We start from the raw sequence: 42,547 nt of genomic DNA, 5'->3' as shown, positions 1-42,547 counted from the left end.
CAGCGCGGCCACGCACACTATTGCAACGACAGGATATCCAGACAACGGGAAAACCGACACAGTACATCGGTTATCAGGGTCAGGTTATCCAATATAAAACCGGCCGCGCGCATGTCGATGTGCATATACGTACGCGCGTGAGCAGCTTCGGGGCTGATTATGTGGTAGTTACTGCCGGATCACTCGGCGGTGTATTGTTGCAAGCGGGCGATATTATCGGTATCGAGAGTGCATCTGGTGAAGTGCAATGGGGTACGGTATCTAGTGCTGATAACGAGCGTATCAATCTTGGAGTTGCCGCCCCTGCATGGGTAGCCGTTGGCGATGACGTGTATATCAGCCGGATTGTGTCGGTCTAAAGGACAAAAAAATGAATGAATTAAAAGCAATTATGATTGCCGAGTTGGCGTTTGCTGCCGAGGCGTTTATCAATCGTGCGATTGATGCCGACAATGTGCCTAAATTTGAGCGGCAGTCTTGGCCTTTGCAGGCCGCCGAAGCTAAAGCATGGGCAGCGGATAAGGCGGCTGCAACCCCGTTGCTCGACCAGATCGCGGCTAGTCGCGGTATGGACGCCGCCAAGCTCAAGGCCGCTGCCTTGCGTAAGGCTTTGGCTTATGAGCGGCTTACCGCTCATGTTGCCGGGCAGCGGCAAGCGTTACAGGCAAAAATCGAGGCCGCTAAAACGCAGGACGCACTTGATAAAATCGTTATCGAGTTTACACATCCCGAGGCTGCCTGATGGCTAGATATATACGTTTTGTACTGATTGCAGCCGACCAACTGGCTAATGCTTTGCTTGGCGGCTATGCCGATGAGACGCTGTCTAGCCGCATCCATCGCGGGGCGGTTTTGGCGGCTAAACCACGCCGCCGCTGGCTGATTGCGCGCCGTGTGGTTAACGGTCTGTTTTGGTGGCAAGCCGACCACTGTGCTGGAGCTTATAAAATGGAACGGCATCGCGGGCATTTGCCGGATAGTCTAAAAAATTAAGAAAAAATCGGCCGTCTGAATTTCAGGCGGCCTTTGTTTTGTAAAAAAATCCCTTAATTTGGAAATAGATAGCAAATATATCAACTACTTGTAATGATAAGGCTTTGATATCGCATCACGAAAAAATCTGAATAACCAACCCGCGCGAGGGCAGTATTATGGCAAAAGCAAGCCGTCATCACGGCATATCAAGTTTGGAGTTTACTGAGGGCGTACGTGCTATCTCGGATATCTCAACCAATATTATCGGCATTGTGGCTACGGCAGATGATGCCGACGCCGCAACATTTCCGGTAAATAAACCGGTTTTTGTAACCAGCACTTACCGCGCGATCGATAAGGCTGGAAGCAAAGGGAACTTGGCTAAGGTTTTAGACGGCATATCCGATCAAGCAGACGCGCAAGCCGTGATTGTGCGTGTACCGCACAGCGACGAGCCGGAAACGCTTAAAAGTAACATTATTGGATCGGCTTCGGGTGGTTTTACCGGCTTGCACGCATTACGACGCGCGCCGGCAATCACGGGTTACACACCTAAAATTTTAGGCGTACCGGATTATGACGGGCAAGAGGTAGCCACCGAGCTAGTTACTGTTGCTCAAGCCTTAAATGCTTTTTGTTATGCCTCTGCCGGCGGAGCGGCAGAATTAACAGAGGTGGCGTCATACCGCGAAAATTTCAGCCAGCGCGAAATTATGTTGATCGATAACGACTTTATGGCATACAACGGCGCCACCGGCAAAGCAGAAAAGTCAACGATCGAGCGTATTCTTGGCTTGCGTGCGAAAATCGACGCAGAAACCGGATGGCATAAGTCAATTTCTAATGTTGGCGTAAACGGTGTGATTGCGGTTGATAAACCGCGAACATTTGATTTATTGGATAAAAACTGTGATGCCAACACGCTGAATAATAGCGATATTACAACCTTAATCCGTGATAACGGATTTTATGCTTGGGGCAACCGCACCTGCTCGACCGATCCGATGTACGCTTTCGAGGTGGCTGTGCGTTCGGCGCAAACGGTGCGCGAAACGATTGCCCGCAGCTACCGTTGGGCATTGGATAAGCCTATGCACCCGAGCTTATTACGTGATATCGGATTTGGAATTAATGCCAAGCTGGCGGAGTATGTGCGTCAAGGTCGCCTGTTGGGTGGACGCGTCTATGTTGATGAGGCGTTAAATGATAAGGCCCGCGTATCTAATGGTATTTTCCGTTTTGACTATGAGTTTACAGCCGTGCCGCCGCTGGAAAATCTGCAATTAGCGCAACACGTTACGGATACATTTATTGTTAACTTGGTAGAAAAAACCGTAGCGTTCGCCAGCGATTTTAAAGCCACCACAGTTTAAAAGGATAAATAAAATGAAATTACCCATGAAAGTTAAAGGGTTTAACTTATTCTTTGAGGGGTTAAATCTGCATGGACTGGTGGTTGATGTTACCCGTCCGAAAATCTCATTTAAAACCGAGGCATACCGGCCGGGTGGTTTTGATGTTGATGTCCAAATCGAACAGGGTTTGGAATCTTTGGAGCTTGAGTTTACCGCCGGCGGTTATACAGCGGAAGTTATCCGAGAGATGGGTGGCTCGGTGGCTGGTAAGGTTATCCGTTATCAAGGTAGCCTGGAGTCAGAAGACGAAAGTGAATTTGGAGAGTTGGTCGGAGAGGCGCGCGGTCGAATTACCGAGGTGGATTACGGTACAGACAAGCAAGGCGATGATACCGAAGTTAAATTTAAAATGCAGTTGGTATATTGGCGCGAAACGCTTAACGGCAAACCGATTTTAGAAATTGATGCTTTAGGTGGCAAGCTGCAAATCGGCGATAAAGATTTGCGCGCTGATCGCCGCCGCCGCCTTGGCTTGTAACCTCAATAATATATATTTGGCGGCCGCGTGCCGCCTGTTTTGAATAGGATAAAACCATGCAAACAATCCAAATTTTAGACGATAAAACCGTAAAAGTTACCTTGTCGGCCGCCATTAAGCGCGGCGACGTCGAGCATCACACCATTACGCTGCGCGCGCCGGTAGTCGCCGACTTAGAGGGGCTAAGTCAAGAGTTGGTTAATCTCAAACATACAGACACTGTGCAAAAAGTGATCCATAAAATCACCAGCCCGCAAATTACTCGGCGCGAATATATGAGTTTGTCTATGGATGATGCCCGTGCCTTAAATGCCGCTTTGGATTTTTTTTCCGCGCCGCCGAAAGCCAAGGCGGAAATGATGGAAGCACTGGAAGAGGCCGGCTACCTCAAGGCGTCAGAATCAGATGCAGCGACGTCGCCAGAATAATCGCCGCCGCGCCATCGGTGTGGGAGTCGGCCGCAGAAAACGGACTGGAATACTTTGTCCACATCGACGATTGCGTGGCTCAAATCGCCGCTGAATTTGGCGGCGGCCGCACGGCCTATGCTGATTTAAGTTTGGCTGATTTGATAAGGTGGACGGACATGGCGATAAAAAGACAGCGGCAGCGGTACGAAATGGCGGCCGCCATGCGAGGGGTTTAAATGGCTAAAGATTTGGTGATGCGCATTATCTTATCCGCGCAGGATAAAGCAAGCGCAGCATTAGATAAAATCCGCCAGTCAGGCAACGGCATGGCGGCCGAATTGGTGAAAAACCAAAAAGCCGTCCGTGATTTGGAGCGCAGCTTGCGCGATGCCGGAAAATGGTCGGATTATCAGCAGAAAATCAAAGCTGCCGATACCGAGTTGGCTCGCTTGGACAATACCATAGGCAAACTATCAGCCGAAATTAAGGCGTCGGGAAAACCTACGCGGGAGCAGATGCGGCAGATGGAGCAGCTCGAAAAAGCCAGCCAAAAAACCGCAGCCCAAAAAACGAAACTGGCGGACGAAGCGGCAGCATTGTCGCGCCGTCTGAAAGCCGGCGGGTTTGATACCCGTAATTTTGCTGATGCACAAGCTGCGGCTAAAGCAAAAATCGGACAAACTACCGCCGAGATTGCCCGTCAAACCGCCGCGCTTGAGCGGCAAAGCAAAGCGCAAAAACAATACGCGCGCGCGCAAGAGACAACGGGGAAGCTAAAAAACGTTGCCGTAGCTGCTACCGCTGCCGGGATGGCTGTAACAGGCGGTGTTGGCGTTACCGTAAAATCAGCGATGACCGAAGAAGACGCGATGTTGGATATCGTCAAACAAGTCGGCGCGCTGAAAAATGCCGACAATAGCATCAATCATGCCGAAGTTGCCAAGATGCGCGAAGAAATCCGCGGTCTATCCAGCGAACTGCCGATGACGACGGTGGAAATTATGCAGATGATCGCCGCCGGGGCGCGGATGGATGTGCCACGGGAGCAGTTGGCGGATTATGTCCGAGTGGCCGCACAGTCGGCTACTGCCTTTGATTCCGCCGATCCTCAAGCGCTGGCTGAAAATCTGGGAAGAATACAGAAAAACTTTAAATTGTCTGCGGATGAGGGCCGTATATTGGCCGATGTCATTAACTATCTTGATGATAATGCGATATCGTCAGGCGAGAACATCATCAATTATATGAATCGTGTGTCCGGCTCGATGGGCTTGGCAAAAATCAGCGAAAAAGACGTAGCAGCATTAGGGTCGACCTTATTAACCGCTGGGGCGGATGAATCAACTGCCGCCGGTGCGGTTTCCTCTCTCTTTACTCGACTTTCGACAGCGCCCGAGATGAAACCCGTGAAAGATGCGCTTGCGGCCATCGGTATGGATGCGCGAGCCGTCCAAAAAGGAATGGTTGAAGATGCTCAAACCACGGTTATGTCGATTATCGAAGCGGTTAAAAAAATGCCGAAAGAAGAGCAAGCTGGGTTGCTTAAAGGCTTGGCGGGCGGCGAGTATAACAAAGTTTTTGCAGGCTTAATTGCCAATACAGAAGAGTGGCGCCGGCAAATCGAATTGGCAAATAGCGAAGAGGCCATCGGCAGCATGGGGCGGGAATTTGAAACCCGCATGACGGCTATGTCCTCGAAATGGCAGGTATTTAAAAACGGATTATTTAACGCCGGCGCAGGCTTGGGGCGCGGGCTGTTTGATGTCATTGGGCCGGCACTCGATAAAGGGGTGGCGTTGATTAATATGTTTTCAAGGTGGCAGGCCGCTAATCCCGCGCTGGTGGGTGGCATCATGAAAACCGCTGCCGTAATCGGTATCGGTGCGCTGGCGGTTGGCGGTTTGGCGGCCGCAGTTGCTGCCGTGCTGCTGCCCATTGCCGGGATGAATTTGGCCTTAGTAAATGCTGCTGCAGGCATCTCGCGCGTAGTGGGCATGATCGGAATGATGAAAAACGGAATATTAATATTGAGCCGTTTGCTGCTAATGAATCCGATAGGTTTGGCGGTTACGGCAGCCGTCGCCGCCTTGGTGCTGTTATATATCCATTGGGATAAGGTTAAAAACGCATTGTCGGTAGGCTGGCAATGGCTTAAATCCGTGTTTAAAGACAACCCGCTGATTGCAGCATTTACCGGGCCGATCGGTGTAATTGGCGGGTTGATTGCAAATTTTGAAAAATTACAGAAAGCCGCCATGAGCGCCTGGAGCACTTTAAAGCGCGTTACAGGTTTCGGCGGATCAATGCCTGCTGCCGGAAAAGGTTATTCAAGCGGTGGTTATACCGGGGCGGGCGGCGTAAACGAGCCGGCCGGAACCGTCCACCGTGGCGAGGTGGTATTTAGCCAGCGCGATGTACGCCGGTTTGGCGGTTGGCAATTTGTCGAGCGGCTGCGACGTGGCGGGTTGGATATGTTGCGGCGCGGTGTTGATTTTATGCTGCCGAGAAATACTGCGCCCGCGCCGTTCGCGCTGGCAGGGGCTGTGCCTGTCCGTGCGGCTGCCGGAGCGGCGGTCGGAGGTGGTGGTAATAATTATTATATTACCGTCAATGTGCCGGCGGGCAGCAACGGCGAGGGTATAGGTCGGGCCATTGCCAGCGAGTTGGAGCGGCACGCCGCCGCCGCTGCCCGGCGTAATCGCGGATTAATGCAGGACAAGGATTAATAATATGGCATTGGCAGTATTAGGATTTTTTGTATTTATCACAAAAACAATCCCAGCCCAAGAATGGGAAGAAAGCAACGGTTGGCGGCATCCTACACAGGCTACGATCGGCACGGATAATCCGCCTAGTCAATACACGGGCCGGGATGCTCAAACCATTGTTATCAATGCCGAGCTGCGCCCAGAAATAACGGGCGGTGATTTGAGTATTGAGGTTTTAAAACATATGGCGGATATGGGCTGCCCTTGGCCGCTGATACGCGGCAACGGCCGCTTTATGGGTAGCTACGTTATTGAGAGCATAAGCAATAAACAAAGTAATTTAATGTATGACGGCAAAGCGCGCAGCATATCTTTTAGCATGACCTTGAAAAAAGTAGCAGACCAGCCGTTCGGGCTACGCGGTGAGGCGTTGGGTTTGGCCGTCGGTATGGTGCGCGCGCTGGTGGGAGTTTAAAAAAATGAATATCCCCTTTAAAGTTTTTACGCTTTACGGAAATGCCCATGCAGACAAGATTTTCAGGTTTACGCTGCCTGCGGGTGCCGATTTTTCGGGCGCTGATTTTAAAATGAGGATTGCCGCGGATAGCGGCGAGGAAATTGAAAAAAGCACGGCGGCCGGAAATATCACCGTAAATGGCTTGGACGTTACCGTTAAATTTGAGCCTGACGATACCCGTGATGCAACATGGAATCAGGCCGTTTACGACATGTTTAAGATGCAGCACGGCCGGCAAGTGCCGGTTGTGCGCGGGTTGGTGATGTTGGTGGAGGCAGTTACGCGATGAGTCAAGAGATAATTAATGTCGAGCAGGTAGACGCTGGCGTGATAGACGTTTTAATCACCGACGGAGCGGCGGTACCGGTACAAATCGAAACCAACAATTATTTTTTGCTGCTGCCAAAAATCAGCGATACCGGCACATGGATAATTAACGGCAAAGATAGCGGCATACGAGCAGTAGGCAGGGATGGACAAAGTATCTCGCCCGAAGTGGCCGCAGAAATCAACCGCCGGGCAGAAGCAGCAGAGGATGCGGCGGCGGCGGCCGTTGCGGCTGCCAGCACGGCCGCTGAAAAAGCAGATGCCGCAGGACAAAGCGCAGAAGAATCCAATCTGTCCGCTGTTGCTGCTAAACAGCTTGCAGCGGCAGCGGCGACAGAATCGCAGCGGGCGGGTGTGCTTGCACAATCTGCCGGGCAATCTGCAGCATTGGCCGCCGAAAAAGCAACGGCGGTGGCAGAATCAGCAGGGCAAGCCTTGGATAATGCCAATCAGGCGGCTTTGTCTGCCGATGTTGCCGCTGCTAAAGCAGTTACGGCGGCGGCCGATGCCCAAGCCGCAGAGCAGCAGGCAGCCGGCGCATCTGCGGCAGCAATGCAGGCGGCCGGGTCGGCATCGACAGCCGCATCATCTGCCGCAGCGGCCGAACAATCAGCCGCGGTCGCTGTTGATAAAATCGGCGCACTGCCTAAATTCACAGATTGGCAGAGCGGATACATTCCGCGCTCGGAATTTCAGACAGTGCCTCAAAATGGACAATGGGTACAGATTAACTTTCCTCGGCCGTTCGAGCGGCGCCCGAATTATATAAATATCGAAGTTGATATTCAGTCGGTATCGGTGTTTTTGCAGTATAAAGGCAATGTAACCGCTACCGGGTTTCAGATTGGCTCAAATTATGCGGCATCGATTCAGGGAGTGTTTTTTAGTGCCGGCATTATCGAGTAGGAGTAGCTTAGGTGCTTAATTTATCCGATATTCAGGCGGCCGCTGCGAAGCTGTTTAACGCTATTACGTCAAGCGGCAATCACTTAACGCCGGCTGTGATGCTGCAAATCAACGGGCAGCCTTTCGGCAGCGGTACCATGAGCCGGATTATCAGTGTGCAGCTTACCGATAATCGCGGCTTTGAGGCCGACGAATTAACGATAGAGTTAGACGATACCGACGGTCGCGTCGGTATCCCACCGTTGGACAGCAAAATAAAATGTTGGTTGGGATACCACGAAACCGGCGTCGTGTATAAGGGCGAGTTTAAAATGTCCGAATTTACCCATAGCGGCGCGCCGGATAAATTAAGCATCACCGCGCGCGCCGCAGATTTAGCCGATACGCTTGCCGAGCAGCAGGAGAAAAGCTGGCATAAGTTAACTTTGTATCAAATCGTTGAGCAGATAGCTAAGCGGCACGGCTACCAATACCGAATTGCCGAAGACTACAAACAAACCCAAATCAGCCATATCGACCAAACCAGTGAGAGTGATGCCAGCTTTTTAACGCGGCTGGCAAATTTGCACGACGCGATCGCTACCGTTAAAAACGGATTACTGTTGTTTATGCCTAAAGGCCGGGCGCAAACCGCATCCGGGCAACCCGTGCCGGCGGTAGAGTTAACCCGCCGAAGTGGTGATAATCACAGCTTTACTTATAGCAATACCGAGGCTTACAACGCTGTGCGTGCCTATTACATTGATAAAAAAACAGGTAAAAAAGAAGAGGTTATTATCAATAAAGATAATGTGGTGCCTGTTAAAAAAACACAAACTATTACCAAGAAATATAAAACCAAGCGAAAAGATGGGAAAACACATAAAACCACAACCAAGGTAGTTAATGTAACCAAAGTTGTATCGGCAGACGGCTTGAAAATAAAAACGCTGAGGCATTTGTATGCAAGTAAGCAGGCCGCCGAAAGCGGCGCGCGTGCTGCCTTTAAGCGCATCAAACGAGGCGCGGCAGAATTTAAAATTAATTTGGCCGCCGGGCGTCCGGATATTTACCCGGAAACCCCTGTAAATGTTAGCGGATTTAAAGACGGAATAGACAACGAAAAATGGCTGGTGGCGCGCATTACCCACAGCGTAGGAAACGAGGGATACACCTCGACACTTGAGCTTGAGAGCCTGTTGGATTTAGGGTAAATTGTAACTGTAATTATTTTTTAGGGGGAGTGATGGACGGAATAACGACCGCTTTTAAATTTTTCAGCGTGGCGATATGGCTGGTTTTTATCGGTGCGGCAAGTGTCGGCGTGATGGTAGGTGTGTGGCGGCGCCATTGGGTAGTTGGTCGCGGGTTGGTGGAAACGCCAAGGCAGGCAGATAAAGAGGCTAAAAAATGGGGCTTTACTACGGTTGCCGTGATTTTGTCATTGGGGTTGCCGGCGCTGATGCTTTTTTCTTGGTTGAGTTTTGTTTAATTAATAAAAAAGGCCGTCTGAAATTCAGGCGGCCTTTGTTTTTACTCGATCCTTAATATTTCGCCGGTTTGCAATAAGGTTTCAAAACCATCGGCGGTTAATAATACGGTATCCATTGTTCGTGCTTTTTCAATCTTTTTTTGTCCTGCGCGAGGCCCGCAAACAAGATAAGCCATATTTTCAGTCATGTCGGAAGTTACCCACATTCCGGCGGCTAAGGCTTTTGATTCCATTTCTTTTTTGGTTGCGGCCGGAAATCCGGTAAAGTAAATTTGAGGTTTGCCATATAAATCTTTAAAAGAGTATCCGAATTTTCGGTCGGGATAATACAGCGGTAGATATTTTTCATAAAAAGCGCGGGATGTATAATGTTGTCCGTCTGATAAATCGGTTATCCCGCTATTTCCTATTACTTCAAAATTAAAAAGCCGTTCGCATTTATCGTTATCAATTACCCATCTTTTTAAACAATATCCCCAAAGATATTTTTTATTTAATCCGTTTAATACTACAGGCCGGATAAAGCCGTTATATTCAAAAGTAATTAATTTTCCAAATTGTGAGAAATCAACATCTTTAAATAGCTCGATAGCTAAAGATTTATAAGCTTCCATGTAAGCCTACTCCAACCATTCTTTTTTCATGGTGTGTACAAGTTTTATTTGTGCTTTGTTATGGGTGGGATTATTTGATGCTCCGTAAACTACTATTGCTCCAGCAGTTGCTAACATGGTAGATAGAAGGCGGGGGCATTTTTGGCGGGCAATTTTGAGTTTTGAAATATAAACATTATGATTTTCAGGTACTGACAAATTGTTTAATTTATCTTTTAAAAAATCAAATAGTGGTTGGAGTTTTTCGCCGCGTGCCGATAGATTATTATAGTTTTCAGATTCTGATTCAATTTCGGCGATTTGCTCAGATAAAGTATCGGCACCGATTTCGCGCAAGATAAATTTTTCTATTTGCCGCCGCCTTATCCAATTCTTGCGTTGTTTTTTGGGATATGCAATGTATAAAAGTGCCTCAATTCCGCTTTGGTTTTTGTCGATAAAATTAATAATATTAAGCTTGTAATCTTCCATTTTTTCCCCTTATTGAAAAACACAATGCCGTCTGAAATCTAAATAATTTCAGACGGCATTGTGTTTCAAGAAACTCGGCTGATCTTTGTATGGCATGAGCCGATAATCTCAAATTGCTCGGCTAGTTCTGCCGGGTCGATGGTTTCGGGTTGGTAGAGGCTGTTGTCGCTGCTGATGCGGATACGGCCGTCGGCCAGCCATTGCAGCCGTTTAATCCGCAGGGCATCGCCGAGGCGGAGCACAAACACGCCGTCGCCTCGTGTAACCGCCCGATTGATAAGCACGATGTCGCCGTCGATTAGTCCGGGCATCATGCTGTCGCCTTTGATTGGCAGGCAGGCCAAGTTTTTGAGGTATAGGCCCTCGCGTTTAAGCCATGCGGCATCAAAAGGTACATGCTGGATGATGCGTTCGTCGTCAAAAAAGCTACCATTGCCGGCGCTGGCCGGCGTGTCGTAAAGTGCAACAGAGATGAAATTTGCAGTTTGAGAATTTTTAACTAATTCAGGTAGAGAATCAAAATCGGCTTGAAGATAGACGCGATCAAAGTATAAAGGGTCGAATACGCGTATGTGGGCGTTTCCGTCAACATCGCCAAAAATTATCCAGTCCAAAGGAATGCCGTGGGTGCTGGCTAAATCTGCGCAGAGTTGATAAGGGATTGAGTTGCGCTTTATAGCTGAGCTTATTCCTGATTCTGATAGCTGTAGGCGGTTCGCTAATTCTTTAGACGTAGATACGCCTAATATATATTTGATGCGTTCAAATACATCTGCTGCGGTAGTGCCAAAAAAATTAATTTTATTCAAAATCAGCGCCTTGCAAAGCATATTCTCAAAATGCGTTGCATAATACGCAATATGCGAATAATATGCGGATGTCGAGTCCAATTATTTGCAATTGCATATTATGCAGAAAGGCTATTCTACAATGAATGATACAAATGTCAAAGAAAAGCGTACATATCGGCGCTTTCCTGTGCTTCAAACAGTTGTCAACAATCCAGATGAACTGGCGCTGATTAAGGCTGCGGCAGCAAGTACGGATGGCAATGTGAGCGCGTTTTTACGTCGTTGCGCGTTGGAAGCTGCTAAAAAAATCATGTGTGCATCTTAACCCCGTTTCAGACGGCGGAAAACCAAGAATAACGGGGGGTAATCATGGATGCGATCAAGCAATCGATAAAATCAATGTGTCAAAGTGTGGCTGGTGGTTACGCCACGATGGCGGCTATGCTCGGTTTGAGCAGTAAGGCCGCCCTCGAAAACAGAATCTACGAAGTCAAAGGGCAGCGCGTAAGCATCGAAGAAGCCATGATGATGCAGCGGCTTGCGGAATCTACCGCGTTTGCCGAAGCGGTAGCGGCCGAATCGGGCGGCGTGTTTGTCAAATTGCCGGATGCAGACTTAACCGAAGAAGATATACAAGCGGTTTTTATGTCGCTTTCGGAATCGGTGGGGCTGCTCGTCAGCGAGTGGAAAAAAGCCACTGAAGACGGTGAATTAAAGCCGGCTGAGGAAAAGCGGCTGCGTGCCGTTAAGCGCAAAATCTGCGGGCAATCTGCCGCCATTATTGCGCTCACCCGGAAATACTACACGCGGGAGGGTGAATAATGCCGATTAAAAACCGCAATCAACACGATCCGGATAGATTCCGAGTTCACATCGCCTGCCCGTGTTGCGAGAGCCGTTGCCTGATAAGGGCGAGCGAGCGGCAAACCAAACTTAGCCGTATGAGCTATATCCGTTGTACCAATGCTATCTGCGGATGGACGGGGCTGGCGGTTACGGAAATCCTACGAACAGTATCACCGCCAAGCCGGTTTGTTGATGGCACAACTGCGCCGCCATTGGCGGAAGATGACATCTATGCCGAGGCAATCGCCGCCGAAATCGAGGCGGAAAAGCAAGAATCATTAATCTAACTGCCGCGCCGAAATGGCACGGGTTGGGCTTTTTGCGCCTTAATTTTTTGAAAGGCATTAAAAAATGCAGGAAAAACAATCATTTGAATATGGCGGAAGAATTTACAAAACCAAGGCGCACGCCAGCGCGATGGTGCAAATCAACCGTTTGTTGGCGGCTAAAGCCGTTAAACCGGCGGATTTGCCGGTGCAGCCGGTGCGCGAGCAGGCGGCGGAGAGTGTGGAAGTTGGTCGGTTGCTTAACAACGCGCAAGCCCACGGGTTGAGCGAGTTGGCGGGCTTGCTGTTGGACAGCCAGCAAACCGTCCGCACTGCTAACGTGTTGATTGCCAATCTTGATCTTGGCATTAAGCCGTTGTTGTTGCCAGAAGTCGGGATGCTGTTGGCGGAAATCGACCGTATCAGTGCAGAGGCGTATGCGGCAGCGGCGCGGTTAAACGTGCCGGCGGTACGAGAGGATTTGAGACGGCGGGGCTTGGTTAAAGCGATCAACGACCGCCGGGCAGATGAAGTAAAAAAGTTGGTAATGCAACAATCAGGCGATAAGAGGGGGCGCGCGGCATGAGCGGCGAAACATTTAAAAATAAAGCAGATTTGCAATTTGCAATCATGCGGGCCGCAGAAAAAGCGACCGAAGAAGTAAGAAAAACAATGGAAAAACATTTGGCCGTATCGGATGAATTGTGGCGGCTAACCAATGATGCGATTAAAGCCGGATTGGGTGTGTGCCTGCCGTCTATGAGGTGGGTAACTTATCCGGCAATCGTGATAACGGCAGAGACGGATGAAGACGAAGTAATCGGGCAGCGTGTAATTGAAGAGTGGGCAGTTGCTGCCGGCGGTGCGATAGAAACATCGGTTCGAGAATCGAAAAGCGCGGTTTTTGACGCGCGGATGCCGGATAAAGGCCGAATTGTAGTTACTTTAACGCGGGAAATTTTGGAGTAATAAAAATGAAAGAACCGAAACAGTTTTACCAGTATTTGTATTTGGTTTTAGCGGCAGCGGTGGTGCTGCTGTCCTGGGTGGTGCAGCGCCCTCTTGTGGTTTCGGCGGCAGAAGCGGCGGCTGTAACGGTATCGGTGGAAACCGACAACAGCGAGGCAGAGTGGCAGCGGATTTATGGCGGTATGTCTGACATTGAGCGGCTGCGTGGTGATGCCGAGGCGGTAAGGTGAGGGCGGATTATGAAACAGTTTTTAAAAGCGTTGGCCTGTGAATTAGGGCTTTTGATGGTGGTTTATCGGGATTTAAAGGAGTTGGAAGAATGATTAAAAAAGTTATGAATCATGAAGAGTGGGGTGAGGATTTACAAATCGGCCGGGTGGTGAAAACGGCGTCGGGTCATGTGGAAGCCGTGCTGTTTGGCCGCCCTGAAATCAAGTTTACGGCGCGAAATTTTGCGGCCGCAATGGCCGAAATCCGCCGCCAGCGCGGATATCCAATGGCTTATTTTATGTAAGGATAAAAAATAAAAAATGAATAAAGCGATCAATTACGGCAGTGTGTGCTCCGGAATCGAGGCTGCAAGCGTGGCGTGGGAGCAGCTAGGCTGGCGGCCGGCTTGGTTTGCAGAGGTTGATCCGTTTCCGGCGGCAGTCTTGGCGCATCACTGGCCTAGCGTTCCTAACCTTGGCGACATGACAAAGCTGCCAGAAAAAATTTTAGCGGGCGAGATTAGCGCCCCTGATATTTTGGTCGGCGGAACCCCTTGCCAAGCATTTTCGGTTGCGGGGGAAAGAAACAGTTTGGATGACGAGCGCGGAAATTTAACGCTTGTATTAGTGAGGATTTTGAATGCAATTGACATTGTTAGATCAAGAGCCGGGCAGCCGCCATGCATCTTGGTGTGGGAAAACGTCCCTGGCGTGCTATCCACAAGAGACAACGCATTTGGATGTTTTTTGGCGGCACTTGCTGGCGAAGAACAGCCGCTTGAGCCGGCAGGGAAAAAGTGGACAAACGCAGGTGCTGTGTTTGGACAATCTAGGAAAATCGCGTGGAGAGTCCTCGACGCTCAATTTTTCGGAGTGCCCCAGCGACGCCGAAGAGTCTTTCTTGTGGCAAGTGCTGGAGACTTGCCCGTCGCCGAAATACTTTTTGAGCGCGACCGCGTGCGAGGGGATTTTGAGACGGGCGAAGAAGAGAGGCAAAACCCTACCGCCTTTGTTGAAAGCAGCTTTGGAGCGTACGGTGAATCAAAAGTCGGCGGAACATTAAGGGCATCTGGCGGAGCTATCCAAGGCGGCAGCGAAACATTACTTGTCATAAACGGCCGACAAGACCCTTGTGTATCAGACAAGGCACACACGCTTGATTGCCAGCATAACGGCATGACAAACGTTATTGCAATTGCTGGCAACATTATCAATAGAGACCCTGATAAAAATAGTGGCGGCAATGGGGTGGGCGCGTCTGATGATGGAATCATGTATACATTAAAGGCATCTGATGTCCATGCCGTAGCTGATACTTATCAACAAGTACGCCGGCTAACTCCCATTGAGTGCGAGCGGTTACAAGGATTCCCGGACAACCACACGCGCATACCGTGGCGTGGGAAACCAGCCGAAGATTGCCCGGACGGCCTGCGTTATAAGGCCATTGGTAACAGCATGGCTGTGCCGGTTATGAGATGGCTTGGCGTTCGAGTGAGTCGGGCGATTGGGGGGTGATGTGGCGTATCAAAACAGTCGGGCAGGTCGCAGCGAGCGTGTGGATTTTGAGAATTGGGCGCATAAGCGCTTTGATTTGGCGCGCGACGGCCAGTATGGGCAGTATGTCAATCAGTTTACCGGGTTGATGTGGGATGCTTGGCAGGCCAGGGCAGATATGCCGGTTCGCCAAGATAATGCTCGGTGGGTTAATTGCGGAGAGCGGCGGCCTAAGCCGTTTGAGCAGGTTTTATTTTTTGCCGGTTCGGTTGTTTTATGTGGTTTTTTTGATGGTGGGTTTTGGCAGACTTTGGACGGATATCGGTACCGGGCGGAATCGGTGAGCTTTTGGCAGCCGATGCCGGGTATCCCGCTGGGGGTGTTGGCATGATGCACGCGATTAATCTGCAACGCGGAAAGTTGTTTGAGTGTGGTCGCTGGCAGTTGCCGTCTTTTGATTTGCAGCGGGCTATAAACAAGCATTTGCCGCCGCGGATTGAGCAGCGCGCGTTGGCGAGATATTTGCGCCACGCAAACAGGCCGTCTGAAAATCCGCGCCGTGGTTTGGCGGATGATCCGCAAGAGGCTGCGGCAGCGGCAGAGTTGGCGCAAACAGTAGGTTATTTTGCAAATTTGCCGGACGGGCTTTTTGGCACTAGCTCCGATATCGATATCCGGAACTTTGCCGAAAAGACGGCGGAAAAATTCAGGCAGGCGGTGCAGTTGGGCATTGGTCTGCCGGAGCTAATTGGCCGGGCGTTGGCGTTGGGTATCGACACGGCCCGGGTTTTTGAGCGAAAAACGCCCAAAGGCATTTATGCACGCTTGCAAGATGATTTGTTTTGGCGTCGGCAGTTCCGCCGTTTGGTTGCCCGTGCATTGGAGCAGGCGTTGCGAGATGTCGGATTGGTATCGCGTGCGACCGGGTTGTATGCGAGCAATGAGGCTGTAAGCCGGGCGCGGGCAAGTAGGGCGCGCAATGCCGCCTTGATGGCGGCCGTAAATATGGTGAATGAATTAGGCCAGGAATTTGCTTTGTCGGAATTGGTAGAAAAATCAAATGCTAATCCGGCAATCCGGCGGGCTGAATTGATGGTGCGTATCGCGGGGTTTGAAGAGGTGGCGCGCGGGGTTGGGCATGTGGGCGAATTTATAACGATTACCTGTCCTAGCCGATTTCATGCGGCGTACGCCGAGGGCGGTCAGGAGAATCCGAACTACGACCACTCAAGCCCGAGAGATGCTGCAGCTTATTTACAAAAGGTGTGGAGCCGGGTGCGCGCGCAGCTCAAGCGTGAGGGAGTAGAGTTTTACGGGTTTCGTATCGCAGAGCCGCATCATGACGGTTGCCCGCATTGGCATGGGTTGTTTTTTATGTCGCCAAAACATCGGCTACGGTTTCGGCAGGTGTTGGCAATGCACGCATGTCGTGAGGATAGAGGCGAGCTAAATTTGAGATATTGCCGGAGTGCATCCGAGGCAAGAGCAGAGGCGCGGCGGCGGCAAGAGGCTATGAGTGAGTGGATGCGTCCGGCGGGAAAAAAAGTCCCGACAATTGCTCAAATTATGGCCGATATAAAAATCGAGGATGATTTTTGGGCTGCTCAAAATTTTAAGGATTGGAAAGGTAAAAAAGCCAGCCGTCGGGTGGATTTTGTTGATATTAACTGGCAGCGGGGTACGGCGGCGGGCTATATCGCAAAGTATATCGCTAAAAATATTGATGGGCGCCGGCAAGATGGCGAGTCTGCCGGTAATGATTATGAGGCGGCCGGAGAAGAGAGCTTTATCGAGACTGCCGAGCGTGTGTATGCGTGGGCGAGTACTTGGGGAATCCGCCAGTTCCAGCAGGTTGGCGGTGCGCCGGTGAGTGTATGGCGGGAATTAAGGCGGTTGGATGTGTCTGAAGATGATTATAACGATGTGATCGTCCGTGCTGCGATGGCGGCGGATAGTGGCGATTGGGCAAAATTTACCGCCATTATGGGAAATAGCGGCCGCCGTGCATTAATGCCGTTGGCTTTATACAAGGAGGACGGAGTTGGCGAGAATAAATATGGAGAGCCGCGCGCGGATTCCATCCGTGGTGTGATTGAAAAGGCTACCGGTCTTTACAAGATTAGTCGCATCCATGAATGGGTTTCGGTTTTTAACGGCGGCAAAGCCGCCGCTTGGACTTGTGTCAATAACTGTACGAATCGCGATTTGCCAGCCGGCAAAGTGTATACGGCGCAGGAAATCGAAGAAATTATTAGTCGGTGTGAGCCGGTTCCTTTAAGCGACATTGATTTTATAAATGGGAAGCGAAAATTAGATAAAAAAACACCGTGGCACTTGACTGAAGAAGAGGCCGAAGCCGCGATTGAAGAGGCTAAAGCCGATTTGATAAGACAAGAAGAGGACAGCGAGTGGCGGCAATATGTCAAATCGTTAGCAGGTTTGAAGCAAAAAACATCGGCGGCAATCTGTAAGCCTAGCGGATTAATACCGCCGGAGCCGATCGGCGTCGGGGATATTGGAAAAACACGGCTGCGCCGGCTGCTGCCATTGCCGGGAAAAGGCAAAACAGTTGCACAAATAAGGGCGGAAAGCCGCGCGCGCATTGAAGCGGTCGAGACGTGGCTCGAAGATTTGGCGGATTTGGAAATTGAAATGGATTTGTAAATCATGGTTTTTGATTTGGATGTGGGGGAATAAGATGGGTATTTTTTTATCGCCGGGTGAAATTGAAGAGTTAACAGCTTATAAGAGGCACGGCAAACAAATTGAGGCGCTGCGGGCTATGGGTATCCCTTGCATGATTAATCAAGCGGGCCGTCCGATTGTGGTTCGGGCGGTTATTGAGGGAGTGTCAAGTAAAGAGCGACCACAAACGGACGGTCGCTGGAAAAGCAAAAAAGCAAAATGAAAAAAGTAACAAAGCATCTGCCGGCGAGAATGAGGCAGAAAAAAACAAGCAGCGGGCGGATATATTACTACTACGACACTTGTGAGAGTCCGCGTAAATGGCTGCCGCTTGGCAGTGATTTTTTAGCTGCGCTTAAACAATATGCGGATTATGAGCGCGAATATTCAGACGGCCTGTTGCAGCAAATTAATCAGGCTACTACTTTTAAGTATGTAGCTGATAGATATTTTGCCGAGGTGGTGCCTACAAAAAGCGTCGCCTCTCAAAAAGACAATGCAAGAGAGCTTTTAAATCTGATGGCTTTTTTCAATGATCCGCCTGCGCCAATTAATGAGATTAAGCCTGTACATATCCGTGAGTATTTGGATTGGCGAAGTAAAACCGCTAAGGTGAGGGCGAATCGTGAAATCGCGCTGTTTTCGCACATTTTTAATAAGGCTAGAGAGTGGGGGTATACGGCAAATGAAAACCCATGTAGAGGAGTGAGCCGAAATAAAGAGCATGGCCGCGATGTGTATATAGATGATGATGTATTTTGGCGAGTTTACGGCCAAGCGGAAAGGCATATTCAGTTTGTTATGTTGATCGCTTACCTTATTGGGCAGCGTGTGGCCGACTGCTTAAAAATAAAAATGTCAGATATCAAAGACGGAGAAATTTTCATTCAACAAAACAAGGTAAAAACCCGGCTGCGAATTAAGATTATCGGAATATTAGGCGACGTAATCGATAGCTTAATAAAAGAGCGTGGCGATGTGCCACATGATTACTTATTTATTTACTTGGGTAGCCGTGAAAGTTTAATTGGAAAACCGTTAACGGTGTACATGTTGCGCGGTGGTATGGATCGGGCGAGGGCAAAAGCAAAGGTAGCTAAACAAGAATTCCAATTCCGAGACTTGAGGGCAAAAGCCGCAACTGATAAAGACGAGTTGCAAGGCGTAGAAGCCGCGAGAGAATTGCTAGGGCATGTTAACCAATCAATGACTATGCACTACATCCGAAACAGAAGAGGTCGATTGACAACGCCAACAAAATAGCCCGATTGGGCTATTTTTTTTGATAAGAAAAGGGGGAAATGTAGAACAAAAGAGAAAATGTAGAACAAAAATAAAGTAAAAATAAAAAAACAAACCGCCTGAAAGCTAAGTTTCATGCGGTTTTGTTTGGTGGGTCCGGTGGGGTTCGAACCCACGACCAAGGGATTATGAGTCCCCTGCTCTAACCCCTGAGCTACAGACCCTTTTAAGTTTTACGCTAAAGACTGTTAGTATAATATAAAAAAATAAATCCGACAATGTTATTTTGTTATTCTATATCAGAAAATAATAAGCCACTTTAGCCGATGAAGGCACAATACAAATAAAAAATAGAATAATAGGGTAGTATCGAAGTGATATGTACCGGGGTATGCAGCGGCATAATTAGAATAATTTATCTGCTTGTTTCCTATAAGTATTGGTATTACTATGGCTGATAACCATATTTTGGAGATCAAGTAAGGAAATTTTATCGTTAGATGACTTTTTTTGTTTTGATCGCAAAGATTTTTAGGCTGAAACTGATTTGGCCGTCAACATTTTTTATTCTTAAGAGGAGTATACACATATGAGCGAAGGCGAGCATATTTCACCAAGTGCCAAGGCTGCAATTCTTTCAGAAGCCCTACCATATATCCGTCGTTTTTCAGGCTGTACCATTGTGATTAAATATGGCGGTAATGCGATGACAGAGGAGCACTTGAAAGAAGGATTTGCAAAAGATGTTACCCTGCTTAAGCTTGTCGGTATCAATCCGGTAATCGTGCACGGAGGCGGGCCGCAGATTAATCATATGTTGCAGCGGGTGGGAAAGGAAGGGGAGTTTGTCCAAGGTATGCGGGTAACTGATCCGGAAACAATGGAGATTGTCGAAATGGTGCTGGGCGGCCATGTGAATAAAGAAATCGTTTCACTTCTGAATAAGCATGGTGCGAAAGCGGTCGGTATCACCGGGCGCGATAATCATTTTATCAAAGCGAAAAAGCTATTTATCAATACGCCGGAACGAAACGGTGTTGATATTGGCCAAGTGGGGATTGTCGAGAGTATTGATACCTCTTTGATCAAGGGAATGGTAGAGCGCGGATATATTCCGGTAGTGGCTCCGATTGGTGTAGGCAGGCAAGGTGAGGCTTTCAATATTAATGCCGACTTAGTTGCCGGAAAATTGGCCGAAGAACTCAATGCTGAAAAATTAGTGATGATGACCAATATTACTGGTGTCATGGATAAAGAAGGTAATCTGCTTACCAATCTGACTCCGAAACGTATTGATGATTTAGTTGCCGATGGTACGCTTTACGGCGGAATGCTGCCGAAAATCAGTTCTGCGATTGAGGCGGCGACCAATGGTGTGAAAGCCGTACATATCATTGATGGGCGGGAGTTGAACGCTTTGTTGCTGGAAATTTTCACCGATAAAGGTGTCGGTTCGATGATTTTAGGGCAAGACGAATAAAACCTGCGGTTAATGATTGGTGATAAGTGAAAATGCCGTCTGAAAATATATTTTCAGACGGCATTTCGATTGGTAGAAAACCATAGGAGTAATTACTAGTTTAAGATTTATCTGTTGTATGGTTTTCTTGTTTGGTACTTTTCACCAGTTGCCCTGCAGTATGTACCGGAAAAATAAGGTTAAGCGGATTGGCTTTGATTTGGGCCCAAACGGTTTTTAGTAATTTGGAGAGGCTGTCGATTTTGGCATCTCGTGAGCGAAGGGCAACCCATAATGCGAGAGTAAAGCTGACCCAGAGATTGACCACCCCGATTAGTAATACCCCTAATAAGCTCCATAAAAAGGCCAAGAAGCCGATATTGCCACTGACAGCGGCATAGCCGATATTGGCTGAAGAAAAGGCCACATGACGAATATCTAGCGGGAGGCCTAAAATATGGCCTACCCACCCGGTCATGCCCAAAAGCATACCGAAAATAAAGTTACCGGCAAGCGAACCGTATTGGCGGTGGAGGTAATCGGCCAGTTTGGCACGAGGCCGTGACGGAAGCAGCTTGCGCAATAGTGGTTGCACGGTCAATCTGCGGCGTAAGTCAAGATAATTGGCACGGTTATCGAAAAAGCCGGAAATGATACCCGAGCAGAAAAGCCAAATGCCGGCAATACCCGCATAAAGTAGTGTCGGCTGGGTAAAGGGTTGAATCGACTTGATTTGATAAGCTACCGCATTTTCATCAAGAAGTGCAGTGCCTGTTGTTTTAGCAAAAGTAAACGCAATGAGCGCAGCTAAAATGATAGAAATACTGACATTGCCAAATACGGCGATACTTTGCGAGCGGCCTACGTCTATCAATAGGCGGGAAAGTCTTTGTTCGACTGCCCTGCCTTTTTCAGTACGTTCAACTTCTTCGGCAAAGCTTGCCGCAGTCATTGCCGGTTGTTTGGTAGCAACCGTAAAATGCAGCATATGAATCAGCATAAAGCCTAACCCGTAATTCAAGCCGCTCAGAAACGAGGTGGTAAATTCACCGAATCCCATATTGCCGATGTGCATTTTATTTAATGCCATCAGAGCGATTAAAACACCGCCGCCTGCCGCCGATCGCAGCATCCGCCAATATTCGCTGCGGTTGCGCGTAATATAGTTTTCTCCGCGCCCGCTGGTATTTTCGGTAATACTTTTTGCCAGCATTTTGATGCTACGGCGGCGCAAGAGAGAGGTACTGTGCTGTTCTACGGCTGCAATGGTAAGGTTGTCGAGCAGCTGCAGGCTCAAACGCATACGCTTACTATCATCCGTTTGGGTTTGAATGCCGAGCAGTAGATTGAGGCGGTCAAGTGTTTGGGACAGACGCTCAAGCAGGTGGGCGACTTTCACGGAAGACCCGGCACCCGCTCCAGCGCCTTTTCGGCGTAGCCGGGCAACGGTATCACGGCTTTGCTGAAGCATAACTTCGATATGTGCGGTATCGTAAGGCGTGTCGTTATGTTGGTAGTGGTCTATCAAATCGTTGACTTCGTGTTGAAGTGCCAAAAATGCAGAGTTAACTTCCAACAGCTTAGGTTCTAAGCGGATCAGGTCGGGTTCCAATGCTTCGGCAGCTATCCAAATGGAGAGCATTTCCAAAGCATGCAACCGTGACTGGGTGATTTGGCGCCGGCTGGATTCGATTAGTGAGGGGGCGGCTTTTTCATGAACGAGCGTGTAAAGATTAAGCCATTGGCGTAAGCCGGTATTTTGTAACCATTGGTCGTCGCCGGAACGGAAAAGGTATAGAAAAACGTCTTTGAGGTTTTTCAAGTCTTTAAATGAAGGGGAGAAGCGTTCGTAAAGTCGCATCGCCATTTCGCGCCCGAAACCGTTGCGAGAAAAAATACCCAAGCCGACTAAGGCCGGATAAACGTGGATACTTGACAGCCATTGGTGCAACCGTTCGCTGAAACATGTGCCGATTTCGTGATTATTTTGCAGAATTTCTAACAGTATGTCGAAACGCTCATTGGCCTGTGTAGGCTTCCCGCGGCGTAGAAAACTGATTATATGTTTCAAGGTGTCGGCAAACTCGGGTTGTGCGAGAGAATCGACCAATAAGTTTTTCAGGTGGGCGGATGCGTTTTTTTTCATTGGCAGGTTAACAAGTTAAAAACTATTGATGTGATATTGGGGTGGCGGTAATGATTTACAACCCTAAGGGCTGCTGTTATATCGTATCTGAGGGTTTTATTGTTATATAAACGTATTTATTCAGTGCACTTTAGATAATATAAAAGATAATATAAAGTATGTTGATAAATATTTTGTTACTGAGTTTTTTGTATATTATTATTTAGATTGCTGTATTTTTATAGCCAAATGCCGTCTGAAACAACAGTTTTAGTTTTCAGACGGCATTTGGCTATGATTTTCATCATGATAACTTGCATATTTAAAGTAAGTGTTCATAATAACAAGTTAATTTTTTACAAGCTGTTTTTTTAAACCATTGGGATATTTTGATATGGCCGGTTGCTGTAGAAAAAAACGGCGGGGAATAGGGCCGGAAGGAATTGCTTGACTTCCGGTTATGTTGTGTAAGGGAGCAGGCGTGTTTCGCAGTATCAATGTAGTGAGTGGTGAGGTTTTGTTTGAGCGTGAGCCGCAAACGTGGCAGGAGTTTTTCAAGCAGTTTCACCGTTTACGTGTAAAGCAGCAAGAGTATGCAAGTTTATCCGTGCCGCAGCGTACTGCTTTGTTGTCGAAGTTGGCTGACAAACTGAGTTGCCACCGAGAGCGTTTGGCGGAAATGATTTGTGAAGAAGTTGGCCGCTGTTTGCGCGAATGTTTGGCAGAGTTGGACAAATCTATTGAGCTGATCCGCTATTACGTTCGCTTGGCTCCCGAACTTTTGGCACATAAAACCATTGCTACTCAGGCCAGTTTGAGCCAGGTGCGGTTCGAACCTTTGGGTGTGGTATTGGCAGTCATGCCTTGGAATTACCCGGTGTGGCAGGTATTGCGCTTTGCCGTTCCCGCTTTATGTGCCGGTAATGCTTGTGTAGTCAAACCTGCGCCGAGTGTGGCGGGCGTAACCGCTGCTTTATTTGAACTGGTAGGCGATGATTTGCCTTTTCAGGCGGCATGGCTTACCGACAACGATACTTTAAAAGCCATAGAAGTTTGTGATGCATTGGCATTTACAGGGTCAACCGAAACAGGCAGGTATTTGGCTGCCCATGCAGGCTGGCACCTGAAAAAAACCGTTTTGGAACTCGGCGGTAGCAACGCTTTTATTGTGATGCCGGATGCGGATTTGGAACAGGCAGCCAAAGATGCTTGTTATTCGCGTTTTAGAGATGCCGGGCAATCATGCAATGCCGCCAAGCGCATTATTGTGACGGAGGCGGTGGCGGAAGACTTTATTACCTTATTTTTGTCTGAGTGCGCAAAGCTGAAAATCGGGAATCCTAAACATCATGAAACCAGTTTGGCACCTTTGCACCGCCAAGATTTACGTGAGCGTGTACATGCCCAGGTGGAGGATGCTGTTAAAAATGGCGCGGAACTGTTATGCGGCGGTTATATCGAAAGCGGGCCGGGGTGGTTTTATCCGGCTACCGTATTGGATAAGGTAACGCCTGAGGCCAGAGTGTACCGTGAAGAGGTGTTCGGGCCGGTAGCCGTTTTGTTGAGGGCGATGAATCCCGAACATGCGGTAGAGCTAGCCAATGATAATCCGTTTGGGCTGGGAGCAAGTATTTATTCGGCGGACGAAGCCGCGGCTTGGCGTTATGCGGAAAAATTGCAAACCGGTGCGGTTTATATCAATCGCCACACCAGTAGCGACTTAAGGCTGCCTTTCGGCGGGGTAAAGGCGTCGGGTTATGGGCGGGAACTTTCCGAGTTCGGGCTGTATGAATTTGTAAATGTAAAATCTTATTGGCAGAAATAGTATGGTAAAAATATTGGGGCGGGTCGGGCTGTTGGCAGTGTTGGTTTCAGGCTCATTGATTGCGCGTGCGGAGAATGTTTCCAAAGTATATTTTAATCCGCAAGGGCAGGTAACTGAGAATATGTCGGCAGTTGCTTATGTACGCAAGTATTCGGTGAATAACGGTCTGGCCGATGCACAGGACTTCTATTATCCGTCATTGAAAAAATATTCCGATCCGTATCAGGTTAGCGCCAGACAGATTAATAATTTCGTTCCCGTATTGAATAACGGTGTGCTTACTTTGTGGCACTTTAACGGCCAGAAAAAAATGGTGGGAAGTTACCGTAACGGAAAACCCAACGGACGTTGGAGCAACTGGTATGCCAATGGAAAGTTGTTGGCAGTTATGCCCTATGCAGACGGTAAAAGCGAAGGTGTCGGTTCCCGTTATTACCGTAACGGCAATAAAGAAAGTGAGATCACTTTTAAAAATGACCGTGCCAACGGTTTGTGGCGGCAATGGTATCCGGACGGCAGTATGAAAGCCGAAATGAATGTGGTAAACGACAAACCCGTTACCATCGTTACCTGGAACGAAGACGGTAAGTTAACTTCAGAGTTGGCAGTAGAAGACGGCAGACGCAGCGGCATTGTTTTAGACTGGTATGCTGACGGCGCAAAAAAATCGGAGTCTGTTTACCAAAACGGCGCCTTGGTCAAACGTACTGTTTGGGATGAGGACGGTTATATTGTCAGCGAAGAGTAATAAAAAATTTGAGTCTACAGTATTAAAGGCAACTGCTTAGATTATTTTTATTTTCAGACGGCCCGGATACTTATCCGTAAAATATAATTACTGGCTTTAGCGCCATGATACCGACGATTCATGAATATTCTTAAAATTCAAAACCTGAATGCTTTCTTTCCCGGCAAACAAGTTTTACATGAAATTAATCTAAACGTGCGCTGCGGTAGAAAATTGGCGATTGTTGGTGAGAGTGGCAGCGGCAAAACTGTATTGGCACAAGCCATCATGCAATTGAATCCAGCCGTATCTTTTCAAGGCCGTCTGAATTTCAAGGGAGAAAATCTGCTGGATAAAAGTCCGCGCCAACTGCAAAGGTTACGGGGGCGGGAAATCGGTATGGTATTCCAAGAGCCGATGACGGCACTTAACCCCATTATGCGCATCGGTAACCAAATTGCCGAGGTACTGACACTACATCTGGGATTGCCGAAAAGGGAGGCATGGCATCGTGCGGTAGAACTGTTGGCGGAAACCGGCATTCATAATCCCGAACAAAAAGCTTTTGCTTATCCGTTCGAACTTTCGGGCGGCCAAAGGCAACGCGCTATGATTGCTATGGCAGTAGCCGCCGAGCCGAAGCTTTTGATAGCCGACGAACCGACTACCGCATTGGATGTTGCCGTTCAGGCGCAGATTTTAGATCTGCTTTCCCGCCTGCAGCGTACCCATAACATGACATTAATTTATATCAGTCATGATTTAAATTTGGTACGTCGTTTTGCCGATGATATTGCAGTGATGAGGCGGGGTAGAATAGTCGAGCAGGGAAGTGCGGAAAAAGTTATAAATGATCCGCAACACGAATATACAAAAATGCTGTTGGGTATCGGGATGCCGCGTAAAACCAATCCGTTGCCGAAAGATGCCGGAACCGTATTGGTTGCAAAGGATATCAGTGTATCGGTAACCCAGAGGGCAGGTTGGTTTACCAAACAGAAGCATACTTTGCTCGCACCTTTGTCGTTTGAATTAAAAGAAGGAGAAACATTGGGCATTATCGGCGAGAGCGGTAGCGGAAAAACCACGCTTGCCAAAGCAGTGATGCAGCTGATGCCTTATGAAGGAGTTGTGTCGGTTAATGGTGAAAAATGGCAGCCTAAGCTGCGCCAAAATATACAAATGGTGTTTCAAGACCCATTCGGCGCGTTTAACCCCCGTATGAACGTATTTGATATCCTATCGGAGCCTTTACGTGTCCAAAATACGGCTGCCGGAAAAGCCGAAATACACCGGAGAGTATGCGAAGTATTGCAACAGGTTGGTTTGGATAGCGATATTCTAAACCGTTATCCGCATGCGTTTTCGGGTGGCCAGCGGCAAAGGCTGGCTATTGCGCGTGCGTTGGCGGTACGCCCAAAAGTGTTGGTATTGGATGAGCCGACAAGCGCACTTGATGTACAGTGGCAACAGCAGATTTTGGAATTACTGGGCGAACTGCAGGCTAGGTACGGTTTAAGCCTGATACTGATCAGCCATGATTTGGCTGTTATCCGCTCATTGTCACATCGCGTGTTGGTGTTGAAAGATGGGTGTGTCGTGGAGCAGGGTAATACCGATAGGATATTTGCCAAACCTGATGCGGATTATACGAAAAAACTATTAACTTATGCGGCCTCTTGAAATTTTGCGGCTAAAGCCCTATTCTAGAAAACGAGTAAACACAAATTCGAATGAGCACTCATTCATCACATAAGGAAAATATTATGAGCGATTTAATCGTGCACGCTACCGATGCAAGCTTTGAACAAGATGTACTGAAATCAGACGTTCCCGTATTACTTGATTTCTGGGCACCTTGGTGCGGCCCTTGTAAAATGATTGCTCCGATTTTGGATGAAGTGGCTGCGGAATTTCAAGGCAAATTGAAAGTCGTTAAAATCAATATTGACGAAAATGAGCAAACTCCGGCGCAATTCGGTGTACGCGGTATTCCAACTTTGATGGTATTTAAAGACGGTAAAAATGTCGCTACCAAAGTAGGTGCTTTGGCAAAAGGCCAATTGGTCGCTTTCGTTAACGCCTCTATCTAACGGATTAAATTTATAACCAAAGGCCGTCTGAATTTTCAGACGGCCTTTTTATGTTTCAAACGGATTTTATGCAGATTATTTATATTTCGGTTTAAATATTGGCAGGGCAAGTATTCTCATCCTCAATTAAAAGGCGTAATATTTAAGATTGATATTTTTGTGTAATTTTTGTTTTAATTGCAATGATAGAAAGGTTGTAGTCCATTATGTTCGAACATATCCAAGCCGCTCCCGCAGATCCTATTTTAGGTCTGGGAGAAGCATTCAAAGCCGACAGCCGTGAAGGTAAAGTTAACCTTGGGATTGGCGTATATAAAGATGCCGAAGGACAAACACCGATTGTGAAGGCTGTAAAAGAAGCCGAGAAGCGCTTACTGGATGCCGAAAATACCAAAAATTATCTCACGATTGATGGTGTGGCCGCTTTCAATGCGGAAACCCAAAAACTGTTGTTTGGCGAAAATAGTGAAATTTTAGCGGCCAAGCGTGCCAAAACCGCCCAAAGCTTGGGTGGTACCGGGGCATTGCGTGTAGCTGCGGAATTTATCAAGCGTCAAACGAATGCGAAAAACGTATGGATCAGCTCGCCGACATGGCCGAATCATAATGCTATTTTTAGTGCAGTAGGTATTAATATATGCGATTACCGTTATTATGATAAGAACACGCACGCCCTTGATTGGGAGGGCATGATTGAGGATTTATCGAAAGCACAGGCAGGCGATGTGGTTTTATTGCACGGTTGCTGCCACAACCCGACCGGTATTGATCCGACGCACGAACAGTGGGCTGAATTAGCAAAAATGTCGGCTGAAAAAGGTTGGTTGCCGTTATTCGACTTTGCTTATCAAGGCTTTGCCAACGGTTTGGAAGAAGATGCGGCAGGTTTGCGTGCTTTTGCCGAAAATAATAAAGAATTGTTGGTTGCCAGCTCTTATTCGAAAAACTTCGGTTTGTATAATGAACGTGTGGGGGCATTTACTTTAGTGGCGGCTGACGAGGAAACTGCCGCCCGTGCATTCAGCCAAGCTAAAACGATTATCCGTACTTTGTATTCGAACCCCGCTTCACATGGCGGAAGTGCTGTGGCTTTGGTGTTACAAGATGAAGCATTGAAAGCGCGGTGGGTAGCCGAATTAGACGAAATGCGCAGCCGTATCAAAGAAATGCGCCAAAAATTTGTTGATTTGTTAAAAGAATACGGTGCCGAACAGGATTTCAGTTTTATTGTAAACCAAAACGGTATGTTCTCATTCAGCGGTTTGACACCCGAGCAGGTTGACCGTTTGAAAGATGAGTTTGCCATTTATGCCGTGCGTTCTGGTCGTATTAATGTGGCGGGGATTACTGAAAGCAATATCCGCTATTTGTGCGAAAGTATCGTTAAGGTACTGTAAAATCGATATCGAAAAAGCCGTCTGAAAATTCAGACGGCTTTTTTTATGGGGTAGAAATATGTGACATATTAAAAAGCCCGCTTGGAGCGGGCTTTGAATAAATAAATTATTTGGCAAAGTATTTGCTGTAAATTTGATCATATTCGCCGGTAGAGCGCACACGTTCTAAAGCATCATTGAGCATATTCAGCGTTGCTGTATCACCTTTACGTACGGCGATACCGTAGTTTTCAATATCGAAGTCAGGGACTGCCACCATGCTGAAACCTTTGTCGCTGTTATTTTTTACATAGTTGGCAACTACTGCGCTGTCGCTAATGACTGCATCTAGACCACCACTTTCCAAATCTTTGATTAAGAGTGGTAAGTTTTCAAAGCGGGCGATTTTTGGGCTTTCGTTACCTAAGATTTTTGATGCGGCAAAGTCACCGGTATTACCGGTTACCACACCTACTTTGTTGGCTTTTTTCAGATCCTCGACCGATTTGATTTCTTTGCCTTTGGGTACTAAGATTACTTGGGTAATTTCAAAGTAAGGTTTAGTGAAATCCATGGTTTGTTTGCGGTCATCCGTGATGGTGATGGCAGAGGTCAAAAAGTCTACATCGCCGTTACCCAAAGCAGGAAAGAGACTGTCCCACGGCTGGTGTTTGAATTCTACTTTGAAGTTACCGGCTTTTGCCATGGCATTAACCAAATCAACATCGAAACCTTCTACTTGGTTAGTGGTGTTCAGTGATTCGAACGGTGCGAATTCGGCGTTCATTGCCACACGGTATACTTTCTCCGAAGAAGCAGGTTGCGCAGGAGATGCCGCTTTTTCGGTATTAGAACCGCCGCAGGCGGCAAGGGCGAATACTGAGCAGGCTAGGGCGGCGGTCAGCCATTTTTTCATATTCATTGATTAGGTTCCTCTGGTGAATTCAACTGTTAAATTTTATCAGGATTTTACATATTTGGTGTGATTATTTCAGACGGCATAGACCTAATGATAATTGTAAAAGCCATCAAAAATATTATGCCGTATTTTTATCAGCGTTCTCGTTCGCGAAAAAAGGCATAGGTTACATCGTGAAATAAGTCTACATGCGGGCTGTCTTCGTAATTGAGTTCCGCCAGCGCATCTTCGAAAGCCAGTTGGACAGATTCAATCACATCTTGTGCAATATCAGCAGGCAGGGCGCGAACCATTCCCTTAAATGCTGTAGACAATACATGATTCTGCATGCGCAGAACATCACAGGTTTCTTCAAGATAATTGAGGCGTTGTTCGATGCTGTTCATGCGATATCCTTATAAATAATCTGTTAGAATATGCACATTATAACTGAACAGCACGGCTTTAAAACGAAAGCATAGAGTATGGATACCCGAAAAAATTCAGAATTGGTTTTTACTCTTGAGGAACCTGTGCGCCGGAATGAACCGGTACAGGAGGACTTCGACTGGGAAAAAGGCTTGGAAAAATTGCGCGAGCGCCGCTCTTCAGAGCGAGTTCCCTCTGTTGCGGATAATCCGGTTCGTATTGCCTGCCCTGCGGTGTCTTCTGAACCGGTTCGGGTTGAAGCTCAACGTGCGATACCGCCAACGGCAAGGGCTTCACACCAAGAGATTGATGCCCGTCTAAAACAACAAGCTTTGCAGGAGTATTTGTGCCAATGGCAGCAGGAACATAACGATGCATTGCCTAAAGACCAAGCTGAAACGGATGCTACCGTATTGCTTCAGGAGGATTGGTTGGCTGCCCAATCCTCATTGCAAGTTGCCGCAGATGACAGCCAAATCAGTGAACAACGTACGGTTTGGTTGAAACCGAAACGCAAGCAGTCAACAGAATATGCAGTTGATACGGTAGATCAGGAAACAAACGATCAGCAGGATGAAGGTATTGATTTACCTGAGCAGTCGGGCATGCCTGTAACGGTACAAGTATTAGCTCCCCAGATTGCACCTAATCAACGCGTGATGTGCCTATCTGAACAAGAATTGTTCGAACGGTTGGTTAAACGACTGCGCCCGCATCTGACGGATGCGGTATCCGGTATGGTACGTGTGGCCGTACAAAAGCAAACCGCAGCAATAACTTATCAGTTACAGCAGATGTTAAACGAACAAACTCCCGGAGTCGTGGATGAGGTTTTGGAATACAATTTGAAGGCAGTAATGTCTGAAATCAAATATGATTTGAAATTCAAACGTTAGCTTTTATTAACTGATAATTTTTAAATAGCGCACCTCCGCTTGCTTAAAAAAAGTATCGTGAGGTGCCTTTTTATCGGGAAAATGATCAGGATGAAGAAAAATTGGATTGCCATAATATTATTGGCCGCCGTGGCTATTTCTGCTTTTCTGTATTTGCAGAAAGCACAGCAAGGTACAGCTTCTCCTTCCGATGGATATGTTCAGGAAAGTATTTCTGACGAGAGTAGGGATAACGGCAGCGAGATTATTCAAAAAGCTTTCCGTAATCAGCAAAGCGGGGTTCAGGTGCGCGGTGAGGGTACGGTTGTCAAAACCCTACCGGATGATAATAAAGGTTCGCGTCATCAGCGTTTTATTTTAAAGCTGGCTGGCGGCCATACGGTATTGGTTGCACATAATATTGACTTGGCACCTAAAATCAAAGGATTGAAAAAAGGTGATAGGGTTGGATTTTACGGCGTGTATGAATGGTCGGATAAAGGCGGCGTGATACATTGGACGCATCATGATCCGCAGGGCAGGCATATCGGAGGTTGGTTAAAGCACCAAGGGCAGATATTTGACTGAACCAAGTTTGAAGCAGATTATTAAAAGCAAATAGATTTTGAATACATATGCCGTCTGAATTTTTTCAGACGGCATATGTATTGCTGTACAGTTTCCTATTTATTTTTTTACTTTGATGAACTGATTTTATTTGGTTAGACAAAAGATACAAGAAACGGTGGAATTGTTGTTGCGTTATGGGCGCTGGGCCGTGTATTGCCAACAGCCTAATTCTAAATTTTGTTCAAATAAATTCAGACGGCCTATTGCTACCCTGACCAGGCGGAGGCAAGGATAACCGGCTTTGGCCGTCATGCGGCGTACTTGACGGTTTTTTCCTTCTGAGATGGTAATTTCCAGCCAAAAATCAGGTACGGTTTTACGTTCGCGAATAGGCGGGTTACGCGGCCATAGCTTATCGATTTCTTCTGTTTCTAATAATCGGATACGTGCCGGGCGGGTATTAAAATCGCCTAAATCCATGGGCTTTTGCAATAAGGCGAGTTTAATTGGATCTGGTGACCCCTCTAATTGTGCCCAGTAGGTTTTTTCTTTACCAAATTTCGGTTCGGCAATCCGGGCTTGGAGCCGGCCATTATTGGTTAGCAATAGCAAGCCTTCACTGTCGGTATCCAAGCGGCCGGCGGGATAAAAGCCGGGAACATTGATAAAGTCTTTCAAAGAGGCATGTTTTTCATGGGGCGAAAATTGGCAAATAACCCCATATGGTTTATTAAAAATAATTAAATCATTCATTTAGTTTGTCATTAAATTATATTAAGCTTTATTCTACCTCGAAACGTATTTAAGCCCCTAGCGCAAAGGCTCAAAATAAAGCATAATCGGAAGTCAATCGGCAGTTTTCATACTGCCCGTTCCACCCAAGAAGAAATGAAACAATTAGAGACAGGAGACACCATGAGTCACATTAAAGTACCTACCGAAGGTCAGAAAATCATTCCGGGTCAAGCTATCCCCAACAACCCGATTATCCCGTTTATCGAGGGTGACGGTATCGGTGTAGATATCACGCCGGTAATGAAAGACGTTATTGATGCGGCTGTTGCCAAAGCTTATGGTGGCGAGAAGAAAATCCATTGGATGGAAGTTTATGCGGGCGAAAAAGCTACCCGCGTATACGGCGACAACGTATGGCTGCCTGAGGAAACCCTGCAAGCCCTGAAAGATTATTCGGTATCTATCAAAGGCCCGATGACAACCCCAGTAGGCGGCGGTATCCGTTCGTTAAACGTTGCTTTGCGCCAAGAGCTGGATCTTTACCAATGCGTCCGCCCCGTGCGCTATTTCAACGGCGTTCCTTCTCCGCTGAAAGATCCGAGCAAAACAGATATGGTGATTTTCCGTGAAAATACCGAAGATATTTATGCCGGTATCGAGTGGGAGGCTGAAAGCGAAGCGGCTAAAAAAGTGATTGCTTTCTTGCAAAACGAAATGGGCGTGAAGAAAATCCGTTTCCCGGAAACTTCGGGCATCGGTATCAAACCCGTATCTAAAGAAGGAACCAGCCGCTTGGTACGTGCCGCTATTCAATATGCTATCGATAATGATCGCGATAGCGTAACGTTGGTACACAAAGGCAACATCATGAAGTTTACCGAAGGCGGTTTCCGTGATTGGGGCTATGAAGTGGCACAAAAAGAATTCGGTGCCGAGCTGATTGATGGCGGCCCGTGGTGCAAATTCAAAAACCCGAAAACCGGTAAAGAAATCATCGTTAAAGATGCGATTGCGGATGCTTTCTTGCAACAAATCGTATTGCGCCCGGCAGAATATGACGTTATTGCTACTTTGAATTTGAACGGCGACTATATTTCGGATGCTTTGGCTGCTCAAGTAGGCGGTATCGGTATCGCCCCGGGTGCTAATATTTCCGATAATTATGCGGTATTTGAGGCAACTCATGGTACCGCGCCGAAATATGCCGGCCAAGATAAAGTAAATCCCGGCTCTTTGATTTTGTCTGCGGAAATGATGTTGCGCCATTTGGGTTGGAAAGAAGCGGCTGATTTGGTTATCGAATCTATGGAAAAAGCTATCGGCGACAAGCAAGTAACTTATGACTTTGCCCGCTTGATGGATGGTGCTAATGAGGTTTCTTGCTCTGCATTTGGCAAAGCAATGATTGAGCGTATATAATTTGATACTCGATTGAATCGTGATTTAATGCTGTCTGAAAGTTTCAGACAGCATTTTTTGTACCAGAAAGCTTTGTTCCAGCAATATTGGTTCAATACTGAATCGGATGGTTTTAGAGTTTCTTTATTCTATTTCTTAAAATAATTATTCGGGGCAGACAGTATTATCTAATTTTTACTTATCCGAAATATTCCTTATATAGTTAATGTTTTGATAGTGGGTAATAATAAATTATGCTTGGTAATGATATCGGATTGGTATTTAGCTTTGATTAAATTAAGAAGTATTTGTTATAACGGTGTTTGCATCTCATTGGTTGTTATATATTTTAGTAAATAGAGTACAGATTATTTTGCATCAATGACTTGTATCGCATATTTATTCGCCATTACAATATCATTTTGAAAAATCAACCCTCATTGAAGGAATGACTATGTCTGCTTTTCCCATCGCCCGTGCCGGTGAATTAACACTTGAGATTCAAGGAAAAATGGCTAACCGGCATGGTTTGATTGCCGGCGCGACCGGTACCGGTAAAACGGTTACCTTGCGCCGTATGGCCGAAGCGTTCAGTTTGTCTGGCGTGCCGGTGTTTTTGGTTGATGTAAAGGGCGATTTGTCGGGCATTTCTAATGCAGGCAGCAATAGCGGTAAAGTCGGCGAGCGTGTGGCAGAGTTCGGTTTGGGAGAGCAATGGCTGCAAGGTTTCCCTGTGCGCTTTTGGGATGTATTCGGCGAAACCGGTATCCCGCTGCGTGTTACTATTTCTGAAATGGGGCCGATGCTTCTGGCGCGTTTGATGAATTTGAATGACACCCAAGAAGGCTTGTTGAATTTAGTTTTCAGGGTGGCAGATGACAATGGTTGGCACTTAATTGATTTAAAAGATTTGCGTGGCCTGCTGAAGCATGTATCAGATAATGCGGCACAATACCGAAGCCAATACGGTAATGTATCCCCTGCGAGTGTAGGAGCCATTCAGCGTCAGCTTCTGACCTTGGAAAATGAAGGAGCTGCAAATCTCTTCGGTGAACCGGCATTGAATTTAGAAGATTGGATGCAAACCGAGGGAAGCCAAGGTGTGATTAATATCCTTAATTCTGAAAAATTGATGCGCAGTCCGAGGATGTATAGCGCATTCTTATTGTGGATGTTGGCTGAGTTATTCGAAACCTTGCCCGAAGTCGGTGATTTGGCACAGCCTAAGTTTGTTATGTTTTTTGACGAAGCCCATTTGCTCTTTGACAATGCGCCTGCCGCTTTGGTAGAGCAAATTGAACAAGTGGTTCGTTTGATTCGTTCAAAAGGTGTCGGTGTATATTTCGTTACCCAAAACCCGCTTGACTTACCTGATACGATTTTGGGTCAGTTGGGTAACCGTGTACAGCATGCCTTACGTGCATTCACTCCGCGTGATCAGAAAGCAGTAAAGGCAGCTGCAGAAACTTTCCGTACCAACCCCAATGTAAATGTGGTAGAGGCAATTGCAGAGCTTGGCGTAGGGGAGGCTTTGGTCTCATTCTTAGATGAAAAGGGTATGCCTATGCCGGTTGAGCGTGCGTTGGTATTGCCTCCGCAGTCGAGTTTGACACCTCTAACCGTTGCCGAGCGAGATGGTAAATACCAAAATGATATTCTGTATCGGCATTATAAAGATATGGTTGACAACTACTCTGCCTATGAAGCTCTGGCAGAGCTAGAGGCTAAGCAAAACGAAGCAGCAGCTGCGGAAAATACGGCGAAAGAACAAGCGGCTGCACAGAAGACTGCTGCTGCCGAGCCTCAAAAAGACGGTGTTGTAGGAGGGCTTTTAGGCGGTTTGTTTGGTAGTCGCAAAAAAGCCAATCAAGGTATTGCTTATGATTTGGCGGATTCGGTTGGTAACCAGATTAACAAACAGGTTACCCGTGCAATTTCACGAAGTGTGATGGGTGTAATTAAGAATATGTTGAAATAAAACAGAATGCCGTCTGAAACTTTCAGACGGCATTTTCAATCTGTAAAAAAGATAATGAACAGGTACTCAGAATAAGGAAACTTGTGTGGCAAGAAGGCGTTTGCTCAATTGATATAGTATTGCTTTTCCCATGATGTTTTAGATAAGTATTTTGTAAGAATTAAGAAATGTATGAGAACACCCAAAATAGTATTTTTTGATATTGATGATACCCTATATCGCAAACAAACCGATACGTTGAGGCCGTCTGTAGCGCAAGCTATAGAGGCTTTGAAAGAGCGTGGCATTATCACGGCAATCGCTACGGGGCGGACGTTAGCTGCGCTTCCGAATAAAATTCGCCGATTAATTGAAGATGCCGGCATTGATTTATTGGTAACCATCAACGGGCAATATATCAGTTACCGCGGCGAGGTGTTGGATAAGCAGCCGTTGGGTATTGATAATATAAGGGGCATATGCGCTTTTTTAAAAAGCCATCATATTCCCTATGCTTTTGTATCGGAAAAAACCATCGCGGTATCAGAGGAAATTCCTTCGGTTTCGGAAGCACTATCGGTGATATTGCCAAATCACCCTATAGATGCCGACTATTTTATGAAACACGAGGTTTATCAGATGTTGGCCTTTTATGGGGTGGAGCAAGATGCTTTGGTAGAGCCCGCTATTGCCGAACACGGTTTTAAAAGTATACGTTGGCACAAGCAATCTGTTGATATGTTGGATGCAGAGGGCTCGAAAGCGCGCGGAATTGCTTTGGCGATTGCTAAACTGGGTATTGCCATGCAAGATGTTATGGCTTTCGGAGACGGCCTGAATGACATTGAAATGATTGAAACAGTGGGTTTGGGTGTGGCAATGGGCAATGCCGTTCCTGAATTAAAAGCAATAGCCGATTATGTTTGCCCGAGTGTAGAGGAAGATGGGGTATTGGTTGGCTTGCAGCGCTTAGGTGTGATTGCGGATTAATATTATAAGAAAGATAATTTAATTGCAGTTTATTGCTATATGTAAAATATGCTGTCGTACAAGAAGCATTGAATGCTTATAACATTTGTTTTTAATGCCGTCTGAATTTTTCAGACGGCATTTTATCTTTTGTGAGCTCAATCATATTTAATGGTTTTAAATATTCAAGCCGCTTGTTGAGTAATAAATATTGTATAAACCGATATCTACATTGTATTTTGCCATCGAAAATATAATCCGACCGATGTTGTTGAACTTTTCGGCTTTTGGGCGATATTGAAAGTAGGGGGATTTATTTTGCCGCTAAAGACAACATTTCTTCGGCGTGGTTGCGGGTGGTATCAGTAATCTTTTCCCCCCCGAGCATACGGGCTATTTCTTCTATCCGTTGGCTGTGATTCAAGATATTAATTTCACTAACAGTTTGCTCTCCTTGGTTGTGTTTGTGAACCTGCCAATGGTTTTCACCGCAAGAGGCTACTTGCGGCAGATGAGTAACTGCCAATACTTGATGTTTTTTACCCAATGCACGTAGTGAGCGGCCGACCATCTCAGCCACCCCTCCACCGATACCGGTATCGACTTCATCAAAAATCAATGTAGGAACTTGAGTGTACTGGCTGGTTACAACTTGTAGCGCCAAACTGATACGGGCAAGCTCGCCGCCTGAGGCGACTTTGCTGAGCGGGCGTAAAGGACTCCCCTTATTGGCGGCAACTTGATATTGGATATGTTCCAATCCGTTGGGGCCGGGTACGGAAGGCACTAGCTCAATATGGAATTGGGCTCCTTTCATTGCCAAGTGCTGCATATGGTTTGCTGTTTCTGTAGCAAGTTTGACAGCTGCCGGGCGGCGTAACTCAGAAAGTTTGTGTGCAGCTTGCATATAGCGGTTTTCTGCGGCTTCGGCCACTGCTGTTAAGGCTGTAATATCAGCAGCGGCATGTAGTGTTTGTAGGGCAGATTCTATTTCGGCTTGTTTTGCCGGCAGTTCTTCTGGTTCGACCCGGTATTTGCGTGCCATACTCATCAGGTCGGCCATACGCTGTTCTTGTGCAGCCAGTTCTTGAGGATTGATTTCTACATCTGCCGCTACATCACGCATATTGGCGCTGATTTCACCTAATTCGGCTTCTATGCTAGCCAGCATGTTTAGGCTTTCTGCAAAACGGGGTTCGATGTTTTGTAAGGGGGATAGTATTTTTTGGCATTGGTATACCAGTTTTTGCAGGCCGTTTTCACCGTCGATATATTCGCTTGCTTGTTCTGCCGTATGCAGCAGATCGGCGGCGTGAGCTAGGTTATTGTGACTTTGGCTGAGGCTTTCCCATTCGCCGTTTTGCAGGTTAAGCTGGCTGAGTTCATTGAGTTGCCATTCCAAGCGGTCTTGTTCAATGGCAATGTTTTCGGCATGGTTCTTAGCTTCGTTTAGGTTTTTTTGGGCGGTAATCCAGCTTTGATAATGCTGTTTGACTGCTTCCGCTTGATGTTGTACACCTGCGAATGCGTCTAAAAGTGCACGTTGTGCCGATTCTTGATTTAGCGAGTGATGGGCATTTTGGCCGTGTATGTCGATCAGTTGTTCGCCGATTTGCTTTAGTTGGGTTAAAGTTGCTGCGTGGTTGTTGATAAAGCTTCTGCTTTTACCTTTGGCATCGATAATCCGGCGGATGCTTAATTCCTCACTGCCTTCTTCCAGCAGGCCTTGTTCGTGCAGTTGGGCTTGCAGACCAGGTAATTTGCTCAGGTCGAAAAGGGCTGAGAGCTGTGCTTCTTTGGTGCCGTTGCGTACTTGGCTGTAGTCCGCTTTGTCCCCTAAAAGTAGGCCGATTGCATCGAGAGTGATAGATTTGCCTGCGCCTGTTTCTCCGGTTAGTACGGTAAACCCGGTTTGAAAGTTCAGATTAAGCTGTTCGACAATGACAAAGTCTCGTAGGGAAAGTGCCAGCAGCATGGAATAATCCTTTGTAAAGTATGAATATTCGTTTTGGTAGGTTGCCGGAAAATTTTTTAGAACAGGCGTCCCGCAACCAATTTGGGAGGATATGCATTTAAACGTTAATACTTGTTTTCTTTGGTTTAGCAATCCAAAGCTTCATGATATCAGTTTGATATGTTCGTCAGTGGATGTATCTCATGTGCCATGATCCTAATAGTTTTATTTAGAGTCTGATTCAAGATTACCAAATTTCGGATTACCGAGCTACGATTATATATAAAGTTTTATATAGTTAAAATAAGTTTTTTCTTAATTTTAAAGTTTTCCTTAGTTTTGTGCAGTGTTTTTTTATCTGGATAAGGCTGTATTGACGAATGTAGCCGGATATTTTTCAAGTAGATAAAAATGAAGATAAGGCCGTCTGAAAATAATTATTTCAGACGGCCTTATTTATAACCGGCAATCAAACAAGTTGTTCTCCCCAGTGCAGCTTCTGGCGGAGGGTTTTGTAGTATTGGTAGTCGGAGGGGTGTAATACGCGCAGGGTATGTCGATAGCGGCGTATATTGATGCGGTCCATACTGTGTATGTCGATAAATGATTGGCCGTCAAAATGGACTCGTGCATCAGCCGCTTTGGTGATCAGGATTTCGATTTCACAGGTATCGGCTACCGCAATGGGGCGGTTGGTCATGGATTGGGGGCAAATCGGAACGAGAGTAAATGCCCTCAGACTGGCTTGCAGGATTGGACCTCCTGCGGCTAGGGCATAGGCGGTGGACCCCGTGGGGGTGGATATTATTAAGCCGTCAGAACGTTGGGTGTAGACGAATTCACCATTAATAAATACTTCGAATTCAATCATTTGACCCATGCCGCCACGGCTGATTACAACGTCGTTGAGTGCCAAGGAGGTACCCACGTCCTCTCCATCGCGCCATATGGAGGTTTCCAATAAGATTCGTTCTTCAGGCAGATATTTGCCTGTAAGCATGCCGGATAGCTCGTGTATCATGGTTTCGCGCGGCACTTGGGTGAGAAACCCTAAATGGCCTTGGTTTACACCTATCATCGGAACCCTAAACGGAGCCAGTTTTCGGGCAACTGAGAGAAAGGTGCCGTCCCCCCCCAAAACAATTACTAGGTCGCATTTTTTACCTAGTTTGTCTTTTTGCTCGATATGGCAGAACTGCAAATCTTCGTCTGAGATGATACCTTCATCTGCACTGGCTTGATCGATAAAAATATCCAAGCCTTGTTTGTGTAGGAAGGCTATGAGTTCGTGCAATACGTTTTCTATACCCGGGGTTTGCGGGCGGGTAACGAGGCCGATGTGTTTGAATTGGCTGTTCATGCGCAGCTTTGGGTGTCGGATAAATTAATAGGCCGATTATAGCTTTATTTTAAGGCCGCCTGAAAGGGTAGGCCGTATTTTGAGTGAAACGGTATAGGGTTTTATTCGTTTTCACGCCATAAATGGGTAAAGTATTGTTTAGCTTTTAGATATTTGGGTGCAACAACGGCAGCACAGTAACCAGCATGAGGGTTTTTAGCAAAATAATCTTGATGGTATTCTTCTGCCGGGTAAAAAGTTTGGGCTGCCTTTAACTCAGTTACGATAGGCTTGTCGTAATGCTCCTTTATTTCATTTAAAAAGGCTTGGGCTTCGCGCTGTTGTTCTTCATTTAAATAATAGATACCACTGCGGTATTGTGTGCCTATATCGTGGCCTTGCCGATTAAGCTGGGTCGGGTCGTGTATAGTAAATAAAATTTCCAGCAATGTACGGTAACTGATGATTTCGGGATCGAATTCGATTTTAACTGCTTCTGCATATCCGGTTAATCCGGAACATACTTTTTCATAGGTTGGATTTTCAATATGGCCGTTGATATAACCGGAGACGGCAGAACAAATACCTTGAATGCTATTGAAAACAGCTTCTATACACCAAAAACAGCCGCCGCCGAAAATAGCGGTTTGCATATTTGGATAATAATGGTTTTGCATTTGAGTATTCATATTTTCTTTTCGCGATATTGATTTTATAGCCATGTTGCTATATGGATTATACCGTGAAATTTTCTGATTCTGCATATATGCCATATATTTATGATAATTTAATATCAATAAGTTAAGCTGGAAGCAGGTGGCATATTCTTTTTATTGGGAAACTATATTTTTATTTTCCTATCCTAGGCATAAGCATTTTTTAATTGGTTAAATTATTGGTGTAAATTGTAATGTTTAATTAACAATGATGGCTTTAAGCTTTATTTTTTATAAAATAGCTCTTGTTTATTCAATAAATATATATCCGGCTATTTTTTAATGTAGTCATTTAAAAAAATGTTGTATAATTTTTTTAAATGAATTAAATTTTATCTGACACAACCAAACAAAAGGAATGAATGTAATGGCAACTTATGCTGAACTCCAAGCCCAAATCAAAAAGCTGCAAGAGCAAGCCGATGCTTTGAAAAAAGCTGAGCGTAAAGCAGTAATTGCAGAAATTAAAGAGAAAATAGCAGCTTACGATCTAACGGCTGAGCAGCTCGGTTTGGCGCCTTCAAAACGCGCTAAGAAAGAAAGCACCGTTATGTATCAAAAGGGTGATCTGACTTGGTCTGGCTCTAGCCGTGGTCGTAAACCTGCTTGGGTGAATGAGGTGATTGAAGCAGGTGAGGATATTGAGAAATATCGTGTTAATTAAGATTACATTGCTCTTAATATCTTAATTTTGTAGCAGTTGCTGAAACGTAATCAAGCCGTCTAATTGTTATATCTCAATCAGGCGGCTTGGTTATTTATTGGACAAATAGAAATCCTGTTAAGAAAATCAGATTATCTTAAAATCAAAAGCATAAAAAGTTATCTATAAAATATGCAAAGTAATATAATTACAGTGCTTGTTTAATTGTTCTGAAATACTAAATATTGTGAGTAATGGTTGGTATTTCTGTAATCCTGCCATCTGATAAATTCTAAATTATTCTAATATTATCGGTAGTTTCTTTTCTTGTTGAAAAATGCTTGTAAGATATTTGTGCAATCTTCGGAGAGAATACCACCCATTACAGAAGTATGTGTATTTAAACGCCTATCTGAAAATAAATCTATGATGCTGCCGGCGGCTCCGGTTTTGGGTTCGGCGGCTCCATAAATGACTCTGCGTACACGAGCTTGAATTAGTGCACTGGCACACATACTGCACGGCTCCAAGGTAACGTAGACATCACAACCATCTAAGCGGTAGTTTTGTAATATTTTTCCTGCTTCTGCCAATGCCTGTATTTCTGCATGGTGGCTGATATTGTGATGACTAATGCAGTTGTTGTGTGCTGCGGAAATAATTTTTCCTTGATGTACGACTAGGGCGCCCACGGGTATTTCTCCTTTGGCTGCGGCCAGTTGTGCTTGGGCAAGCGCTTCATGCATGAAGGCTTCCATTTCACTTTGTAGGGGGAATATATCCACGGGCGGGTGCAGCTGTAAGGCTTTAAGCAAACTTTGTTTCTCTACTTCGCTTAAGGCTTGGGGAACGGTATCTTTAATCAGGGCGGCCAGTTGCCACAGCGTGCTGCGGGTAACACTGAGCCCGCCTGCCTTGAGTAGTAAAAAGGCTTTGACGGCACCACAGCTCTTGAGTTCTGCTTGAGTGGTAATACCGAAAGTTTTGAGAAGCTGTACGGTTTTGGGGGCAAGAGGCGGAGTACTGAGAGGAGTGGTCATGATGTTTGATGCCCTCTGAATCCAAAATATAACAAACTATAATTTTCAGACGGCATCAAACATGGCTTGCAAGGCTTTTAGCGCTTGGGGTAATTCGTTGATGCCGTCGCTTTGCATCAAATGTCCGCCGTTCGGAATCATGCAAACGCTACTGTCGAGTTGCTCTGCCAAATGCAGGCTGTAGGAAGGCGGGATAATCTGATCATTGTCGCTAATGATACTGTGTATCGGAGCAAGGTTGGCGAGTTCGGAAAATTTAATCGAGGCCTGCCCGATATAGCTGTCTAGTTCAGGCAGAGTAGGTATGGTCTTGGCAAAACCGGCTGTCAGTACCAATCCGCCGAAGCGGTTTTGTGCGTATGTTGAGAGATAGTGTAAAACGGTGATACAGCCCAAACTATGGGCGACAAAATAATCTTGTGCGGCAGGTGTGCCGATTTGTTCGGCTAGAGTCTGTTGCCACCGGCTGAAATCGGGGTTATCAGAATCGGGTAGGGCTATCACGGAAACAGGGATATTTTGCTTGTTTAGTTCGCGTTTCAGCCATGGAAACCAATGGCGGTTGGGGGCGGATTGGTAACCGTGGATAATGAATACGCGGCGTGTCATATTACAGTCCTTT

General features: G+C 46.7%; 48 protein-coding genes and 1 tRNA gene. 36 read left to right on the top strand and 13 right to left on the bottom strand.

Going from position 1 to position 42,547, the window contains the following annotated elements; all coding sequences use genetic code 11:
• The 12 genes from ACEPPX_RS01675 to ACEPPX_RS01620 form a co-directional block, all read left to right on the top strand.
• The coding region (locus tag ACEPPX_RS01675; protein WP_416622690.1) for a hypothetical protein at positions 1–359 on the top strand (359 nt) is incomplete at its 5' end.
• Between the two features lie 11 nt (positions 360–370).
• Positions 371–742, top strand: coding sequence for a hypothetical protein (locus tag ACEPPX_RS01670; protein ID WP_416622689.1), 372 nt, complete (start codon positions 371–373; stop codon positions 740–742).
• Complete coding sequence (locus tag ACEPPX_RS01665; protein ID WP_416622688.1) at positions 742–993, top strand: hypothetical protein; 252 nt, start codon at positions 742–744, stop codon at positions 991–993. The genes ACEPPX_RS01670 and ACEPPX_RS01665 overlap by 1 nt, the downstream gene beginning before the upstream one ends.
• A 158-nt stretch (positions 994–1,151) precedes the next feature.
• The gene (locus ACEPPX_RS01660) at positions 1,152–2,348 is read left to right on the top strand and encodes a phage tail sheath subtilisin-like domain-containing protein (protein ID WP_416622687.1); all 1,197 of its coding nucleotides are present in this window, start codon (positions 1,152–1,154) and stop codon (positions 2,346–2,348) included.
• 13 nt (positions 2,349–2,361) lie between these two features.
• Complete coding sequence (locus ACEPPX_RS01655; protein WP_416622686.1) at positions 2,362–2,868, top strand: phage major tail tube protein; 507 nt, start codon at positions 2,362–2,364, stop codon at positions 2,866–2,868.
• A 56-nt stretch (positions 2,869–2,924) separates the two neighbouring features.
• Positions 2,925–3,296: a phage tail assembly protein gene (locus ACEPPX_RS01650; protein ID WP_416622685.1), complete on the top strand. Its 372-nt coding sequence runs from the start codon at positions 2,925–2,927 to the stop codon at positions 3,294–3,296.
• A 218-nt stretch (positions 3,297–3,514) separates the two neighbouring features.
• Entirely contained in the window at positions 3,515–6,004 is a 2,490-nt protein-coding gene (locus tag ACEPPX_RS01645) for a phage tail tape measure protein (protein ID WP_416622684.1), read from the top strand.
• Positions 6,005–6,008: 4 nt separating this feature from the next.
• Positions 6,009–6,461 carry a phage tail protein gene (locus ACEPPX_RS01640; protein ID WP_416622683.1) on the top strand — a complete coding sequence of 151 codons (453 nt, stop codon included), beginning with the start codon at positions 6,009–6,011 and terminating at the stop codon, positions 6,459–6,461.
• 4 nt (positions 6,462–6,465) lie between these two features.
• Positions 6,466–6,792, top strand: coding sequence for a hypothetical protein (locus ACEPPX_RS01635; RefSeq protein ID WP_416622682.1), 327 nt, complete (start codon positions 6,466–6,468; stop codon positions 6,790–6,792).
• Positions 6,789–7,736, top strand: a complete 948-nt coding sequence (locus ACEPPX_RS01630; RefSeq protein WP_416622681.1) for a hypothetical protein — start codon at positions 6,789–6,791, stop codon at positions 7,734–7,736. The genes ACEPPX_RS01635 and ACEPPX_RS01630 overlap by 4 nt, the downstream gene beginning before the upstream one ends.
• 11 nt (positions 7,737–7,747) lie before the next feature.
• On the top strand, positions 7,748–8,929 hold the full coding sequence (locus ACEPPX_RS01625) for a contractile injection system protein, VgrG/Pvc8 family (protein WP_416622680.1): 1,182 nt from the start codon (positions 7,748–7,750) through the stop codon (positions 8,927–8,929).
• A 32-nt stretch (positions 8,930–8,961) separates the two neighbouring features.
• Positions 8,962–9,207, top strand: coding sequence for a hypothetical protein (locus tag ACEPPX_RS01620; RefSeq protein ID WP_416622679.1), 246 nt, complete (start codon positions 8,962–8,964; stop codon positions 9,205–9,207).
• 41 nt (positions 9,208–9,248) lie between these two features.
• On the opposite strand, the gene ACEPPX_RS01615 is transcribed toward ACEPPX_RS01620, so the two are convergent.
• The 3 genes from ACEPPX_RS01615 to ACEPPX_RS01605 form a co-directional block, all read right to left on the bottom strand.
• The gene (locus tag ACEPPX_RS01615; protein WP_416622678.1) at positions 9,249–9,821 is read right to left on the bottom strand and encodes a BRCT domain-containing protein; all 573 of its coding nucleotides are present in this window, start codon (positions 9,819–9,821) and stop codon (positions 9,249–9,251) included.
• A 6-nt stretch (positions 9,822–9,827) separates the two neighbouring features.
• On the bottom strand, positions 9,828–10,292 hold the full coding sequence (locus tag ACEPPX_RS01610; protein ID WP_416622677.1) for a hypothetical protein: 465 nt from the start codon (positions 10,290–10,292) through the stop codon (positions 9,828–9,830).
• Between the two features lie 65 nt (positions 10,293–10,357).
• Positions 10,358–11,122: a LexA family transcriptional regulator gene (locus ACEPPX_RS01605; protein WP_416622676.1), complete on the bottom strand. Its 765-nt coding sequence runs from the start codon at positions 11,120–11,122 to the stop codon at positions 10,358–10,360.
• Positions 11,123–11,222: 100 nt separating this feature from the next.
• On the opposite strand from ACEPPX_RS01605, the gene ACEPPX_RS01600 reads away from it, so the two are divergent.
• The 12 genes from ACEPPX_RS01600 (at position 11,223) to ACEPPX_RS01545 (ending at position 18,818) form a co-directional block, all read left to right on the top strand.
• A complete protein-coding gene (locus ACEPPX_RS01600) occupies positions 11,223–11,408 on the top strand; it encodes a DUF1778 domain-containing protein (RefSeq protein ID WP_416622675.1) in 186 nt (61 codons plus the stop codon).
• A 44-nt stretch (positions 11,409–11,452) separates the two neighbouring features.
• Positions 11,453–11,905, top strand: a complete 453-nt coding sequence (locus ACEPPX_RS01595) for a YmfL family putative regulatory protein (protein ID WP_416622674.1) — start codon at positions 11,453–11,455, stop codon at positions 11,903–11,905.
• Positions 11,905–12,216: an ogr/Delta-like zinc finger family protein gene (locus ACEPPX_RS01590; RefSeq protein ID WP_416622673.1), complete on the top strand. Its 312-nt coding sequence runs from the start codon at positions 11,905–11,907 to the stop codon at positions 12,214–12,216. The genes ACEPPX_RS01595 and ACEPPX_RS01590 overlap by 1 nt, the downstream gene beginning before the upstream one ends.
• 64 nt (positions 12,217–12,280) lie before the next feature.
• Positions 12,281–12,781, top strand: a complete 501-nt coding sequence (locus tag ACEPPX_RS01585) for a hypothetical protein (RefSeq protein ID WP_416622672.1) — start codon at positions 12,281–12,283, stop codon at positions 12,779–12,781.
• Entirely contained in the window at positions 12,778–13,164 is a 387-nt protein-coding gene (locus tag ACEPPX_RS01580; protein WP_416622671.1) for a hypothetical protein, read from the top strand. The genes ACEPPX_RS01585 and ACEPPX_RS01580 overlap by 4 nt, the downstream gene beginning before the upstream one ends.
• Before the next feature lie 5 nt (positions 13,165–13,169).
• Positions 13,170–13,394, top strand: a complete 225-nt coding sequence (locus ACEPPX_RS01575) for a hypothetical protein (protein WP_416622670.1) — start codon at positions 13,170–13,172, stop codon at positions 13,392–13,394.
• Positions 13,395–13,483: 89 nt separating this feature from the next.
• Positions 13,484–13,678, top strand: coding sequence for a hypothetical protein (locus ACEPPX_RS01570; protein WP_416622669.1), 195 nt, complete (start codon positions 13,484–13,486; stop codon positions 13,676–13,678).
• Positions 13,679–13,694: 16 nt separating this feature from the next.
• Positions 13,695–14,891: a DNA cytosine methyltransferase gene (locus ACEPPX_RS01565; protein ID WP_416622668.1), complete on the top strand. Its 1,197-nt coding sequence runs from the start codon at positions 13,695–13,697 to the stop codon at positions 14,889–14,891.
• Position 14,892: 1 nt separating this feature from the next.
• Entirely contained in the window at positions 14,893–15,261 is a 369-nt protein-coding gene (locus ACEPPX_RS01560) for a hypothetical protein (protein ID WP_416622667.1), read from the top strand.
• Entirely contained in the window at positions 15,258–17,534 is a 2,277-nt protein-coding gene (locus ACEPPX_RS01555) for a replication endonuclease (RefSeq protein ID WP_416622666.1), read from the top strand. The genes ACEPPX_RS01560 and ACEPPX_RS01555 overlap by 4 nt, the downstream gene beginning before the upstream one ends.
• A 34-nt stretch (positions 17,535–17,568) precedes the next feature.
• A complete protein-coding gene (locus ACEPPX_RS01550; protein ID WP_416622665.1) occupies positions 17,569–17,778 on the top strand; it encodes a DUF4224 domain-containing protein in 210 nt (69 codons plus the stop codon).
• Positions 17,775–18,818 carry a tyrosine-type recombinase/integrase gene (locus ACEPPX_RS01545; RefSeq protein WP_416622664.1) on the top strand — a complete coding sequence of 348 codons (1,044 nt, stop codon included), beginning with the start codon at positions 17,775–17,777 and terminating at the stop codon, positions 18,816–18,818. The genes ACEPPX_RS01550 and ACEPPX_RS01545 overlap by 4 nt, the downstream gene beginning before the upstream one ends.
• 127 nt (positions 18,819–18,945) lie before the next feature.
• On the opposite strand, the gene ACEPPX_RS01540 is transcribed toward ACEPPX_RS01545, so the two are convergent.
• Positions 18,946–19,021: transfer RNA gene (locus ACEPPX_RS01540), tRNA-Ile, on the bottom strand.
• A gap of 365 nt (positions 19,022–19,386) precedes the next feature.
• Between ACEPPX_RS01540 and argB the strand changes: the two genes are divergently transcribed.
• Positions 19,387–20,277 (top strand): acetylglutamate kinase, encoded by an 891-nt coding sequence (gene argB / locus ACEPPX_RS01535; protein ID WP_416622663.1) that lies wholly within the window; start codon positions 19,387–19,389, stop codon positions 20,275–20,277.
• A 100-nt stretch (positions 20,278–20,377) separates the two neighbouring features.
• Here argB and ACEPPX_RS01530 read toward each other — a convergent pair whose 3' ends face one another.
• Complete coding sequence (locus tag ACEPPX_RS01530; protein ID WP_416622662.1) at positions 20,378–22,402, bottom strand: site-specific recombinase; 2,025 nt, start codon at positions 22,400–22,402, stop codon at positions 20,378–20,380.
• A gap of 460 nt (positions 22,403–22,862) precedes the next feature.
• On the opposite strand from ACEPPX_RS01530, the gene ACEPPX_RS01525 reads away from it, so the two are divergent.
• The 5 genes from ACEPPX_RS01525 (at position 22,863) to ACEPPX_RS01505 (ending at position 28,423) form a co-directional block, all read left to right on the top strand.
• On the top strand, positions 22,863–24,206 hold the full coding sequence (locus ACEPPX_RS01525) for an aldehyde dehydrogenase family protein (protein WP_416622661.1): 1,344 nt from the start codon (positions 22,863–22,865) through the stop codon (positions 24,204–24,206).
• 1 nt (position 24,207) lies between these two features.
• The gene (locus ACEPPX_RS01520) at positions 24,208–24,954 is read left to right on the top strand and encodes a toxin-antitoxin system YwqK family antitoxin (RefSeq protein WP_053008361.1); all 747 of its coding nucleotides are present in this window, start codon (positions 24,208–24,210) and stop codon (positions 24,952–24,954) included.
• Between the two features lie 120 nt (positions 24,955–25,074).
• The gene (locus tag ACEPPX_RS01515) at positions 25,075–26,616 is read left to right on the top strand and encodes an ABC transporter ATP-binding protein (RefSeq protein WP_416622660.1); all 1,542 of its coding nucleotides are present in this window, start codon (positions 25,075–25,077) and stop codon (positions 26,614–26,616) included.
• An 80-nt stretch (positions 26,617–26,696) separates the two neighbouring features.
• A complete protein-coding gene (gene trxA / locus ACEPPX_RS01510; RefSeq protein ID WP_075968094.1) occupies positions 26,697–27,026 on the top strand; it encodes a thioredoxin TrxA in 330 nt (109 codons plus the stop codon).
• 203 nt (positions 27,027–27,229) lie between these two features.
• On the top strand, positions 27,230–28,423 hold the full coding sequence (locus tag ACEPPX_RS01505; protein WP_416622695.1) for an amino acid aminotransferase: 1,194 nt from the start codon (positions 27,230–27,232) through the stop codon (positions 28,421–28,423).
• Between the two features lie 106 nt (positions 28,424–28,529).
• On the opposite strand, the gene ACEPPX_RS01500 is transcribed toward ACEPPX_RS01505, so the two are convergent.
• On the bottom strand, positions 28,530–29,324 hold the full coding sequence (locus ACEPPX_RS01500; protein ID WP_047761789.1) for a basic amino acid ABC transporter substrate-binding protein: 795 nt from the start codon (positions 29,322–29,324) through the stop codon (positions 28,530–28,532).
• Positions 29,325–29,455: 131 nt separating this feature from the next.
• Entirely contained in the window at positions 29,456–29,707 is a 252-nt protein-coding gene (locus ACEPPX_RS01495) for an NGO1151 family protein (RefSeq protein ID WP_047761790.1), read from the bottom strand.
• Positions 29,708–29,785: 78 nt separating this feature from the next.
• Between ACEPPX_RS01495 and ACEPPX_RS01490 the strand changes: the two genes are divergently transcribed.
• Both ACEPPX_RS01490 and ACEPPX_RS01485 read left to right on the top strand, forming a co-directional pair.
• Positions 29,786–30,625 (top strand): hypothetical protein, encoded by an 840-nt coding sequence (locus ACEPPX_RS01490; RefSeq protein WP_416622659.1) that lies wholly within the window; start codon positions 29,786–29,788, stop codon positions 30,623–30,625.
• Positions 30,626–30,715: 90 nt separating this feature from the next.
• A complete protein-coding gene (locus ACEPPX_RS01485; RefSeq protein WP_416622658.1) occupies positions 30,716–31,192 on the top strand; it encodes a DUF3465 domain-containing protein in 477 nt (158 codons plus the stop codon).
• Between the two features lie 174 nt (positions 31,193–31,366).
• Here ACEPPX_RS01485 and ACEPPX_RS01480 read toward each other — a convergent pair whose 3' ends face one another.
• Positions 31,367–31,927 carry a pseudouridine synthase gene (locus ACEPPX_RS01480; RefSeq protein WP_416622657.1) on the bottom strand — a complete coding sequence of 187 codons (561 nt, stop codon included), beginning with the start codon at positions 31,925–31,927 and terminating at the stop codon, positions 31,367–31,369.
• A 162-nt stretch (positions 31,928–32,089) separates the two neighbouring features.
• Here ACEPPX_RS01480 and icd point away from each other — a divergent pair, with 162 nt between their 5' ends.
• From icd to ACEPPX_RS01465, 3 genes are all read left to right on the top strand, one after another.
• Complete coding sequence (icd, locus tag ACEPPX_RS01475) at positions 32,090–33,328, top strand: NADP-dependent isocitrate dehydrogenase (protein ID WP_416622656.1); 1,239 nt, start codon at positions 32,090–32,092, stop codon at positions 33,326–33,328.
• Positions 33,329–33,761: 433 nt separating this feature from the next.
• Entirely contained in the window at positions 33,762–35,285 is a 1,524-nt protein-coding gene (locus ACEPPX_RS01470; RefSeq protein WP_416622655.1) for a helicase HerA-like domain-containing protein, read from the top strand.
• Between the two features lie 171 nt (positions 35,286–35,456).
• Positions 35,457–36,254 carry a Cof-type HAD-IIB family hydrolase gene (locus ACEPPX_RS01465; protein WP_416622654.1) on the top strand — a complete coding sequence of 266 codons (798 nt, stop codon included), beginning with the start codon at positions 35,457–35,459 and terminating at the stop codon, positions 36,252–36,254.
• 292 nt (positions 36,255–36,546) lie between these two features.
• Here the strand turns inward: ACEPPX_RS01465 and recN are convergent, their stop codons facing one another.
• The 3 genes from recN to msrA form a co-directional block, all read right to left on the bottom strand.
• Positions 36,547–38,208, bottom strand: a complete 1,662-nt coding sequence (gene recN / locus ACEPPX_RS01460) for a DNA repair protein RecN (RefSeq protein WP_416622653.1) — start codon at positions 38,206–38,208, stop codon at positions 36,547–36,549.
• A 448-nt stretch (positions 38,209–38,656) separates the two neighbouring features.
• On the bottom strand, positions 38,657–39,547 hold the full coding sequence (locus ACEPPX_RS01455; RefSeq protein WP_416622652.1) for an NAD(+) kinase: 891 nt from the start codon (positions 39,545–39,547) through the stop codon (positions 38,657–38,659).
• A gap of 101 nt (positions 39,548–39,648) precedes the next feature.
• On the bottom strand, positions 39,649–40,215 hold the full coding sequence (msrA, locus tag ACEPPX_RS01450; RefSeq protein ID WP_416622651.1) for a peptide-methionine (S)-S-oxide reductase MsrA: 567 nt from the start codon (positions 40,213–40,215) through the stop codon (positions 39,649–39,651).
• A gap of 394 nt (positions 40,216–40,609) precedes the next feature.
• On the opposite strand from msrA, the gene ACEPPX_RS01445 reads away from it, so the two are divergent.
• Positions 40,610–40,906, top strand: coding sequence for an H-NS family nucleoid-associated regulatory protein (locus ACEPPX_RS01445; RefSeq protein ID WP_416622650.1), 297 nt, complete (start codon positions 40,610–40,612; stop codon positions 40,904–40,906).
• A gap of 287 nt (positions 40,907–41,193) precedes the next feature.
• On the opposite strand, the gene tadA is transcribed toward ACEPPX_RS01445, so the two are convergent.
• Together tadA and ACEPPX_RS01435 are read right to left on the bottom strand one after the other, a co-directional pair.
• The gene (tadA, locus tag ACEPPX_RS01440) at positions 41,194–41,925 is read right to left on the bottom strand and encodes a tRNA adenosine(34) deaminase TadA (RefSeq protein WP_416622649.1); all 732 of its coding nucleotides are present in this window, start codon (positions 41,923–41,925) and stop codon (positions 41,194–41,196) included.
• A 45-nt stretch (positions 41,926–41,970) separates the two neighbouring features.
• Positions 41,971–42,534, bottom strand: a complete 564-nt coding sequence (locus ACEPPX_RS01435) for an RBBP9/YdeN family alpha/beta hydrolase (protein WP_416622648.1) — start codon at positions 42,532–42,534, stop codon at positions 41,971–41,973.
• Between the last annotated feature and the right edge of the window lie 13 nt (positions 42,535–42,547).

This window comes from Neisseria sp. S1 (assembly GCF_048060015.1).
Lineage (GTDB): Bacteria > Pseudomonadota > Gammaproteobacteria > Burkholderiales > Neisseriaceae > Neisseria > Neisseria arctica.
The sequence above is the reverse complement of the archived record's forward strand: the minus strand, read 5'-3'. Positions and strand labels throughout refer to the sequence as shown.

Excerpts from the sequence above, each read along its gene's own strand:
- ACEPPX_RS01580 (WP_416622671.1), top strand. The coding sequence starts at position 12,778 with ATGAGCGGCGAAACATTTAAAAATAAAGCAGATTTGCAATTTGCAATC.
- ACEPPX_RS01595 (WP_416622674.1), top strand. The coding sequence starts at position 11,453 with ATGGATGCGATCAAGCAATCGATAAAATCAATGTGTCAAAGTGTGGCT.
- ACEPPX_RS01610 (WP_416622677.1), bottom strand. The coding sequence starts at position 10,292 with ATGGAAGATTACAAGCTTAATATTATTAATTTTATCGACAAAAACCAA.
- ACEPPX_RS01520 (WP_053008361.1), top strand. The coding sequence starts at position 24,208 with ATGGTAAAAATATTGGGGCGGGTCGGGCTGTTGGCAGTGTTGGTTTCA.
- ACEPPX_RS01490 (WP_416622659.1), top strand. The coding sequence starts at position 29,786 with ATGGATACCCGAAAAAATTCAGAATTGGTTTTTACTCTTGAGGAACCT.
- ACEPPX_RS01630 (WP_416622681.1), top strand. The coding sequence starts at position 6,789 with ATGAGTCAAGAGATAATTAATGTCGAGCAGGTAGACGCTGGCGTGATA.
- ACEPPX_RS01555 (WP_416622666.1), top strand. The coding sequence starts at position 15,258 with ATGATGCACGCGATTAATCTGCAACGCGGAAAGTTGTTTGAGTGTGGT.
- ACEPPX_RS01600 (WP_416622675.1), top strand. The coding sequence starts at position 11,223 with ATGAATGATACAAATGTCAAAGAAAAGCGTACATATCGGCGCTTTCCT.
- ACEPPX_RS01605 (WP_416622676.1), bottom strand. The coding sequence starts at position 11,122 with ATGCTTTGCAAGGCGCTGATTTTGAATAAAATTAATTTTTTTGGCACT.
- ACEPPX_RS01590 (WP_416622673.1), top strand. The coding sequence starts at position 11,905 with ATGCCGATTAAAAACCGCAATCAACACGATCCGGATAGATTCCGAGTT.
- ACEPPX_RS01635 (WP_416622682.1), top strand. The coding sequence starts at position 6,466 with ATGAATATCCCCTTTAAAGTTTTTACGCTTTACGGAAATGCCCATGCA.
- ACEPPX_RS01655 (WP_416622686.1), top strand. The coding sequence starts at position 2,362 with ATGAAATTACCCATGAAAGTTAAAGGGTTTAACTTATTCTTTGAGGGG.
- ACEPPX_RS01495 (WP_047761790.1), bottom strand. The coding sequence starts at position 29,707 with ATGAACAGCATCGAACAACGCCTCAATTATCTTGAAGAAACCTGTGAT.
- ACEPPX_RS01500 (WP_047761789.1), bottom strand. The coding sequence starts at position 29,324 with ATGAATATGAAAAAATGGCTGACCGCCGCCCTAGCCTGCTCAGTATTC.
- ACEPPX_RS01435 (WP_416622648.1), bottom strand. The coding sequence starts at position 42,534 with ATGACACGCCGCGTATTCATTATCCACGGTTACCAATCCGCCCCCAAC.
- ACEPPX_RS01660 (WP_416622687.1), top strand. The coding sequence starts at position 1,152 with ATGGCAAAAGCAAGCCGTCATCACGGCATATCAAGTTTGGAGTTTACT.
- ACEPPX_RS01530 (WP_416622662.1), bottom strand. The coding sequence starts at position 22,402 with ATGAAAAAAAACGCATCCGCCCACCTGAAAAACTTATTGGTCGATTCT.
- ACEPPX_RS01645 (WP_416622684.1), top strand. The coding sequence starts at position 3,515 with ATGGCTAAAGATTTGGTGATGCGCATTATCTTATCCGCGCAGGATAAA.
- ACEPPX_RS01670 (WP_416622689.1), top strand. The coding sequence starts at position 371 with ATGAATGAATTAAAAGCAATTATGATTGCCGAGTTGGCGTTTGCTGCC.
- ACEPPX_RS01550 (WP_416622665.1), top strand. The coding sequence starts at position 17,569 with ATGGGTATTTTTTTATCGCCGGGTGAAATTGAAGAGTTAACAGCTTAT.
- tadA (WP_416622649.1), bottom strand. The coding sequence starts at position 41,925 with ATGACCACTCCTCTCAGTACTCCGCCTCTTGCCCCCAAAACCGTACAG.
- icd (WP_416622656.1), top strand. The coding sequence starts at position 32,090 with ATGAGTCACATTAAAGTACCTACCGAAGGTCAGAAAATCATTCCGGGT.
- ACEPPX_RS01465 (WP_416622654.1), top strand. The coding sequence starts at position 35,457 with ATGAGAACACCCAAAATAGTATTTTTTGATATTGATGATACCCTATAT.
- ACEPPX_RS01640 (WP_416622683.1), top strand. The coding sequence starts at position 6,009 with ATGGCATTGGCAGTATTAGGATTTTTTGTATTTATCACAAAAACAATC.
- ACEPPX_RS01615 (WP_416622678.1), bottom strand. The coding sequence starts at position 9,821 with ATGGAAGCTTATAAATCTTTAGCTATCGAGCTATTTAAAGATGTTGAT.
- ACEPPX_RS01480 (WP_416622657.1), bottom strand. The coding sequence starts at position 31,927 with ATGAATGATTTAATTATTTTTAATAAACCATATGGGGTTATTTGCCAA.
- recN (WP_416622653.1), bottom strand. The coding sequence starts at position 38,208 with ATGCTGCTGGCACTTTCCCTACGAGACTTTGTCATTGTCGAACAGCTT.
- msrA (WP_416622651.1), bottom strand. The coding sequence starts at position 40,215 with ATGAATACTCAAATGCAAAACCATTATTATCCAAATATGCAAACCGCT.
- ACEPPX_RS01665 (WP_416622688.1), top strand. The coding sequence starts at position 742 with ATGGCTAGATATATACGTTTTGTACTGATTGCAGCCGACCAACTGGCT.
- ACEPPX_RS01570 (WP_416622669.1), top strand. The coding sequence starts at position 13,484 with ATGATTAAAAAAGTTATGAATCATGAAGAGTGGGGTGAGGATTTACAA.
- ACEPPX_RS01565 (WP_416622668.1), top strand. The coding sequence starts at position 13,695 with ATGAATAAAGCGATCAATTACGGCAGTGTGTGCTCCGGAATCGAGGCT.
- ACEPPX_RS01455 (WP_416622652.1), bottom strand. The coding sequence starts at position 39,547 with ATGAACAGCCAATTCAAACACATCGGCCTCGTTACCCGCCCGCAAACC.
- ACEPPX_RS01650 (WP_416622685.1), top strand. The coding sequence starts at position 2,925 with ATGCAAACAATCCAAATTTTAGACGATAAAACCGTAAAAGTTACCTTG.
- argB (WP_416622663.1), top strand. The coding sequence starts at position 19,387 with ATGAGCGAAGGCGAGCATATTTCACCAAGTGCCAAGGCTGCAATTCTT.
- ACEPPX_RS01445 (WP_416622650.1), top strand. The coding sequence starts at position 40,610 with ATGGCAACTTATGCTGAACTCCAAGCCCAAATCAAAAAGCTGCAAGAG.
- ACEPPX_RS01485 (WP_416622658.1), top strand. The coding sequence starts at position 30,716 with ATGAAGAAAAATTGGATTGCCATAATATTATTGGCCGCCGTGGCTATT.
- ACEPPX_RS01620 (WP_416622679.1), top strand. The coding sequence starts at position 8,962 with ATGGACGGAATAACGACCGCTTTTAAATTTTTCAGCGTGGCGATATGG.
- ACEPPX_RS01515 (WP_416622660.1), top strand. The coding sequence starts at position 25,075 with ATGAATATTCTTAAAATTCAAAACCTGAATGCTTTCTTTCCCGGCAAA.
- ACEPPX_RS01470 (WP_416622655.1), top strand. The coding sequence starts at position 33,762 with ATGTCTGCTTTTCCCATCGCCCGTGCCGGTGAATTAACACTTGAGATT.
- ACEPPX_RS01585 (WP_416622672.1), top strand. The coding sequence starts at position 12,281 with ATGCAGGAAAAACAATCATTTGAATATGGCGGAAGAATTTACAAAACC.
- ACEPPX_RS01575 (WP_416622670.1), top strand. The coding sequence starts at position 13,170 with ATGAAAGAACCGAAACAGTTTTACCAGTATTTGTATTTGGTTTTAGCG.
- ACEPPX_RS01545 (WP_416622664.1), top strand. The coding sequence starts at position 17,775 with ATGAAAAAAGTAACAAAGCATCTGCCGGCGAGAATGAGGCAGAAAAAA.